General features: G+C 61.1%; 56 protein-coding genes (2 of these 56 only partly in view). 23 read left to right on the top strand and 33 right to left on the bottom strand.

Features of this window, described 5'->3' with window-relative positions; all coding sequences use genetic code 11:
• The 7 genes from ELH03_RS31485 to ELH03_RS31455 all read left to right on the top strand — a co-directional run.
• On the top strand, positions 1-200 hold the end of the coding sequence (locus ELH03_RS31485) for a sugar ABC transporter ATP-binding protein (protein WP_130767329.1). The gene continues 1,315 nt to the left of window position 1, outside the view; only the last 200 of its 1,515 coding nucleotides appear in the window; its start codon lies beyond the left edge, outside the window; its stop codon occupies positions 198-200.
• Positions 197-1,159: an ABC transporter permease gene (locus ELH03_RS31480; protein ID WP_128402947.1), complete on the top strand. Its 963-nt coding sequence runs from the start codon at positions 197-199 to the stop codon at positions 1,157-1,159. The genes ELH03_RS31485 and ELH03_RS31480 overlap by 4 nt, the downstream gene beginning before the upstream one ends.
• Positions 1,156-2,097, top strand: a complete 942-nt coding sequence (locus tag ELH03_RS31475; protein ID WP_130767328.1) for an ABC transporter permease — start codon at positions 1,156-1,158, stop codon at positions 2,095-2,097. The genes ELH03_RS31480 and ELH03_RS31475 overlap by 4 nt, the downstream gene beginning before the upstream one ends.
• Positions 2,094-3,050 carry an amidohydrolase family protein gene (locus tag ELH03_RS31470; RefSeq protein WP_128402945.1) on the top strand — a complete coding sequence of 319 codons (957 nt, stop codon included), beginning with the start codon at positions 2,094-2,096 and terminating at the stop codon, positions 3,048-3,050. Before ELH03_RS31475 ends, ELH03_RS31470 begins: the two co-directional genes overlap by 4 nt.
• Complete coding sequence (locus ELH03_RS31465) at positions 3,043-4,353, top strand: alanine racemase (protein ID WP_130767327.1); 1,311 nt, start codon at positions 3,043-3,045, stop codon at positions 4,351-4,353. The genes ELH03_RS31470 and ELH03_RS31465 overlap by 8 nt, the downstream gene beginning before the upstream one ends.
• 37 nt (positions 4,354-4,390) lie before the next feature.
• Positions 4,391-4,735 carry a RidA family protein gene (locus ELH03_RS31460; RefSeq protein WP_018246876.1) on the top strand — a complete coding sequence of 115 codons (345 nt, stop codon included), beginning with the start codon at positions 4,391-4,393 and terminating at the stop codon, positions 4,733-4,735.
• Positions 4,736-4,870: 135 nt separating this feature from the next.
• The gene (locus tag ELH03_RS31455; protein ID WP_130767326.1) at positions 4,871-5,884 is read left to right on the top strand and encodes a succinylglutamate desuccinylase/aspartoacylase family protein; all 1,014 of its coding nucleotides are present in this window, start codon (positions 4,871-4,873) and stop codon (positions 5,882-5,884) included.
• A 15-nt stretch (positions 5,885-5,899) separates the two neighbouring features.
• Here the strand turns inward: ELH03_RS31455 and ELH03_RS31450 are convergent, their stop codons facing one another.
• The 9 genes from ELH03_RS31450 to ELH03_RS31410 all read right to left on the bottom strand — a co-directional run bounded on the left by ELH03_RS31450 (position 5,900) and on the right by ELH03_RS31410 (position 17,292).
• Entirely contained in the window at positions 5,900-7,084 is a 1,185-nt protein-coding gene (locus tag ELH03_RS31450) for a hypothetical protein (protein WP_130806861.1), read from the bottom strand.
• Positions 7,085-7,202: 118 nt separating this feature from the next.
• The gene (gene iolD / locus ELH03_RS31445; RefSeq protein WP_130767324.1) at positions 7,203-9,038 is read right to left on the bottom strand and encodes a 3D-(3,5/4)-trihydroxycyclohexane-1,2-dione acylhydrolase (decyclizing); all 1,836 of its coding nucleotides are present in this window, start codon (positions 9,036-9,038) and stop codon (positions 7,203-7,205) included.
• On the bottom strand, positions 9,035-10,948 hold the full coding sequence (locus ELH03_RS31440) for a bifunctional 5-dehydro-2-deoxygluconokinase/5-dehydro-2-deoxyphosphogluconate aldolase (protein WP_130767323.1): 1,914 nt from the start codon (positions 10,946-10,948) through the stop codon (positions 9,035-9,037). Before ELH03_RS31440 ends, iolD begins: the two co-directional genes overlap by 4 nt.
• 121 nt (positions 10,949-11,069) lie before the next feature.
• A complete protein-coding gene (locus ELH03_RS31435; protein ID WP_128409609.1) occupies positions 11,070-12,011 on the bottom strand; it encodes a sugar phosphate isomerase/epimerase family protein in 942 nt (313 codons plus the stop codon).
• A gap of 80 nt (positions 12,012-12,091) precedes the next feature.
• Entirely contained in the window at positions 12,092-13,264 is a 1,173-nt protein-coding gene (locus ELH03_RS31430; RefSeq protein WP_128409608.1) for a Gfo/Idh/MocA family protein, read from the bottom strand.
• A gap of 118 nt (positions 13,265-13,382) precedes the next feature.
• The gene (locus ELH03_RS31425; RefSeq protein WP_128402937.1) at positions 13,383-14,288 is read right to left on the bottom strand and encodes a sugar phosphate isomerase/epimerase family protein; all 906 of its coding nucleotides are present in this window, start codon (positions 14,286-14,288) and stop codon (positions 13,383-13,385) included.
• 92 nt (positions 14,289-14,380) lie between these two features.
• Positions 14,381-15,193, bottom strand: a complete 813-nt coding sequence (locus ELH03_RS31420) for an ATP-binding cassette domain-containing protein (RefSeq protein WP_128409607.1) — start codon at positions 15,191-15,193, stop codon at positions 14,381-14,383.
• Positions 15,194-15,204: 11 nt separating this feature from the next.
• Positions 15,205-16,206: an ABC transporter permease gene (locus ELH03_RS31415; protein ID WP_128402935.1), complete on the bottom strand. Its 1,002-nt coding sequence runs from the start codon at positions 16,204-16,206 to the stop codon at positions 15,205-15,207.
• A gap of 111 nt (positions 16,207-16,317) precedes the next feature.
• Positions 16,318-17,292 (bottom strand): substrate-binding domain-containing protein, encoded by a 975-nt coding sequence (locus tag ELH03_RS31410; RefSeq protein WP_128409606.1) that lies wholly within the window; start codon positions 17,290-17,292, stop codon positions 16,318-16,320.
• A gap of 163 nt (positions 17,293-17,455) precedes the next feature.
• On the opposite strand from ELH03_RS31410, the gene ELH03_RS31405 reads away from it, so the two are divergent.
• On the top strand, positions 17,456-18,493 hold the full coding sequence (locus ELH03_RS31405) for a LacI family DNA-binding transcriptional regulator (protein ID WP_128402954.1): 1,038 nt from the start codon (positions 17,456-17,458) through the stop codon (positions 18,491-18,493).
• An 84-nt stretch (positions 18,494-18,577) separates the two neighbouring features.
• On the opposite strand, the gene ELH03_RS31400 is transcribed toward ELH03_RS31405, so the two are convergent.
• The 6 genes from ELH03_RS31400 to ELH03_RS31375 all read right to left on the bottom strand — a co-directional run bounded on the left by ELH03_RS31400 (position 18,578) and on the right by ELH03_RS31375 (position 23,204).
• Positions 18,578-19,252, bottom strand: a complete 675-nt coding sequence (locus ELH03_RS31400; RefSeq protein ID WP_128402933.1) for a 4-carboxy-4-hydroxy-2-oxoadipate aldolase/oxaloacetate decarboxylase — start codon at positions 19,250-19,252, stop codon at positions 18,578-18,580.
• Between the two features lie 84 nt (positions 19,253-19,336).
• Positions 19,337-20,173: an ABC transporter substrate-binding protein gene (locus ELH03_RS31395; protein ID WP_128402932.1), complete on the bottom strand. Its 837-nt coding sequence runs from the start codon at positions 20,171-20,173 to the stop codon at positions 19,337-19,339.
• 31 nt (positions 20,174-20,204) lie between these two features.
• Entirely contained in the window at positions 20,205-20,969 is a 765-nt protein-coding gene (locus ELH03_RS31390; RefSeq protein ID WP_128402931.1) for an amino acid ABC transporter ATP-binding protein, read from the bottom strand.
• A complete protein-coding gene (locus tag ELH03_RS31385; RefSeq protein WP_077980868.1) occupies positions 20,966-21,724 on the bottom strand; it encodes an amino acid ABC transporter permease in 759 nt (252 codons plus the stop codon). Before ELH03_RS31385 ends, ELH03_RS31390 begins: the two co-directional genes overlap by 4 nt.
• Positions 21,721-22,428, bottom strand: a complete 708-nt coding sequence (locus tag ELH03_RS31380; RefSeq protein WP_128402930.1) for an amino acid ABC transporter permease — start codon at positions 22,426-22,428, stop codon at positions 21,721-21,723. Before ELH03_RS31380 ends, ELH03_RS31385 begins: the two co-directional genes overlap by 4 nt.
• The gene (locus ELH03_RS31375) at positions 22,425-23,204 is read right to left on the bottom strand and encodes an SDR family oxidoreductase (RefSeq protein ID WP_130767322.1); all 780 of its coding nucleotides are present in this window, start codon (positions 23,202-23,204) and stop codon (positions 22,425-22,427) included. The genes ELH03_RS31380 and ELH03_RS31375 overlap by 4 nt, the downstream gene beginning before the upstream one ends.
• Positions 23,205-23,451: 247 nt before the next feature.
• On the opposite strand from ELH03_RS31375, the gene nac reads away from it, so the two are divergent.
• Complete coding sequence (nac, locus tag ELH03_RS31370) at positions 23,452-24,357, top strand: nitrogen assimilation transcriptional regulator NAC (protein ID WP_130767321.1); 906 nt, start codon at positions 23,452-23,454, stop codon at positions 24,355-24,357.
• A gap of 94 nt (positions 24,358-24,451) precedes the next feature.
• Here the strand turns inward: nac and ELH03_RS31365 are convergent, their stop codons facing one another.
• The 11 genes from ELH03_RS31365 to ELH03_RS31310 form a co-directional block, all read right to left on the bottom strand.
• A complete protein-coding gene (locus ELH03_RS31365) occupies positions 24,452-25,654 on the bottom strand; it encodes a pyridoxal phosphate-dependent aminotransferase (RefSeq protein ID WP_130767320.1) in 1,203 nt (400 codons plus the stop codon).
• A 61-nt stretch (positions 25,655-25,715) separates the two neighbouring features.
• Positions 25,716-26,483 (bottom strand): 5-oxoprolinase subunit PxpA, encoded by a 768-nt coding sequence (locus ELH03_RS31360; protein ID WP_130767319.1) that lies wholly within the window; start codon positions 26,481-26,483, stop codon positions 25,716-25,718.
• Between the two features lie 37 nt (positions 26,484-26,520).
• Positions 26,521-27,516, bottom strand: a complete 996-nt coding sequence (locus ELH03_RS31355; protein WP_130767318.1) for a 5-oxoprolinase subunit C family protein — start codon at positions 27,514-27,516, stop codon at positions 26,521-26,523.
• A complete protein-coding gene (pxpB, locus tag ELH03_RS31350; protein ID WP_130767317.1) occupies positions 27,513-28,220 on the bottom strand; it encodes a 5-oxoprolinase subunit PxpB in 708 nt (235 codons plus the stop codon). The genes ELH03_RS31355 and pxpB overlap by 4 nt, the downstream gene beginning before the upstream one ends.
• On the bottom strand, positions 28,217-28,642 hold the full coding sequence (locus ELH03_RS31345; protein WP_128402923.1) for an acetyl-CoA carboxylase biotin carboxyl carrier protein: 426 nt from the start codon (positions 28,640-28,642) through the stop codon (positions 28,217-28,219). Before ELH03_RS31345 ends, pxpB begins: the two co-directional genes overlap by 4 nt.
• Positions 28,639-30,024, bottom strand: a complete 1,386-nt coding sequence (locus tag ELH03_RS31340) for an acetyl-CoA carboxylase biotin carboxylase subunit (protein WP_130767316.1) — start codon at positions 30,022-30,024, stop codon at positions 28,639-28,641. The genes ELH03_RS31345 and ELH03_RS31340 overlap by 4 nt, the downstream gene beginning before the upstream one ends.
• Positions 30,024-30,464, bottom strand: a complete 441-nt coding sequence (locus ELH03_RS31335; RefSeq protein WP_128402921.1) for an acetyl-CoA carboxylase biotin carboxyl carrier protein — start codon at positions 30,462-30,464, stop codon at positions 30,024-30,026. The genes ELH03_RS31340 and ELH03_RS31335 overlap by 1 nt, the downstream gene beginning before the upstream one ends.
• 710 nt (positions 30,465-31,174) lie before the next feature.
• Positions 31,175-31,777: a hypothetical protein gene (locus tag ELH03_RS31325; RefSeq protein WP_113542810.1), complete on the bottom strand. Its 603-nt coding sequence runs from the start codon at positions 31,775-31,777 to the stop codon at positions 31,175-31,177.
• A 16-nt stretch (positions 31,778-31,793) separates the two neighbouring features.
• Positions 31,794-33,116 (bottom strand): gluzincin family metallopeptidase, encoded by a 1,323-nt coding sequence (locus tag ELH03_RS31320; protein ID WP_128402919.1) that lies wholly within the window; start codon positions 33,114-33,116, stop codon positions 31,794-31,796.
• 116 nt (positions 33,117-33,232) lie between these two features.
• Complete coding sequence (locus ELH03_RS31315; protein WP_130659992.1) at positions 33,233-35,107, bottom strand: adenylate/guanylate cyclase domain-containing protein; 1,875 nt, start codon at positions 35,105-35,107, stop codon at positions 33,233-33,235.
• Between the two features lie 236 nt (positions 35,108-35,343).
• Positions 35,344-36,414: a LacI family DNA-binding transcriptional regulator gene (locus ELH03_RS31310; RefSeq protein ID WP_128402917.1), complete on the bottom strand. Its 1,071-nt coding sequence runs from the start codon at positions 36,412-36,414 to the stop codon at positions 35,344-35,346.
• A 221-nt stretch (positions 36,415-36,635) separates the two neighbouring features.
• Here ELH03_RS31310 and ELH03_RS31305 point away from each other — a divergent pair, with 221 nt between their 5' ends.
• The 9 genes from ELH03_RS31305 (at position 36,636) to ppk2 (ending at position 46,177) form a co-directional block, all read left to right on the top strand.
• Positions 36,636-37,589: a sugar phosphate isomerase/epimerase family protein gene (locus tag ELH03_RS31305; RefSeq protein ID WP_128409618.1), complete on the top strand. Its 954-nt coding sequence runs from the start codon at positions 36,636-36,638 to the stop codon at positions 37,587-37,589.
• Between the two features lie 58 nt (positions 37,590-37,647).
• The gene (locus ELH03_RS31300; protein WP_130767315.1) at positions 37,648-38,880 is read left to right on the top strand and encodes an ABC transporter substrate-binding protein; all 1,233 of its coding nucleotides are present in this window, start codon (positions 37,648-37,650) and stop codon (positions 38,878-38,880) included.
• 102 nt (positions 38,881-38,982) lie between these two features.
• Complete coding sequence (locus ELH03_RS31295) at positions 38,983-39,870, top strand: carbohydrate ABC transporter permease (protein WP_130767314.1); 888 nt, start codon at positions 38,983-38,985, stop codon at positions 39,868-39,870.
• Complete coding sequence (locus tag ELH03_RS31290; RefSeq protein WP_130659995.1) at positions 39,870-40,754, top strand: carbohydrate ABC transporter permease; 885 nt, start codon at positions 39,870-39,872, stop codon at positions 40,752-40,754. Before ELH03_RS31295 ends, ELH03_RS31290 begins: the two co-directional genes overlap by 1 nt.
• 7 nt (positions 40,755-40,761) lie before the next feature.
• On the top strand, positions 40,762-41,847 hold the full coding sequence (locus ELH03_RS31285) for an ABC transporter ATP-binding protein (protein WP_128409593.1): 1,086 nt from the start codon (positions 40,762-40,764) through the stop codon (positions 41,845-41,847).
• An 83-nt stretch (positions 41,848-41,930) separates the two neighbouring features.
• Positions 41,931-43,583: a GMC oxidoreductase gene (locus tag ELH03_RS31280; RefSeq protein WP_128409592.1), complete on the top strand. Its 1,653-nt coding sequence runs from the start codon at positions 41,931-41,933 to the stop codon at positions 43,581-43,583.
• A gap of 281 nt (positions 43,584-43,864) precedes the next feature.
• Positions 43,865-44,254 carry a nuclear transport factor 2 family protein gene (locus tag ELH03_RS31275; RefSeq protein WP_128402911.1) on the top strand — a complete coding sequence of 130 codons (390 nt, stop codon included), beginning with the start codon at positions 43,865-43,867 and terminating at the stop codon, positions 44,252-44,254.
• Positions 44,255-44,326: 72 nt separating this feature from the next.
• Complete coding sequence (locus ELH03_RS31270) at positions 44,327-45,160, top strand: helix-turn-helix domain-containing protein (RefSeq protein WP_130767313.1); 834 nt, start codon at positions 44,327-44,329, stop codon at positions 45,158-45,160.
• A gap of 102 nt (positions 45,161-45,262) precedes the next feature.
• On the top strand, positions 45,263-46,177 hold the full coding sequence (gene ppk2 / locus ELH03_RS31265) for a polyphosphate kinase 2 (RefSeq protein WP_018070638.1): 915 nt from the start codon (positions 45,263-45,265) through the stop codon (positions 46,175-46,177).
• Positions 46,178-46,256: 79 nt separating this feature from the next.
• Here the strand turns inward: ppk2 and ELH03_RS31260 are convergent, their stop codons facing one another.
• Positions 46,257-47,132: an aldo/keto reductase family oxidoreductase gene (locus ELH03_RS31260; protein WP_128402909.1), complete on the bottom strand. Its 876-nt coding sequence runs from the start codon at positions 47,130-47,132 to the stop codon at positions 46,257-46,259.
• Positions 47,133-47,228: 96 nt separating this feature from the next.
• Between ELH03_RS31260 and ELH03_RS31255 the strand changes: the two genes are divergently transcribed.
• Positions 47,229-48,140 (top strand): LysR family transcriptional regulator, encoded by a 912-nt coding sequence (locus ELH03_RS31255; RefSeq protein ID WP_128409591.1) that lies wholly within the window; start codon positions 47,229-47,231, stop codon positions 48,138-48,140.
• Positions 48,141-48,189: 49 nt separating this feature from the next.
• On the opposite strand, the gene ELH03_RS31250 is transcribed toward ELH03_RS31255, so the two are convergent.
• The 5 genes from ELH03_RS31250 to ELH03_RS37615 form a co-directional block, all read right to left on the bottom strand.
• On the bottom strand, positions 48,190-48,669 hold the full coding sequence (locus tag ELH03_RS31250; protein ID WP_130767312.1) for a pyridoxamine 5'-phosphate oxidase family protein: 480 nt from the start codon (positions 48,667-48,669) through the stop codon (positions 48,190-48,192).
• Positions 48,670-48,735: 66 nt separating this feature from the next.
• Positions 48,736-49,314 (bottom strand): alpha-ketoglutarate-dependent dioxygenase AlkB, encoded by a 579-nt coding sequence (locus ELH03_RS31245; RefSeq protein ID WP_128409589.1) that lies wholly within the window; start codon positions 49,312-49,314, stop codon positions 48,736-48,738.
• A 12-nt stretch (positions 49,315-49,326) separates the two neighbouring features.
• Positions 49,327-49,521 (bottom strand): hypothetical protein, encoded by a 195-nt coding sequence (locus tag ELH03_RS31240; RefSeq protein ID WP_003538349.1) that lies wholly within the window; start codon positions 49,519-49,521, stop codon positions 49,327-49,329.
• A gap of 57 nt (positions 49,522-49,578) precedes the next feature.
• On the bottom strand, positions 49,579-49,815 hold the full coding sequence (gene rpsU / locus ELH03_RS31235) for a 30S ribosomal protein S21 (protein ID WP_128402906.1): 237 nt from the start codon (positions 49,813-49,815) through the stop codon (positions 49,579-49,581).
• 39 nt (positions 49,816-49,854) lie between these two features.
• Positions 49,855-50,007: a hypothetical protein gene (locus ELH03_RS37615; RefSeq protein ID WP_164902537.1), complete on the bottom strand. Its 153-nt coding sequence runs from the start codon at positions 50,005-50,007 to the stop codon at positions 49,855-49,857.
• A gap of 451 nt (positions 50,008-50,458) precedes the next feature.
• Between ELH03_RS37615 and rapA2 the strand changes: the two genes are divergently transcribed.
• Both rapA2 and ELH03_RS31225 read left to right on the top strand, forming a co-directional pair.
• Positions 50,459-51,172: a calcium-binding lectin RapA2 gene (rapA2, locus tag ELH03_RS31230; RefSeq protein ID WP_128402905.1), complete on the top strand. Its 714-nt coding sequence runs from the start codon at positions 50,459-50,461 to the stop codon at positions 51,170-51,172.
• 165 nt (positions 51,173-51,337) lie between these two features.
• Positions 51,338-51,526, top strand: coding sequence for a hypothetical protein (locus ELH03_RS31225; protein ID WP_105010491.1), 189 nt, complete (start codon positions 51,338-51,340; stop codon positions 51,524-51,526).
• Positions 51,527-51,560: 34 nt separating this feature from the next.
• Here the strand turns inward: ELH03_RS31225 and tkt are convergent, their stop codons facing one another.
• Positions 51,561-53,621, bottom strand: a complete 2,061-nt coding sequence (tkt, locus tag ELH03_RS31220) for a transketolase (protein WP_130767311.1) — start codon at positions 53,619-53,621, stop codon at positions 51,561-51,563.
• A 280-nt stretch (positions 53,622-53,901) separates the two neighbouring features.
• Between tkt and ELH03_RS31215 the strand changes: the two genes are divergently transcribed.
• Both ELH03_RS31215 and ELH03_RS31205 read left to right on the top strand, forming a co-directional pair.
• Positions 53,902-55,194, top strand: a complete 1,293-nt coding sequence (locus ELH03_RS31215; protein ID WP_130767310.1) for a helix-turn-helix transcriptional regulator — start codon at positions 53,902-53,904, stop codon at positions 55,192-55,194.
• A 301-nt stretch (positions 55,195-55,495) separates the two neighbouring features.
• On the top strand, positions 55,496-56,405 hold the 5' portion of the coding sequence (locus ELH03_RS31205; RefSeq protein ID WP_130767309.1) for a DUF4153 domain-containing protein. It continues 581 nt past the right edge of the window; only the first 910 of its 1,491 coding nucleotides appear in the window; the start codon lies at positions 55,496-55,498; its stop codon lies off the right edge, out of view.

The following is a 56,405-nucleotide window of genomic DNA, read 5'->3' as shown; positions in this document are numbered from 1 at the left end:
TCCGTGCCTTCGCCGCCGAGGGGCGGCTCGTCATTCTGGCCAGTTCCGATACCCCAGAGCTCGTGCATCTCTGCGATCGTGTCGTGGTTCTGCGCGAGGGGCGTGTCGCGGCGGTGTTGTCGCAAGATGAAATCAGCGAAGGAGCGATCGTTGGCGCAGCCATGGGCATCACGGCCACGACGCAGGGAGAGGCGGCATGAGCACAAGTTCGTCATCCCGGCTCTACGGATCGATCCAGCTCCGCCGCAACCGCGGCCTTGCCGGCCTCTATCTGGTTGTCGCCGCCTTTCTCGTCCTCTATGCGCTGCTCTTTCCCGGCATCCTTTCGATCGGCGGCTTCTCCAAGTTCACGCAGAACTGGTTCCCGCTCGCGCTCGTCACCATGGCGCAGGCGCTGCTCATGCTGAACGGCGGCATCACGCTGGCGATCGGCCCGCTCGTCAGCCTTGGAGCGGTGATCGCCGCGACGACGATGGAAGGGGCGCTCGGCGTGCCGGGCGGCATTCTTGCGGTCGCACTCGCCGGCCTTTCGATCGGCGCCGCCATCGGCGCCATCGTCACCTATCTGAGGCTGCCTGCAATCATCGTCACGCTTGCCGGCTCCTTCATCATCGGCGGGGTCGCGCTCATCCTGCTGCCGCGGCCGGGCGGGTTCATTCCCGATTGGCTGTCGACGACGCTTGCCGGCCACACGCCCGTCGCCTTCCTGCTGCTCGTCGTGATCCTCGTACTCTGGAAGGCCTTTCTGGCAACGCCGCTCGGCCTCGGCATCTATGCGGCTGGCGACAATCCGGTCGGTGCGTTCCGCTCCGGTGTCCCGGTCGAACGGGTGAAGGTCGCAGCCTTTGCGCTGTCCGGCCTTCTCGCAGCCCTGACCGGTCTCTTCGTCGCTGCGCAGACCGGCTCGGGTGATCCTATCATCGGCACGCCCTTCACGCTGAACTCGATCGCCGCCGCCGTTCTCGGCGGCGTGGGTTTCCTCGGCGGCAAGGGCACGATGCGCGGCGCGATCTGCGGCAGCCTGCTGCTCTCAGTGATGATCAACGTCATGTTCTTCCTGGGCTTCCCGCCGGTCGCCCAATATGTCGCTCAAGGCCTGATCATCGTCGGCGCGGTCGCCGTGCCGGAACTTCTCGGGCAATGGAGGGCAAGGCGATGAACATCATCAGGTCCGCGTTCCGCAATCCGCCGCTCCTGACCTTCCTTCTGGTCGCGCTCGTCTGGATCGTCGCAAGCGTCTCGCTGCGCGGTTTCGGCGCCTATGGCCACCTGCGCTACCTGCTCGAACTCGCCGCGGTGATCGGCATTGCCGCCGCCGGCCAGACGCTCGTTATCCTGATGGGCGGCATCGATCTCTCCGTCGGCGCGGTCATAACAGTCACGGCGATCCTGCTACCGCTGATCTCGCCCGCCTGGGACCCGACCGGCCTCGCCGGCATCGCGGCGGCCCTTGCCATCGCCACCGGCATCGGCCTCGTGAACGGCGCCGGGGCCGCCTATCTTCGCGTGCCGCCGATCATCATGACGCTGGCCATGGCGACCTTCCTGCAGGGGCTGCTCGTCATCGTCGCCGGCGGCAGCGCGGTCACCGTCAGCAATCCGGCGGTCATTCTGCTCGGGCAGGCGCGGCCGCTCGGCATTCCCTCGGGCATCATTCTGTGGCTCGTCGTTTCGATCGTCGTCCTGCTGCTCGTCCACCGCATGCCGATCGGCGCACGGTTCCTGGCGCTTGGGGCGAACCCGCTGGCGGCCCGGCTTTCCGGCGTCAGCGTGACGCGCAACACGCTGATCGTCCACACTCTGTCGGGCTTTTTCGCGGGGCTTGCGGGCATTCTCGTGCTCGGCATGAACCGGCAAGGTTATGTCGGCATCGGCGACCCCTACCTGCTGACCTCGATCGCCGCTGTCGTGCTCGGCGGCACCTCCATCCTCGGCGGCCGCGGCACCTATGCCGGGACCATTCCCGGGGCAATCCTGCTCGTCACGACGACGGCGCTGATCACTGTGGTCAATGCCTCGCCCGGCTGGCGGTCGATCATGTTCGGGACGCTGATCCTTGCCCTTCTGCTCGTTTCCGGCCGCGAGGCGCGCCGATGACGGAGCTCTACGACGGACCGGTGATCGACCCGCACCATCACCTCTGGGACCTTAAGCTGGAACGTCATCCCTGGCTGCAGAAGGCTCGAGCTTCCGGCGAAGAGATGGTTTTCGGAAGCCTCGCACCGATCCTACGCGACTACGGCATCGACGATTATCGCGCCGATGCTGCCCGCCAGAACGTGATTGCGACCGTGCATGTGGAGGCCGGCTGGTCCGTTGCCTGCCCGCTGGAAGAGAGCCGCTGGCTGGATGGCCTCGACCGCAGCTCCGGCGTCGCGCGCCGTTATATCGCGCGCGTGCCCCTCGATGGGCCGGATGCCATGCATTTGCTCGAGGCGGAAGCGGCAAATCCGAACGTCGTCGGCATCCGCGATATTCTGAGCTGGCATCCGGACGCGGCGAAGAGTTTTGCGCCCCGTCCAGATCGCATGGGCGATCCCGCCTGGCGGGCGGGGCTGGCTCACGCCACCCGGCTCGGGCTGATCTTCGACCTGATGCTCTATCCCTGGCAGATGAGCGAGGCACTCGATCTGGTGCGCGCCTTTCCGCAAACGCTTTTCGTGCTCAACCACGGCGGCAGCCCGGCCGACCGGACGGAGGACGGCATGGCGCTCTGGCGCCGTGGTCTGCGGGCGCTCGGCAGTGAGCCGAATCTGCGCCTGAAGATTTCCGACCTCGTCGCCTATGACAATAAGTGGACGCTCGAAAGCCTGCGGCCGGTGATCGACCATTGCCTCGATTGTTTCGGTCCGGCGCACGCCATGTTCGCGAGCGACTTTCCGGTCGCGGGCCTGCACGCCTCTTTCGACGAGGTCTATCGGGTTTTCCGCATGGTCGGCTCGCAGCTCTCTTACGACGAGCAGCGCGCCCTGTTCTTTGCCACCGCCAATGACACCTATCGGCTCGGCATCGCCGATCCTGCCGAGATCAGGAGGGGCTGCCATGTCTGACCTTCATATAACAACGGAAAATGTGCTGATCGACGAGCGGGTGCGCGGTTTTCCGCCGGGCAATCCGCCGCTCCCGCTTGCTGCAATCGGCAAGCAGGGATGGAAACCCTATGACGGCGGGATGGCCCTGCCGCTGATCTCGCTCGACCGACAGGCCTTCTCCCATAATGTCCAACTGATGATGGCCTATGTGAAGAGCCATGGCGCCGAAATCGCCCCGCACGCCAAGACACCGATGTCGACGGCATTGTCGGAGGCACTTCTGGCGGCGGGCGCCTGGGGCACGACCGTCGCCGACATCCGTCAGGCCGCCGTCTTGCTCAAGGCGGGGCAGCGCCGCTTGATCCTTGCCAACGAGATCGGTGGAGCTGCCGCCGCCCGCCGGCTTGCGGCCCTGCTTGGCCGCTATCCCGATGCGGAACTGCATGTCTTCGCGGATTCCGCAGCGCTAGTCGAGGCTCTTCGCTCAGCCTGGCAGGAGCGTGCCGATTTGCCGCCGCTCGGCCTGCTGGTGGAGTTCGGCGCGGGCCGCGCCGGTGCCCGCAACGTCGACGCCGCCGAGGCAATTCTCCAGGCGATCCTTGCCGTGGAGACGCCGACCTTCCGGCTGACCGGCATCGCCGCCTATGAGGGCGCGGCCGCGACCGCCGATGCGGAAGAGACGATGCGTCGCATCGAAGCGCTGATGGCAGTGACATCAGATTTCCTGCCGAAGCTGCGCGCCCGCATAGGCAAGGAGCGGCCGCTCCTCGTCACGGCCGGCGGCTCGGTGTTTTTCGACCTTGTGATTGCCAGGCTTTCAGCCGCCGTTGCGGCCGATCCCGCCTGCCGGCTGGTGCTGCGCAGCGGCGCGATCTTCTTCCACGATCACGGCATCTACGAGCGCGGCCTTGCCGGCCTCGATGCACGCGGCGGTTTCCGCATCGGCGGCGAGACGATTTCGGCGGCCGCAGGTTTCCGTCCGGCGTTGCGAGTCTGGGCCGAGGTCCTCTCCCGGCCGGAACCGCGGCTGGCGATCTGCGGCATGGGCATGCGCGACGTGGCGATGGATCAGGGTCTGCCTCGGCCGCTGGCGCTCTATCGCAATGGGGCATATCTCGCCGATCTCGGGGGCGCCGACGTGTTTCGCCTCAACGATCAACACGCCTTCGTGGCCCTTGCCGACGGCAGCGACGTCACGGTCGGCGACGTCATCGAGTGCGGCATCTCGCATCCCTGCACCTGCCTTGACCGGCATGCCATCCTCTACGGCCTCGACCCGGACCATTCGGTGACGACAGCCTATTTGACCAGCTTCGGCTGACCTCTCCCTCCAAAAGCAAGAAAAGGAAAACCCGCTTATGATCCAGCGTTATCAGAAAGGTTCGCGTATGAGCCAAGCCGTCAGCTACGGCGGCCTCGTCTATATTGCCGGCCAGGTCGCGGAAAATCGCAAGGCTGATATCAAGGACCAGACCCGCGACGTGCTCGGCAAGATCGACGCCCTCTTGAAGGAGGCCGGCATCGACCGCTCACGCCTCATCGCCGTCAACGTCTTCCTGCCGGCGATCGTCGATTTCGAGGCGATGAACAGCGTCTATGATGACTGGATCGACATCGAAAACCCGCCGGCCCGTGCCTGCACCGAAGCTCGTCTCGCCGATCCCGATCTACGCGTCGAAATGACCGCGATCGCCGCGCTCTAGCGCATCGGCCCGAAAATCGGAATCGATTTTCGGAAAGCACGATGCGTAAGTTGAAAGTGTTACAGCGTCCTTTGCGCGTCCCAAAAAGACGCGCGGCGCTGTAACGGCATCGCAACCGCCCGCACTGGAGACATCATGCATAGCGGTCTCGTCAATCCGATCGACTTTTTGCGCGAGGGCCGGCAGGCCGGCCACCTCGCCATTCCCTATTCGATCGATCGGTCGCCCTATTATCAGATCCGCATTCCGATTCTTCGCCTGAAAAATGGCGAGGGGCCGTCTTTGCTGCTGATGGCTGGCAATCATGGCGACGAGTATGAGGGCGAAGTCCAGCTCGGCCGGCTGATGCGGCTGCTTGATGTCGCGGAAATTCGCGGCGCCGTCACCATCCTGCCGATGGCGAACCTGCCGGCGGTGATGGCGGCCAAGCGCTGCTCACCCTTCGACGGCGGCAACCTCAATCGGGCGTTTCCCGGCGATCCCAACGGCTCGCCGACGGCGCGCCTCGCGCACTTCCTCGAACACGAACTTTTTCCGCGCCATGACGTCATGCTCGACCTGCATTCGGGCGGCACCTCCATGGCGCACCTGCCCTGCACGTTGATCGAGCGCCAGGCCGATGCCACCCGCTTCGAACGGTCCGTTTCACTGATGCGCGCCATGGGTGCGGCGCATGCCTTCATCGCCGATAACGGGCCGACGGCGCCGACATCGATGGGGGCTGCTGGGCGGGCGGGGACCGTAGGGCTTTCCGGCGAGTTCGGCGGTGGCGGCACCGTAACGCCTGCGACAATGGCCTTCACGGCGTCGGCAATCGACCGGCTGCTCGTCACACTCGGCATCGTTGAGCGTGCGGTCCTGTCGCGTGTGCCGCTCACCGAGCCAGGACCGTTGCAGCTGCTGTCGCTATCCCGCCACAGCCAGGGCATCTATGCGAACAATAGAGGCTGGTTCGAGCCGGCCGTTGCCCTCGGCGCCACCGTTTCCGTCGGTGAGCTTGCCGGATGGTATCATGATCTCGAACGCCTGGAGCAGCCGGAGGAAGAGCTGCGCTTTGCCGAGAGCGGTATTGTCATTTCCCACAGGCTGCACTGCGACAGCCAGGCCGGCGACTGCCTGATCCAGGTCGCCGAACCCATCGCATCCTGAGGGACGCTGATCTGTTCAAGTGATTGCGTCGACCGCTGCCTTGACCCAGTCGAGGCGCTTTGCCGGTATCAGGCCGTAATTGTAGAAGTTCACGCCGTCAGCGCCGGCATCGACGGCGGCCTTGGCGCGTGCAGCCAGCACCGCCGGCCCGCTGACCTCGGGATAGAAGACGCGCAGGCCCACTCCGAGGAATTTGCCCGGTCCGATTGCCGCCCGGCCGGTCCGGATGACATCGGCGACGGCATCCGGTTCCATGTCGTAGCAGCAGAGGATCGCCCCGTCGCAGAGCTTGCTGGCGGCGGCGAGATCGACGCCGCCGAGCCAGCCGTCCTTCAGATCGATGAGCACGATACGGGTTGCCGGATCGGCTGCCGCCTTGATCTCGCCGATCAGGCTGGTCACCGGTTCGCTGCGCCAGGTGAGATAGGCTTGCAGATCAGGATGGTCGCGAAAGGCATCGATACCGGCTGCCGGGAAATCCGGGAATTGTCGTTCCGGGATAGCTCGTTCGCAGAGTTCGGCGATGAAGCGCGCGACCGACCGGCGCGCGCCTTCGACCGGCACGCCGGCCTTTTCGGCGCGCGCCGTGCAATGGTTGCAGAAGCAGAGCGACAGCAGGAAATCATCTTCGGCGTTCAGCCCAACGCCGTCTTTCTCGTGATGGTATTCATGCGCGAATCCCATGAAGTTCGGGCTCTCGAGTTCCATCATATCGGGCCGGTAGTTGGTCGTGATGTCGCGAACAAGGGTAACTGCATAGTCCCGCGCCGCTGGGCTGGAGGGGCAAAGATTGTAATAGTTTAGATTGCCGAAGGCGTTCCGCGTCACGTGATCGGGATGCAGCATGCCGAGGCGGGTATTGTGAAGGCAGACCGTCCAGCAGGAGACCTTGAGGCCCGTCGCCTCGCGTCCCTTGACGAGCGCTTCCAGCATGTCGCCGCGCTCGGTGACATTCCTGGCCATCAGAGGCCGGATCAGCTTGTCCTGCCACAGGCTTTCATCCGGCCGGAAATAGACCGTCCCGTCCTCGGGGAAGTAGGCCTTCTGCTGCGGACTCCGCGGCTGCAGGAACCGACCGGCATGATAGGAAGTCGCCAGGCTGACCGTCGTCAGGCCAGCACGGTCGCGAAGGTCGGCGGCGAGTGCTGCGAACCCCTGGTCCTGGATATCCCAAGGGTAAGTCCACATGGAAAGATGCATGGCGTGCTCCCGTCGATTCTGTCCATTTTATAGAACACGTGTCCATAATAGTGTCTAGATCGATTTCTGAGCGCGGGCGTCCGCGGACGCCCGCCGTGTAGCGGGAGCACGCTGTCGTTCAATCAAACGCACGTTGATTGGCGGCACTCTCGTTGTAACGCGCGCGCGCCTGCTCGAGCCGCTCCGGTCCGCCGACCTGCGGGACGGCAACGTCCCACCAATGGCCGCCTGCGTCGGTTCCGGGAACCGCATCGGTGTCGATCACCAGAACGCTCGGAATGTTCCGTTCCCGCGCGGCGACAATGCGTGCCTCAAGCTCGGCGATGGACCCTACCTTTTCGGCATGGGCGCCCATCGAGGCGGCATGCGCGACAAAGTCGATCTCGGGCTGCACATCGACATTGCAGTCCTTGTACATGTTGTTGAACTCAGCGCCGCCGCATTCGATCTGGAGACGGTTGATGCAGCCGTAACCGCGGTTGTCGGTCAACACCACGGTGAACGGCACCCGCCGCATGACGGCGGTTGCGAGTTCCGAATTGGCCATCATGTAGGAGCCGTCGCCGACGAAGCAGATGACGTCCTTGTCGGGGCGCGCGAGCTTGATGCCCATGGCGCCCGCCACTTCGTAACCCATGCAGGAGAAACCATATTCCATGTGGTATCCGCCCTTGGCAGATTGCCACAGCACCTGCAATGCGCCCGGCATGGTGCCGGCCGCGCACATGACCACGGACTTTTCCGTCGCCACCCGCTGCACGGCCCCGATGACTTGCGCATCGGTGGGCAGGTTTCCAGGCCCGTCCGTTTCCGGCGCCGCCGTCACACGCTCGACCGTTTTGTGCCAATCGGTCCTGCTCCCGGCATCGACGCCGGCCCCGCGATACGCCTCGAGCGCCGCGGACAGGCGCGCCAGCGTGACCCTGGCATCGCCGACACAGGGCAATGCCGAATGCTTGGTCGCGTCGTATCCGGCAAGGTTGATCGAAGCGAGCCGGCGCGAGGGATTACGGAAAAGCGCCCAACTGCCTGTCGTGAAATCCTGGAAGCGCGTGCCGATGCCGATCACGAGGTCCGCCTCGGCGCAAAGCGCATTGGCCGACGCCGAGCCGGTCACACCAGGCGATCCGAAATTCAGCGGGTGCTCCCAGCTGTTGGCGCCCTTCCCGGCTTGTGTTTCGACAAATGGGATATGATGCTTCTCCGCGAATGCGGCGAGCTCGGCCTCGGCCTCACAGTAGATGATGCCGCCGCCGGAAATGATCACTGGCCTGCGCGCAGCCCGGATGGCATCGGCGAGATCTGCGACCTCCCGCGGATCCGGTTCGGGACGACGGATGCGCCACACCTTCGGTTCGAAAAAGGCTTCCGGGTAGTCATAGAATTCTGCTTGCACATCCTGGCAGAATGCCAGCGTGACAGGGCCGCAATGACCGGGATCGGTCATGACGGACAGGGCGCGCGGCAAGCAAGTCAGGAGATGCTCGGGACGGGCGATCCGATCGAAATAGGCGGAGACCGGCCGGAAGCAGTCATTGGCGCTGACGGTTCCGTCGTTCATATCCTCGATCTGCTGCAACACCGGCTCGGGGCGGCGATTGGCGAACACGTCGCCGGGTATGAAAAGCACGGGCAATCTGTTGACATGGGCAAGCGCGCAAGCCGTGACCATATTGGTGGCACCCGGGCCTATCGAGGATGTCACGGCCTGGGCGCGCCGGCGCTTCAGCGTCTTCGCATAGGCGATCGCCGCATGCGCCATGGTCTGTTCGTTCTGGCCGCGCCATGTGGGAAGGGCGTCGCCAATCCCATGCAGCGCCTCTCCGATGCCGGCGACGTTGCCGTGACCGAAGATCGCCCAGACGCCTTCGATGAAGCGTTCTCCATCCTCGGTCATCTGGACCGAGAGCCATTTCATCATGGCCTGCGCGGCTGTCAGTCGTATCGTGCTCATTCTGCTGCCTCCTGCACGCGCGCCCGCGCGCCGTCCCAGACCGTGCAAAGCCGGGAATATCGTTTCGCCATCTCGTCGACGGCCTCTTCGTCACTGATCGAGCCCTCGAACCAGCCGCGGGCGACGGAGCCGAAGATTGTCCGGCCGACGGCAAATCCCTTGACGAGCGGGAAGCTCGCGGCAACTTCGAAGCTCGCCTTCAACACGTCCTCCGGCGCATCCAGGCCGAGAACCACGATCCCTCTTGTATGACGATCGTTTTCCTCGATGGCGGCACAGACCTGCGCCCAAGCTTCGGGCTCGTCCATCGGTTCCAGCTTCCACCAGTCGGGATAAATGCCTTCGGCATAGAAGCGGCGGATCAGTGTCGCGGTTGTGTCCGTGGAGATGCTTGCGACCTTTGAGGGGATGACCTCGAGCAGGAATTCCAGCCTGTTGCGCCGCGAGGCCACGTAAAGTCGCCGCACTTCCGCCAGCTGCCGGGCCCAGGTCGCGTCGTCGTCATCGGGGTGGCAGAAGCAGAGCACCTTGACGACGTTCTCGCGCGCCCATTCTGAAAGCCCCCCGCAATCGAGACCAAGCGACGGCTCTAGGGTCAAAGGCCGAGACCCCGGCCATTCGCAGGGTCTGCCGATCCAAAGGCCGGTCCCGGACGCGGCGTGGAGTGCGCGTCGGCCGATCCGATCGTCGCAGAGGATTCCGTAGCCGGAACGCCCGTTCTGCACCTTGAGTGCCGCTTCAAGGCAAAGCTCCTTGAAGGCGCTGCCCTTCGACGGCGTGTAGCCCGCCATGCTTTCGAGCTGCATCCGGTGATCGAAGGCGAAGACTCGCATCTCAGACCAGTCGCCATGCCGGTTGGTCGACCAATGCATCTGCTCCAGCTCGGGATCATTGCGCAGATCCGGGCGCGCCATGCCGCGCTCGAGGAAGAAATTCAGCTCCTGAAGTGACGGATAGGCCGGCGTGCAGCCGTGACGAGAGACGGCAAAAGCGCCGCAGGCATTGGCGTATCTGAGCGCGGTCGGCCAATCTTCGCCGTCAAGCCAGCCTTTCAGCAGCCCGGCGAAAAAGCCGTCTCCGGCACCGAGAACGTTAAAGACTTCGACTGGGAAACCCTGGCCCGAAATGCCCTCGTCCAGATTGTCCGGTATCGCATCTTCGAATGCGACCGCTCCCTTGGCGCCGCGTTTGCAGACGAGCGTCGCCGCAGTCACGGCGCGCACGGCCCGCAGTGCCTCCACGGTATCGGTCGTCCCGCCGGCGATGTGGAATTCTTCCTCTGTCCCGACAATCAAATCGAACAGATGAAGCGTCGTCTGGAGCTTTTCGGTTACCTGCCCGCTTGCCACATAGCGGCTTTCCCCTTCGCCATGGCCGGCCACTCCCCAAAGGTTTGGACGATAGTCGATGTCGAGAGCCGTCTTGGCCCCATGCTTGCGGGCAAAGCCGAGCGCCTTGAGCACGGCCGCTTCCGTGCGCGGATGGGAGAGGTGCGTTCCCGTCACCAGCACCGAACGGGCGCTGGAAACGAAAGCTTCGTCGATATCTTTCTCGCAAAGCGCCATGTCGGCACAGTTTTCCCGGTAGAATATCAGCGGGAAACGTTCCTCGTCCCGGATTCCGAGAATGACGAGTGCCGTCAGCCGCTCGGGATCCGTCACGACGCCCCTGCCATCGACGCCATGCCGGGCAAGCTCCTCGCGAATGAACCGGCCCATATGCTCATTGCCCACCCGGGAAATCAGTGCCGACTTGAGACCCAGTCGCGCCGTGCCGCAAGCAATGTTGGTCGGACTGCCGCCGATATATTTTTCGAAGGATCCCATATCCTCCAGCCGTCCTCCGACCTGTGCCCCATAGAGGTCGACGCCGGCTCGCCCGATCGTGATCACGTCCAATGTCTTGGTCATGTCGGTTTCCTCGCAATAGTATTGAATTCGGTCACGGTGATCGGGTTGGGCATCGTCGGCCTCTTCAGAAGAAACTGCGAATGCAAGGGAGCGCGGGCGAACGATCGCCCGCGCCTGTCCATCAGCGGCTGATTGTTGCCTGCAGCGCATCGATGGAGGACTGGATGCCCGCCTCGGTCGACATGGTGAAGTCTTCCATCTCGAGGCTGACCCAATCGTTGTAGCCGACCATGCGCACCACGGAGAAGAACTCCTTCCACCATTGCAGGTCATGGCCGGCGCCGACGGCGACATAGTTCCAGGTGCGGTTGGCGACGTCGGTTACGTCCTTGAGCTCCAGCAAGCCGTTGATGTCGGCGAGGCCCCGTTCGATGCGGGTATCCTTGCCATGGCAATGATGGATAGCATTGCCCAGAGCACGGGCGGAGGCGATCGGGTCGGCGCCCATCCACATCAGATGCGACGGGTCAAGGTTCATGCCGACTTTCGGACCGACTTCGTTGCGTAGGCGGAAGAGGGTCTCGGGGTTCCATACGAGCATGGCCGAGAAGTTTTCCAGCGCATATTTTTCGACGCCGACTTCATCGGCAAGCTTGACCAGGCCGTGCCAGAGCGGGAAGGCCCGGTCTTCCCACTGATATCGGTCGCGCTCAGGCATCTCATTCGGCCAGCTCTTGGTGTAGACGAGCCAGTTCGGCACCGTGTCGCCGGGGGCGGCTTCTGGCAGGCCGGACATGGTGACGATCTTCTTCACGCCGATTTCGCCGGCGAGCCGGATGGTGTCTTCCATTTCCTTGCGGTGGCGCTTGCCCATGTCACCCGGATCAAGCGGGTTTGCCGAGCAATTCAGCGCGGCGATTTCCAGGCCGCGAGCTTCGATTTCCTTCAGCTTGGTCTTGAGCAGGCCCCTGTCGGCCAGCAGCTCGTCCGCACGGAAGTGCGGCCCGCGCGACCAGCCGCCGCCAGTCATCTCGATACCCTCGACACCAAGTTTGACGCATTTGTCGAGCATATCAGTGAAGGAAAGGTCGCCCATCACGTCGGTGCAGATCGAAAGTTTCATGTCATTGTCTTTCTAAAAGAGAGTGTCGGGGACGCGCCTGGGAGGGAGGATGGAGGAGATCCGACGCGCCCCCTGATCGATCACTTGAACTCGACCCAGGCCGAACCTGCGTCTGCCGAGCGGACGCAGTTTTCCAGCCAGCGCACACCTTCGGTGCCGGCTTCGATGCCGGGATAATGATGGCCCTTGAGGAAGGCATCGTCGCCGCGGCGTTTTGCGTCGATCGCCTGGGCGATCCAGAGGTAGATGTTCGCCCAGCTGTCGCCCAGGCCTTCGGTGTGCAGCGCGCCCATGCGATCGTAGGCGAGGCTTTCTTCTTCGAGGTAGGGCATGCCGTGATGCAAAGTGCGGTGCGGTTCACCCTGCACTTCGTAAATCAACTGGTCGGGGTGGGAATCGGACCATTCGACTGAGGCCTTGGAGCCGACGAAACGGTAGCGCTGCGAACCCATATTCCCGGCATCCACCGAGGACACCCAAAGACGGCCGCGGGCGCCGTTGTCGTAATGCATGAGAACGGTCGCGTGGTCTTCGAGCGGTGCACGGGTCGGAATGAAGGCCTTGCGGTCGCAGAGCAGCTTTTCGATCTTCATATGCGGCAATACCACTTCCGAGAGATAGTAGAGGTGCGTGCCGATATCGCCCAGAACGAAGGTCGGGCCAGCCGTCTTGGGATTGGTGCGCCATTTCACGGCTTCGCCGGCGCCCACATCGTCGCCCGCGTTGAAGCCGTGGGAATATTGCATGTCGACGATGCGGATATCGCCGAGCATGCCCTTCTTGACCATCGCCGCCATCTGATGAACCAGCGGATGGCCGGTGAAACCGTAGGTGACGCCGACGATCAGGCCCTTCTCTTTCGCCAGCTTGGCGACCTCGTCACATTCGGCGACGGTGAAGAACAGCGGCTTTTCGCAGATCACGTGAAGACCGGCTTCCAGGCACGCCTTGGTGATCTCGTAATGGGTGAAGTTCGGCGTGGCGATCGAGACGACCTCGACACCGTCCTCACGCCCGGCCTCCTTGGCGATCAGCTCCTTATAGTCGCCATAGCATCTGTCCGCAGCGACGCCGATCTTCGTGCCGAAGTCGCGTCCACGCTCGGCGTCGAGATCGAAGGCTCCGCAGATGAGCCGGTAGGTGCCGTCCCGCTGGGCGCCGGTCCGATGCTTATAGCCCACCTGCCCGGTGCGGCCGCCGCCGACCATACCCCAGCGCAGGGGGCGCTCGATGGATCTTTCTCCGTTGATCATCTTCTGTCCTTCCAGGAATGATGTCTGTGATGTTTAAACGTTCTGGGCAGAACCCTAGTCGCGGTCGCTCGCGCCAATCGCCTGGCTGCATCACGAACCGCTAGAGGGGCATCGCGCGTTATTTCGCGGTCCAGTATTTGTCGACGAAGCGCTGCATTTCGGCGCGCATGAACTTGCCAGAGTGGTCGGCCTTGTCCTCCCAGGCGAAGACGCATGCGGTCATGATGCCGTCGAACCCGATCTCAGCCAGCGTGCTGAAGAAATCTTCCCAGGGAACCTCGCCCTGGCCGATGTTCAGGTGCTGATGCACCCTGGCCTGCGTGCCCGGAGGGTTGAGGATGTAGCGGAGCCCCGAGGAGGCCTTGTGGTTGAAGGTGTCGCCGACATGCACATGGGCGAGCACGTCCTTTGCTTCCCGGAGCATCGCCTTGGTGTCATCGCCAAAATAGAAGGTATGCGGCGCGCAATAGAGGAACTTGACGTTCTTCGAGTTGACCGTCCTTATGATATCGAGCGCCGGCTGCAGGGTTTCGCACCAATCCTCGGGATGCGGTTCGACGTGAAGATTGATGCCTTCCTTTTCAAAGATCGGCACCAATTCTTCCATCGAACGCCACCAGGCGTCTTCGCAGGCCTCGATCATGGAACCGGTATGGCAGCAGTAGCACGAACCCTTGTCCGGGTGGGGGCCGCGACCGAATTCCGAGTTCATCGTGTCGACGCCGAGTTCGACACTGATCTCGATGGCACGCTTCCAGTGCTTGACGGCAGCTTGCCGCTCATTTTCATCGTTCGAGGCCCACCGGTACATCGGCAGGATCGAGGCAATGCCGACATTGGCATCGGAGAGCGCTTTCTTGAATGCCTTGGCGCGGGCCGGAAACACGCGCGGCGCCTTGAACCATTCAAGAAAATCGGCCCTCGGGCTGAGCTCCATCCACTCGTATCCGAGTTCAGCCACTTTCGAGGGCAATTCTTCGAGTGAGAGGTGGCGATGCATAAAGGGGTCGATTGCAATCTTCATGGCTGTTACCCGTTCGATGATTGTGCTTGGCCATCCCGCCGGGGTAGGCGAGCTCTTTAGAGTTTCTGGAGTTCATCCGTTTCGACGGTCGGTCAGACCGGTGGGGGATGTCCGCTATGCGCCGTCGAGTACGCTTCGATTTCGGCTTCGAGTTCGGCCATGGCCTCGCCTCCTGCCATCAGGTCGGTAATCTCTTCGCGCGTCTTTTCGCCCTTGCGGAAATCGGCCGCCTTCGCACCCTTGATGAGCACCGCGAAGTGGTCTCCCACCGTCATGGCGTGAATGACGTTGTGAGTGATGAAAATGACGGCGAGGCCGCGACGGCGCGCTTCCAGGACGATACGCAGCACATGCGCCGCCTCCTTGACGCCGAGAGCGGCGGTCGGCTCGTCGAGGATCAGCACCCGGGCGCCGAAGTGGACGGCTCGGGCGATTGCCAGGGATTGCCGCTCCCCGCCCGACAGACCGCCGATCAGGCGATCGCCATCGTCGATGCGGGTGATGCCGAACTCGCGCACGGCCTTGACCGCGATTTCATTGGCGGCTTTGCGGTCGTAGATTTTAAACGGGCCGAAGCCCCTGGTCAGTTCCCGCCCGACGAAGAACGAACGGCCGATGCTCATCAGCGGAAAGGTGCCGCCGAATTGATGAACCGTTGCGATGCCGAGGTCTGCGGCTTCGCGCGGATTCTGGAAGACGATCGGCCGACCTTCGAACTTCACCGCGCCGCTCGTCGGCTTGTAGACACCGGCAAAGGTCTTGATCAGGGTGGACTTTCCCGCACCGTTGTCACCCAGCAGGCAAAGTACTTCACCGGGATGAACGCTCAATGTGATGTCGTAGAGCACATCGATCGGGCCGAAGGACTTGTTGACGTTTTCAAGTTCAAGAATTGGGCCAGCCATGTCTCAGCTCCTCACTTCTTCTTCTTCTTGGGTGAATAGGTCAGTGCCATCTGGCGGAACGTATTGTTCATGAGGACGGCCACGAGCAGCATCACGCCGATGATCAGGCTCGACCAATTGCGGTCGAAGGTCGTGAAATAGATGCCTTGGTTGACGACGGCGAAGGTGATCGTGCCGAAGAAGATCCCGATCACCGACCCGAACCCTCCGGTCAGCAGCACACCTCCAACGACGACCGAGATGATCGAGTTGAAGATGAATGTCATTCCGCCCGAAACCTGCGCGGAATTGAACAGGATGGCCTGACACATGCCGACGAAGGACGCGCTCATCGCCGAGAGGACGAAGAGGACCATCGTCAGACGGGTCGTCGGAATGCCGGCGTTGCGGGCACTGACCTTGTCTCCACCCATCGCGAAAATCCAGTTCCCGTAAGGCGAGAAGTGAATGAAGAAGATGAAGATCGCAGTGATCGCTACCCACCACAGAATGATCACCTGAAACGATCCGGCCAGGAATTGCCCGAAAAGGAACTTTGCCCAGGGGTCGGCCGTCAGCGCCACGCTCGTGGTGCCGGTTACGAGAACCGAGGTGCCAAGCATCAGGCCCTGTACAGCAAAGAGGGTACCGAGCGTTACGATCAGCGAAGGCACGGCCGTGTGCACGACGAGGTAGCCGTTGACCAGCCCGACGATGAGGCCGAAGGCAAGCGCACCGAGCATTCCGACCCATATGGGAAGATCGTAGTAGCCCGAGAGGACCGCAACCGTCATGGAGCCGGCGGGGATCATCGCGCCAATCGAAATGTCGAGATCGCCTGCGATCATCAAAAGACCGATGGGAAGAGCGATAATGCCGAGATTGGCGGCGACGTTGAGCCAGCTTGCGGCGCCGGCGGGCTCCAGGAACTTGGTGCTGCCGAACACGACGAAGAACAGGAGGACGCCGACAAGTCCGAGGAACGCACCCGCCTCGGGACGGCGCAACAGGTTGCCGAATGAAAGATTGTTCATATGCCTACCCCAGTTTGGGCGTGAATCTCCAGGCGCGCGGACGCGGTGGTCCGTACGCTCGATAAACTTCGACCCGCGGATATCCCGCGGGCCGGAGCCCGTTTCGAACGATCAGCGAGCGCCTTCCTTGACGCCGGCCAGGGTGGCGTCGATGTTCGACTCATCGACGATGCCCGGGCCGGTCAGCACCGGTGCGGTCGGCAGGTTGGTGCCGTAGTCGATATGCGCGGCGAGAAGCGAAACCCCCAGCAGCGACTGCAGGTAAGGCTGCTGGTCGATCGCAAAGGTCTGCGAACCGTCCTTGATGCGGGCAAGTCCCGAGGCATTTAGGTCGAAGGTGCCATGCGCGACCTTGCCGACTTTGTTCGCCTGAGCGATCCCGCTTGCAGCCGCATCAGCGTCGGAAGCCCCAACATTGAGGACGCCGTCGATGGTGTCGTCCTGGAGCAGTGTCGCCTTGACGGCCTCGGCGATTGCCGTCTGATCGCCGAAGCTGGTCGCCGGCAACGGCAACTGCTTGCCAGTGCCGCCCTTTCCGGTGATGCCGTCGATGACACCCTTGCAACGGGCCTCCTGGTTTGCCGCACCCGGGAGCGTATTGACGCAAATGACATTTTTCGCACCCTTGGACGCGAAATATTCGCCGCCTGCCTTGCCGGCCGTGTATTCATCCGAGCCGACATAGTTGATCGCGCCAAGCTCGCGCGCTTTGTCGATGTTGCCGGCATTCATGAGGATGACTTTGATGCCCGCAGCGACGGCAGCCTTGATGGCCTCGTCTTCCGCCTCGGGCACCCAGTCGGGCACCACGATACCGGTCACGCCCTGGCTGATGGCCGTGCGGACGAGCTGGGCGGCGTCAGGCCCGAGATTGTCGTAGGTCTGCAGCTGCAGATAGCTGACGGAGCCGCCATTCTTCTCGACGACGAGCCGGGCGTCATCGACGCCCTTCTTGATACGGCTCCAGAATTCGTCGTCGGTCTTGCCGCCGACGACAGCAATATTCGCGGCCATGACAGAAGAAGCGCTAAGAACGAAAACAGCGCCAGCCAGCAGCCCGCGTACGGCGCGCATTGAAAAACTCATGTGATTTCCTCCCAAAAAGGCGGTCGAGAGTAACAATTCCTCAAAGCAAGGCTCCCAACTCGCTGGAATATTTGTATCAACTGATCGCCGAAAATGGAATGTCTATTGCGTTTTGATGAAATTAATGTATCATTTCATTTCATCCAAAAATGGAATGAAATATATCATGAAGAGACCGACCATTGCCGATCTTGCCCAGGCTTCCGGCGTCAGCATCGCCACGGTCAACCGCATCCTCGGAGGTACCGGCGCAGTGCGTGCGGAAACGATCGAGAGAGTGCAAAATGCCGCGGAAGAGATTGGATTTTATGGCCGCGGCGTGATCGAGGACCGCAGGCAGCGGCTCCTGCCGAATTATCGTTTCGGCTTTCTTCTCCAGCAGTCGAGCCGTGAGCTCTACCGGCTGTTCGGCTCCAAGATCACGGAGGCGGCCGCGAGACGCCAGCACGAGAAAGTCGTGGCTGTGGTCGATTTCGTCGATGTCCTCGAGCCACAAAATATTGCAGATCGTCTCGAAGCGCTTGGCAAACGTTGTGATGCAGTTGCTGTCATTGCTGGCGACCACCCGTTAATCGGGCAGACCATCCAATCCCTCAAGGAGAGGGGAAAGCCGGTTGTCGCCTATATAACCGATCAGTCCGCCCGGGATCGCGCCGGCTTCGTCGGCACCGACAATTGGAAACTCGGGCGAACCGCCGCATGGTTTCTGGCTCAGACCACGCCGATGCCCGGCCGGATCGCCGTGTTCATCGGCAATCATCGTTATCAATGCCAGGATGTCTCCGATGCGAGCTTTCGATCCTATATGCGCGAGCACGCGCCTCATCTTCAGGTGGATGACAGCAGACCGACACATGAAGAGCCACAGGAAGCCTACCGGATCGTCAGCCAGCTGCTTTCCGAACTCGATGACCTCAGAGGTATCTTCATCGTTGGAGGGGGAATTTCCGGTGTGCTGCGCGCTCTTCGTGAAGCCCCTGTGGAAAAGCGGGCTAAGGTCAGGGTCGTCTGCCGCGACATCGGCCCGGAAACGCGCAAGGGCCTGACGGAGGGCCTGATCATGGCGGCATTGTGCCATCCGCTGGATCAGATATCGGACGAATTGATCGCCACGATGATCGCCGCGCTGGAACACCGCGACAGCACAACCATCCTTCAGCGCGTGGTTCCCTTCGAAACGATTACGCCCGAAAGCGTTTGAACCGCCCGGTTTGCATAAGGCGGCTGGCCGAAAAGGCCAGCCGCCTTATAAAGTGGCAGGGCTGATAGCTATTGCGGTGTCGCGTCAGATGTCGACGACGAGGCCCTTGGCTTTCAACACCGGTTCGAGATTGCTGACCTCGATGACCGATTTGCCCTGCTTATATGCCGCGATATAGCCGGCCTCGGCATCTTCGCGGGCCTGTGACAGCCTGGCGACTTCCTGCGCTTCCTGGCGGCGCACGATCACCAGGCCGTCGGCATCGCCGGCGATGATGTCGCCGGGATGAATGATTTCGCCGCCGACGATGATCGTGTCGTTCACCGCCGCGATGGTTTCCTTCACCGTTCCCTTGATGCAGACGCTGAGCGAGAAGACCGGAAAGCCAAGCTCCCTCAGCTGAAGCGTGTCGCGCACGCCGGTGTCGGTCACGAGACCGCCGATGCCCTTTGCCAGGCACGCATTGGCAAGCACATCGCCGAAGGATCCGGCCTCTTCGTACTCTCCTGCCGATACGACGATGATATCGCCCGGCTTTGCGTAGTTGATGGCAAGCTGCAGCATGATGTTGTCACGCGGCGCGCATTTCACCGTAAAGGCCGGACCGCAGAGTTTCATGCGGTAGTCGACGGGCTTGAGACGGGAGGAAAGAGCTCCGCGGCGCCCTTGGGCCTCGTGGATCGTCGCGGGCGAAAATTTGGAAACGGCGTCAATATCGGCTTTGCTTGGCCGATCGGCGATGTCTTTAATATGGATCATGGATGCCTCCCACTTTTAGCCGACGGCGGGCATGTCCCGCCGTCTGATTTCGTTTGGATATCGTCATTGGAAGACGCTGAGGTCTTAAGGGATCGGGTCGAACTTCAGCTCCGAGAGCGATACGACCTTGTCGGTGCGCGTCATTTTATACTCGGTATCCGGACCGAGCCACTTGTCCCAGATCTTGTTGATCTCGCCCGATGTGTCGAGCTTGCGAAGAATCTCGTTGATCTTGGCGGTCAGCGCCGGCTGATCCTTGGCCATGCCGATGCCGATCGGCTGATACAGCATCGGCTCCTCGATCATCCGCATTTCCTTGCCCTTGCTCTTCGATTCATTGACGAACTTGGTCGTCGTCATGGTGTTGGCCACCATGCCGCGCGCCTTGCCCTGCTGGACGGCGAGATAGGCCGAGGCAGTATCCTGGAAGGTCAGCGGGTCGGATTTGTTGAGCTTGATCGACATCTCGGAGGTCGACCCCTTGGTCGAAGCGATGCGCTGGCCCGCATAATCGGCCTTCTTCTTGCCGGCATCGTCCGCCGGCACGATCAGCATTTCCTTGGCGAGGTAATAGGGGTCGCTGAACTGGATCTGCTCAGCACGGCTCAGAGTATAGGCAAGGTTGGCAACGGTGATATCGACGCGGCCGAGCTTGACCTCGGGCACGCGCGCCTCGACCGAAACCGGCTTGATTTCAGCCTTGACGCCCAATTCCTTGGCGATGGCGCCGCAAAGATCGACGTCGAAACCGGCCATTTCGCGGGTCTTCGGATCGGGTGAGGCGAAGGGAGGAACGTCGGCGAACGTCGCGCAGCGCAGGGTTTTCGCTGAGATGATGTTGTCGAGCTGATCGGCTTTTGCGGGCACGGCGGCCGCCACGCCGGCAAATGCGACGGTGAGGGTTAGGCATTTCCAGTTCATTGCTGTTCTCCTTTGTTTTTGGTGGTTGGTATCAATGCCTGAGATCAGCGAGGAAACGCTGAGCCCGGGGATGGCGTGGATTGCTGAAGAATTCCTTGGGGGTCGCCATTTCGAGGATCTGGCCCGCATCGATGAACCAGACCCGATCCGCGACGTCGCGCGCGAAACCCATTTCGTGGGTGACGCAGAGCATCGTCATGCCTTCCGACGCCAGGCTCTTCATGACGGCCAGCACTTCGCCGACCATTTCAGGATCGAGCGCGCTGGTCGGCTCGTCGAACAGCATCACCGGCGGTTCCATGGCAAGGGCGCGGGCGATTGCCACCCGCTGCTGCTGGCCGCCTGAGAGTTGACCGGGATAGGCCCGGGCCTTGTCGGCAAGGCCGACCCGATCGAGAAGCTTGAGGGCCTTGTCCTCAGCAACATCCGGCGCCACGCCTTTCACCCGGATCGGCGACATGGACACGTTTTCGACCACCGAAAGGTGCGGAAACAGGTTGAAGTTCTGAAATACGAAGCCGATCCGGCTGCGCAGCGCATTGAGTTCCTTTGCCCGCATGGCGGCGTGAATGTTTTGCCCGTCGAGGGTAATCGATCCGCTGTTGATCTCCTCGAGGCGATTGATCGTGCGGATCAGCGTCGATTTTCCCGAACCGGACGGCCCGCAGATGACCACGACTTCGCCGCGTGTCACCTGTGCATCGATGTCCTTCAGGACCGGGTAGTCGCCGTAGCTCTTGCAGACCTGCGAAAGCCGGATCGTCTGCAATTCCTGTGCTGAAACTGACATGGTCATAGCTGCTCCGATATGATTTTCGATGGCGCGACCAAGGCGGCAGAGGGAAGGTTGGAAAGTCCCGCACGCCGCCGCGTGATGCTCCGCTCGAGGCGATTTGCGAAGTAGGTGAGCGTCCAGCAGATGGCGAAGTAGACGATCGCCAGAATGAGGAAGACCTGGAAGGGCTGCGTCAGGAGCTGGTTGTTGACCTGGCTTGCGGCAAAGGTCAGGTCCGGCACGTTGATCACGTAGCCGAGCGTCGTGTCCTTGATCGTCGAGACGAAGGTGGAGATGATGCTCGGGATCATGTTGTAGAGCGCCTGCGGCAGGATGATGAAGCGCATCGCACCGAGATAGCCGTGGCCAAGCGCACGCCCCGCGTCCATCTGGCCCGGTCCGAGCGCGACGATGCCGGCACGGACGACTTCGCTCAGGAACGCGCTCTGATAGACCACCAGTGTGGTCAGCATCGTGACGAAGCTCGGCACATCAGCGCCGGTCAGCAGCGGAACGAGGAAATAGCTCCACAGGATGAGCATCAAGAGCGGCACGCCCCTGGTGAAATAGACGAGCGCGGTGACCGGCCAGCGCAGCAGCGGCGATTTGGAGAGCCTCGCCAGCGCGAAGAGGATACTGACCGGAAAGGCGAGAGCGATGCTGAGCGCCGAAAGGATCAGCGTGTTGGCGAGCCCGCCAAGCGGCCCGTTCGGATATTGGCCGATCAGCAGCAGCAGCCAGTAGTCTTGGACGATGGCGATCATGTCGTGGATCATGCGCGTGCGCTCCTGGCAGGATCGGTGCGCATCGACAGATAGGCGCCGATGCTCATGATCACGAGCGAGAAGAAAAGGTAGAGAACCGTGCCGACCAGGTAGATCTCGAAGGTCCGGAAGCTGAGGTTCTCGATTTCCTTGACGGCATGCGTCAGCTCCGAGGCTCCGATGACGACGGCGAGACTGCTGTTCTTGAACAGGGAAACGCTGTGATTGATGAGCGGCGGCAGCGCGTTGCGCACGCCCTGCGGCATGATGACGAAACGCATCGCCGAGACATAGCCGTGGCCAAGCGCGCGGGCTGCCTGCATTTGGCCGGGGCTGACCGAGCGTACGCCGGAACGAAGATCTTCGCTGAAATAGGCCGCCTGGCAAAGCCCGAGCCCGATCACCGCGAAGATGGCTTCCGCATTATGGACTGCCAGCCATGTCGCTACCCCGCTCGGCATCAGCGTGAAAATCCCGAAGTACCACAGCATCAGCTGAACCAGGGTGGGGACGTTCCGGTGGTAGGAGACGTAAGCGGCAACTAACGGATCGCCGAAACGAAAGGGCGACAAGCGCAAAGCCAGCAGCAGAAGCGCCAGCGCCATCGCCATCGACCAGGAGCCGGCATAGATGATGAAGGTCATCTCGATGCCATGCAGCAGCATGGCGGTATATTCCGGATTTCCCAGGATTGCCGAAAGGTCGAAACCGCTCACGGGCTTGGCTCCTCGGATCGATCCGGCTTCGCCGCAGGCTGGGGCTTTGCCGTTTGCAGACCGCCCATGACCTGCAGCGTCGGCGTGATCTCCATGTGTCCGATGTTGACGGCGACGGGGGCTGCTATGGCGAAGGCAATCGCGTCGGCAATATCGGCTGCCTGCGGCAATTCGAAGCCGTCGATGAACCGTTCGCGGATGCTCGGGTCATCGCCATGGACGTGATTGAAAATGTCAGTGGCGACCCGGCCGGGGCAGATTTCCGTGACCCGTACCCGCTTGCCGAAAGCGTCGATGCGCAGCTGGTTGGACAGCATGCTCACCCCTGCCTTGGTGGCGTGATAGGACGAGTTTCCGCCGAAATTGTAGGCGCCGGCGATCGACGAGATGTTGATGACGTGCCCGCGGTCGCGCGCCACCATGCCGGGCACGACCAGCCGGCAGATGTGCAAGACCGCCCGGAGATTGACGTCGACGATGAGATCGATATCGCCCTCGTCGGCTTCCAGGAATTTCTTCGGCCGGTCGACACCAGCGTTGTTGACGAGAATATCGAACTCCACCCGACGCGTGAGCTCGGCCATTGCCTGGCGGTCGGTCACGTCGATGACGTGGGCGACGCAGCCCGTCCGTGCGGCCAGCTGCTGCAGCGCTTCGGCACTGCGGGCAACGGCATGGACCTCGATGTTCTCCCGGCGGAGCCGCTCAACCACGGCTGCGCCGATACCGGAGGATGCGCCGGTCACCAGTGCGGTCTTGTAGTCGGAGAATGGCATTGTCGTTCCCTTGTTGTTGATTGAGACAGTAGCGAAGCTTTAACCCCTTGCCTAAGACCGATTATCTCTGGAGCAATAAGCAACGGTTATGGAGCCGGGAGGGCTGCTGGAAGAAGAGAAAGAGGTGGTGTCAGCATCACCTCGCAGTATCCCCGACTCCGGTTGTCAGCGACCGCGTCGCGTTGCAAAAGCAATGCGTGTCTGCAAACATGTAAGCCGCGCAGATTAGAACGGTACCCCGATCCTCATGGACATCAGACGCCTCAAATCTTTCATCGTGATCGTTGACAGCGGCAGCATCACGCGAGCGGCGGACCTTCTGCATATCGCCCAGCCGGCTCTCAGCCAGCAGCTAGCGGCGCTAGAGGAGCATTTCGGGCACAAGCTGCTGATCCGCAGCCAGCAGGGCGTCAGCATGACCGATGCGGGGCACGCGGTGTATCGCCATGCGCAGATTATCCTTCGGCAGATGGAGCAGGCGCAAGCGGATGCATCGGCAGCCGGCAATTCGCTTGCCGGCCGTGTGTCCGTCGGTCTGGTGCCGTTCAGCAGTGCGGCCACGCTGTCAGTCGACCTCCTGGCGGAGACCCGCAAACGACATCCCGGCATTCTGCTGCACCTGACCGAAAGTGTCGGCCAGACCTATAGCCAGATGATCATGAATGGCCGGTTGGAGATGGCGCTTCTCCATGGAACCGGGCCGATCAAGGGTGTCCGGTTCGAGCCGATCCTCAGCGAAGAGTTTTTCCTTGTCGCGCATCGGGACTTTGCGATCGAAGCGGATGCGAAACCGGTTTCGGTCAATGCTCTCGACGGAATACCGCTGCTGTTGCCGCCGGCCTATAATTTCGTCCGCCGCGCGGTCGATACCGCCTTCACCCGCACGCGCACCAATTTGAAAGTCGTGGCGGAAGTCGAGATCGTCCGTACCCTCGCCCGTGCGGTGGGCAGCGGTCTCGGCGCGACGATCATGCCGAAAGCCATCGCCGACCGCATCGTATCGGAATCGAGCGAGCCGCTGATCTGCCGGCTCGTCTCGCCACGGATCGAAGAAACCCTGTCGCTTTGCGTTTCCGATCAGAATCCCTTGTCGGAACCGGCCCTCGCCGTCAGAGACATCCTTCTCGAGCTGACGGCGCGGCTGAAAAGCTAGAGCATGATGCCGAAAAGTGTGAGCGGTTTTCGGACGACATCATGCTCCCTTTCTTTGCTCTAGATCTGAATTCAGATCTAAAGTGCGTTGGCGATCAGCGCATATCCTTGCAGAATTGAGCTATGCGCGCGCATCCTTCGCCGAGTTTTTCCATGCTCGTCGCGTAGGAAATACGGAAGAATGGGCTCATTCCGTAAGCCGCCCCTTGCACGGTCGCGACATGATGCTCGTCGACGAGCGCCATGACGAAATCGACGTCGGTTTCGATCTTTCGCCCGCCCTTGCTGGTCTTGCCGATCAGCCATGAGATATTGGGGTAGATGTAGAAGGCGCCTTCGGGCCGATGGCAGCGCAGCCCTTCCACCTCAGACAATCTGTCGAGAACGAAGTCGCGTCTTTCCTTGTAGATCGCGGCCCGCTCCTTCAAGAGATCCTGAGGCCCATCCAGGGCAGCGGTCGCCGCAGCCTGCGTCAGCGTCGCGATGCCGCCGCCATTCTGGCCGTTGACGTTGCTGACGGCGGAGATCAGGTCTTTCGGACCCGCACAAAAGCCGAGGCGCCAGCCTGTCATTGCATAGGCCTTGGAAACGCCGTTCATCGTCAGGACGCGATCATAGAGCCTGGGCTCGACTTCGGCGATCGTGCAGAACTGGAAGTCGTCATAGACCAGGTGTTCATAGATATCGTCGGTCATGATCCAGACATTGGGATGACGCAGCATGACCTCGGCGATGGCAGCCATCTCCGCCCGGGAGCAGGCGGCTCCGGTCGGATTGTTCGGGAAATTCAGGAAGAGCCATTTGGTGCGCGGCGTGATCGCTGCCTCCAGATCCTCAGGACGCAGCTTGAAGCCGGCCTGCTCGTGGCAGGGGACAGCGACCGGGACGCCGCCGGCGAATTTGACGATGTCGGCATAGCTGACCCAGGAGGGTGTTGGAATGACGACCTCGTCGCCCGGATTGCAGGTTGCCAGCATGGCATTGAAGATCACCTGCTTGCCGCCGCCCGAGACGACGATCTGGCTGGCATCATAGTCGAGATTGTTGTCCCGTTTGAACTTCCTGATGATGGCGGACTTCAGCGCCGGTGTGCCGTCCATCGGAGGATATTTCGTATCGCCCGCAAGAGCGGCCGCATGGGCCGCCTCGATCGCGTGCGCCGGAGTGGGGAAATCCGGCTCGCCGGACGAGAGGCTGACAACTTTGATGTCTTTGGCGGCCAGTTCCCTGGCGCGTTGGGTCATGGCGGCGGATGCGGATATGGAGACGTTTTTCAGGCGGTCAGCGATGACGGACATCGACATGGTCCTTCGATGAGAGATGGGAACGGGAAACCGCCCGCGGGCGATCGGGATTGCGTCAGTCGGCGAGTTCGGCGGCAGGCGCGAGCGCAGCACCCGTGGCTTCGATCTCGCCGCGTACGATGCCGGCAAGCTCGAGGGCGCCGGGTGTGTCGCTGTGGACGAGAATGGAGCGGGCCGGCATCGCGATCACGGCTCCGTCGATTGTCTCGACGGTTCCTTCGAGCAGGAATTGTCGCACACGCGCACGCACCGCGGCTTCGTCCTTGATGACGGCGCCAGCGAGCCCGCGCGCGACGAGTTTTCCGCCGGCGTCATAGGCCCGGTCCGCAAGGAAAAGCGCCAGCGTCTTCAAACGCGCGCGTCTGGCCGCCTGCTGAATCTCACTGCCATGGGTCACGAAGACGACGAGACCAGCATCGACCGTGGCGATCGCATCCATCATCAGATCGGCCAGCACAGGATCGCGGTTGACCATATTGCCCATGGCCGCGTGGAAGCTGATATGGGAGACAGTGACACCCTCGGCTTTGGCGATCGCCATCAGTGCGCCGAGCTGATAGAGCATCTGCTGGCGAAGCTCATCTGCCGGAAACGGTATTTCGCGCCGGCCGAAACCCGGCCGATCAGGCAAACCGGGATGCGCGCCGATGCCGACGTCGTTCAGCTTCGCAAGCCGGACCATGCGTCCCATCGTATCCGGGTCGCCGCCATGGAAACCGCAGGCGATGTTGGCCGACGAGACGAGTTTCATCATCGCTTCGTCGTCGCACAGCCGGTAGGGACCGAATCCTTCGCCCATGTCGGAATTCAGATCGATCTTCATCAGTTCCTCCTTTTGACGGCCTTTTGGACGACATGCATTAGGCCATCGCCTTCAAGGCGCGCTTGACCATTCGGGATGTCTGCCTGACGTCCTCGACATAGCCGGCGACAGCCTGTTCCACCCTGCGCGCCTCCGCATGCGTCGAGCGAACGAACTTCAGGCGGGCGCCGATCCGGGCTTGGCCGAGCCGCCAGAGATCGCATTCGATCACGCCGGCGATCTTCGGATATCCGCCGGCGGTGTTGGCATCGCTCATCTGCACGATCGGTTCGCCACCGGGCGGAACCTGGATCACGCCGGGCACGACACCGTGGGAGCGCATCTCGATGGACGCCGTCGGCGTGATGGGCTCGCCGGACAGGCGGTAGCCCGTCCGGTCGCTTCGGGAGGAAATCCTCCAGGTCTGGCTCCAGAAGGCTTCGCCATCGCCGGCGAAAAGATCATGCTCGCCGGCCGGCAGGGCGCGGATCGATAATGCGCCGTCGATCTGTGCCGGGAAGACATCGCGTAGCGCCACGGCCGGTTCGACGACGGCGAGCCCAGAGGCCGGCAGCATGGCGATCTCTGCGTCCTCGCCGACCGCGATCCGATCGCTCTTCGCCAAAGGCCGGCCGGCATTGCCGCCGAAACCGCCGCGTAGCGACGTGCTTCGCGAACCCATGACAACGGGAATATCCAGCCCGCCTCCGAGCGCAATATAGGAGCGCGCGAGCCGCGGGGGCTGTTTCAGTTCGAGAACCTGTCCGGGCTCCGCGAGATAGGCGCACCAGGGAAGCAGTTCCGATCCGTTGAGATGAGGATTGCCGTCAGCGCCGGTAACGGCAAAGACCACGCGCTGCTCGAAACGCAGGCTGAACGGGAAGGTCTGCACCTCGATCACAGCCGCATTGTCGTCATTGCCAACGAGAATGTTGCCGATCCGGACCGCAAGCGGATCCATGGCGCCACTGGCCGATACGCCGATGTCGCGATAGCCGGGGCGGCCAAGATCCTGCACTGTGTTGAACGGGCCGCTTTCCAAGATCTCGATCATAGCTCAATCCCTGCCGGCAGGAACCGCACCGTATCTCCCGGCGCCATCATGGCGGGGGTCGGCGACGCGGGGTCGAACATCTCGAGTGTCGCATAGCCGATGGAATTCCAGCCATTCGGACCTGTAAGCATGGCGACGCCGGTCTGCATGCCGCCGATGGTCACGCAGCCCTTCGGCATTTTCAGCGAGGGCACGGTCTTTCGCGGCATGTAGATGCGCGGATCGAGACCATGCAGATAACCGAAACCGGGAGCGCTGCCCAAGGCGAAGACACGGTAGGTCGCTTCATGATGGATGCGGACGACCTCGCGGTCGCTCAAGCCAGAGAGATCACAAAGGGCCGGAAGATCCGTCGCATATTCGCCGCCATAATGGACGGGGATCTCGATGGTCTTGCCCTTGAGATCGATGCTGCGGGCATTCTCCCATGCCTCCAGCAGCCGGGAGACTACCGCATCAGGATCCTCGGGCGTCTCCTTGAAGATCACCAGCAGATTGGTCATGCCCGGAATGTTTTCCGCAAGGTCCGTCCAGCCTTTCACAGTCTGGGACAGAGCCCAGATCCGCCGCTGCGCGATGAGATCGAAATCGCCTGGCGCCTCGAGCAAGAAGGATCTGGCGCCGATCGAGGAAACCCGCGCCAGGCTTTTGGTGGCCGGAACGATCTCGCGTTGCGATGCATGTCTGTTCGTCGTGACGATCATGACTGGAGCTCGATTTCGAACAGAGGATCACCGAAGCCGACCAGCGCACCAGGCTCCGCGAGCAGCCTGGTCAGAACACCGGAACGGCCGGCGCGAAGGGGGAGCAGGATATGCCCTACCTCGACAAAGCCGACGATATCCACATCGGATACCGAGCGTGGCAGATTTTGCGGCGCGGCGGAGGTGGCCGGGTGCTCGACACAGAAGCGGCCGGCCATCGGCGCCTTCACGACGGCCGACGCGGAGCCAGGAGTGCGCGGCATCGCTCCGGTCGAGCTGATCCGAGCGCCGTCTTTTCCGGCGACGACGATGCGAAGCTGTCCGCCCGGCCGGGAGATTTCAAGACCGTCCACACCGGCGGCCGTCAACGCCTCGGTGAGCAATGCGATGGTCGCCGGATCGCTGAAATCGATCGCGCTCATGCCGCCCTCCGCAGCTTCAGCCATTGTTCGAGATAGTGAATGTCCGTCTCGCCGCGCGCGAATGCGTCGTCCTCGAACAGGGCGCGCAGGAAGGGGATGTTGGTGGAAATCCCCTCGATCTCAGTGCCGGCAAGCGCTTCGCGCATTCTTGCCATCGCTTCCGCCCGCGTCGGTGCATGGACGATCAGCTTGGCGATCAGCGAATCGTAATAGGGCGAGACCTTGTAGCCGGCATGAATATGCGTATCGACGCGGATGCCTGGTTCCGCAGGCAAAGCCAGATGGGTGACGACACCCGCCGACGGCAGGAAGGTTTCCGGATCCTCGGCGTTGATGCGGCATTCGAAGGAATGGCCTTCGCATGTCACATCACCTTGGGTGAGATCCAAAACGTGACCCTGAGCCGCCCTTATCTGCGCCTGGACGATATCGACACCGCTCGTCATCTCGGTGACGGGATGTTCGACCTGAAGTCGCGTGTTCATCTCGATAAAATAGAAAGCGCCATCCTCATAGAGGAACTCGAAGGTTCCGACGCCCCGGTAGCCGATCTGAAGGCAGGCCTCTACGCAAGCCAGGCCGACCGGCTGGATGATATCGGGCGCGATCCCAGGCGCCGGCGCTTCCTCCACCACTTTCTGATGGCGGCGCTGCATCGAGCAATCCCGGTGTCCGAGCCACACAGCATTGCCGTGATCGTCGCAAATAACCTGTATCTCGATGTGACGCGGATGCTCTAAGAATTTCTCCATGTAGAGCGAGGGTGAGCCGAAGGCTTTGCGGGCCTCTTCTCGCGTCAGAGCGATTGCTTCATGCAGCACGTCGGCCTTTGGCACGACGCGCATGCCACGTCCGCCGCCACCGCCGGCTGCCTTGATGATGACAGGATATCCGATTTCCAGCGCTATGCGCCCGATCGTGGCGGGATCATCGGGCAGCGCGGTGTCGGGACCGGGAACGCAGGGCACGCTGGCCGTCATCATCGCGCGCTTTGCCGAGATCTTGTCGCCCATGGTCGCAATCGATGACGCGGTCGGACCAATGAAGATCAGCCCGGCCTTTTCGACGGCGTCGGCGAAGGCGGCGTTTTCAGACAGAAAACCGTAACCTGGATGGATGGCGCCTGCACCGGCAAGACGAGCAGCCAGAAGGATGGCATCCTGATTGAGATAGCTCTTGGCAGCACTCGACGGGCCGATGCAGATAAAGCTGTCTGCAGTGCTGCCGTAAGGCGCTTCCCTGTCCGCCTCGGAGCAGATGGCGACCGCCTTCAGGCCGAGCTCGCGGCAGGCGTGCTGAATCCGGGCTGCGATCTCGCCGCGGTTGGCGATCAGAACGGTATCGAAGCGGCCGGCCGCAGATTGTTCAGGCGTTTCCGGCATCAGGCAATCTCCGCCAGCAGATCGCCGGTCTCGACCTCGCCGTCGTCGATTTCGGTGAGGTGCTTAATGCGCCCTGACCGCGGCGCGGCGATCGTGTTGAAGACTTTCATTGCCTCGATGATGAAAAGGGTCTGCCCCTCCTCCACCTCGTCACCGATTGCGACGAATGGCGGCTCCCCGGGCGCCGGCGTCCGGTGCAGAACGCCGAAGACCGGCGCCTTCACCGCGTAGGTTTTCTCAGGCATCGAAGGCAAATCGGAGCCAGCATCCTGGGCAAGGCTTGTCGTCGATCCTGCCTCTTGCTGGGGCTCGGCAGCAGCCTCCTGACCCGGCGACGTGCGGAAGATCCGAACCGTCACGTCCTTCTCCGTCACGGTCAGCTCGGTAATGTTAGATCGTCCGACAAAGTCGATCAGCGTCTTGATCTTCGAGAGGTCCATGTGCGTGCTCGGAATTTCAGAATTCCACCGCGCGGACCCGAAGTTTCACGTCGCCCGGTGTTGTGATTTTTCGTAGCACGACGCGTCGACTGATGGGGTCAGACGAAGTTTTGATGGAGCGCAATCGGCGCCCCATGAGCCATGTCGTTGGACGCCCTGAATGGCAGCCTGCGCCGGCGAGACGAAATAGAATCACACTTCATCGCACCCGCTTCTCTCGCAGGTCTGTCTGTCGGTCGCACCCATTGGACGGCGCGACCGATGGGCGGACTGAGTATGAGGACAGTGGTTGGCCAAGCCGCAGAGCGTCGGCTCGAATTGCCGTGATCTCTCAACAATCAGACGATCAAAAATCCTTGTATGGCGCTCTTCTGGCCATTCAGTTTTATTACAATCCACAAGGGTGAGTCGGGCGGCTTTTTGGTGGTATCGGTAGGCTTAGCGCCGAGCGCCGGCTTAGCGACGACTGGCCATACCTTGTCGGTGCTCGTAGCAGAATCATCTGGAAGTACTTCGACGTCAACTCTATCGCTGCCGTCCTCCTTCGTAGATACATATACCTCCATCCCCTCACCAAAGCCGTGGCCTATGAGTGTAAACGGCGTTCGTGTGCGTAACGGAGCTTGCACAGGCTTGGGGTCCAAACGCACAATTTCGAGTGTAGTTTTCGCGGGCATATTAGCCTCCCTGGTCCATCCTTATCCGTAAAATTAATCACCATCGCCCGATCTGCGAGGAATGAATCCGCCTGATCTCGACATCACGCCGCCGGAGCGGGACAAGGCACCGCCCGATCTGGACAATCCGCCGCTCGCCATTCCTCGAGGATCAGCCGAGGCCTCGGCCGAGAGCAGGATTTGCTCAAGGGTTCCCGTTTGGGCATCAAGCCTCATCGAGAGATCGCCCTTGTCATAGATCCAGACCTTCATATCCTTGGCGAGAGCTCCGATTTGGGAGCCGAGGCCTGTTCGTGCACTCGAACCTGGGGACCGAGACAATCTGTCGTATTCAATATCGCCATCGACGTTCCTCGGAGGTGGATCGTCGGGATTCGCGCCGCTGCCGTGGACAACGAAGATAGCCGGCCGGCTTAATTCAACGAAAGTTCCCTCGAAGGAGAAAGCGTAGATTCGCGCAAGAGTCGCGTCGTCCGCGCTGAGCTGACCCCTCAGAAAACTATTCGCTCCCGAAGGATTTCCGATCAGAGGCTGATAAACGTCGCCTCTCAGAAGAAGATCACTAAGTTCACGCCCGAACAAATATACCGCTGATACGCCGAGTAAGGTTTCATTGTCTGCCACGTCTGCCTCCATCTACCTGGTTATTGACCTATGCCAATTTCGACAGCAGAACTTTCTCGCGATAGCTCATCTTCGGAAGCTCCAGATGGTCTATCGGCAGCAAGATCCGCGCAGAGTGGACATGGCTGCGATGCTCGCCGCCTTTGAGGTGTGCGCCAGCATGCAATTCGCCGATCGCCCGTTGCCTGAAGTTCCTGCTGATGATCCTCGCAAATTGGCCGCCACTTTCGTCCTGATCAATCGCAAGCATCGTTCTCGCCACGTCGCCGTAGTCCAGGAAGTCGGGAGCAAGAGCCCACAAGGTTTCCGCCAGATACGTCCCGACGACGTCTCGTGCGTCGAGCAATGCTTCGACAAAACCATCCGAGTTGCGCGCGAAAGCGCGGTCGAAAGCATGCTGCACGGTTGCCTCAGCAGAAGGATCGAACTCGGCAATATCTGCGAGATTTTCAACGGCAGGCGAGATCAAGCCGCGGACCACCAGGCTCTCATGAAAGATGTCGACGAGGATGTCGAATATTGCACCGGTGAGCGGTTGCGAGAGCTCGTGTTCGTCCTTCCACCCACGAGCGAAGTCGGCCATCGTCCTTTTGTTGTTTGCCGAACGAATCTGGCGATGCGGCGAAAATTCCGAAAAGCGCGCCAGGCGATTTGCCCGGTAGAGGTTGCCGCGCGTCTCCTCGAGAACATTGTCGATCACGGACGGAAAATGCATGGCCGCGATCAGCGAGACGCAATCTGAGAAGGCCTCCTGGAAACCGAGATATTCCGGATACTCGGTTCCCGGGCGCGGCACGCCCAGTACGCTGAAGATGATCGCGTGCCCCACCTCATGAGCGATGACGTCGAAATCGAGGCTGAAGGGAAGGACGCGCCCGTCGTTTTCGAACTGGCTCCCAACTTCGAGGAAACCATAGCCGTATTGAGCGTTGTCCCATCGCGGCAGGATCGAGATTTCCAGACGGTCATAATGATCGCGAAAATGCCAGGTGAGCGGCTGGCCGAGATAGCGCTCCCACACATCCAGTGTGAATCGCACGCAACCAAAAACATGCGCGGCTTCGAAGCCAGCCATCGAAGATCGGAGATAGTCGAAATTGCCGCAGTCGTCGGGGGTGGCCGGCTCGAGGATTTTGCCGGTCCAGGGCGGCAGATACATGTACGGCGTTCCGAGCGGTCCGCGGTTGACACCGTAAGGACCGGTCTTGCCAACCGGCTCCACAACGAACATGCGATCGTCGGCCGGACCAGCTGTCAGGCTACCCAGCGGAGACGACACTTCGACAATCTCGGGACTGGACCGAGCATCTTCAAATGGAGGCTGTACAAAAAGTCTGAACCGGGTGCCCATCCGCTCCCCCTCAAAAGACTTTTATGATTGCCAGTTTAAGTTGACCTTCGGCGCTCGCGAGAATTTTAGCAAGTAATGAAATAGTATTAGGGCCGGCTTACCGAATGTACCGGGCGTTATTCAGACGGCTCAACCAACCTCGAATAGCGCGGGTGACTGCGAATGGAATCGAGGTCGGAATCGTTCTTGAACCACAGCCGCATCTCGATGCCAACCTGAGGTAGCCAGACCTCAAGCAAATCTATCGCTCTGTCGATTTCGCCAAGCAGTGCATAGGTGCAGGCGGCATTGTACTGGATGTTTATGTCGTTGGGATCCGTCGCCAGCGCGCGCGCCAACCATTCCAGTGCCATGTCGCGGACACCGAGAAAGGCCAGTGCCGTCGCTCCCAGGCAGGCAACATTGGCATTCTCCGGGTGAAGCCGCAGTTCCTCCTCGGCCTTTTTCAACGCGATCCGCGCATAGCTACTGGCCTTGTCTATTTGCCCGAGCGAACGAAAGACGTTCACGAGCATGATCGGCGCACCATAATCGGCAGGCTTGATTTCCATTGCGCGCTGAAAGTGCGTGGCCGCTAGTTCGAACTGACCGTCGGTGACGCAAAATTCGGCATAGTACCGGTTCGCCTCGTGGCAATTGGCGTCGAGCGACAAAGCCTGTTCGAATGCTGAAACCGCCTCAGCGCGATTGCCGGCCACCGCCAACGCAAACCCCTTGGCCGCATGTGCCTCCGCTAGATTGGGATCGATAACGAGCGCCGTCGCCGTGTTCGCGAGAATGGCCTCCACGGGAATTTCCGCACCGAACTGAGACCGCAGACGCGCATCGCAAACCGCGATTCCGGCATAAGCGCGGGCATAGCCCGGATCCAATTCGATGGCTCTGGCGAAACTCTGCCTGGCCATCAGGTGGTTCGAGCGCGAGGCAATATGGTAGTATTCTCGCCCCCTGAGGAAATGCGTATAGGCTTCAACGCTTCCTGTCGGCGCCTGCTCGATAGCCTTCTTCTCCTCTGGAAGCAGCTTGACCTTAAGCTGCTCGACGATCGCCTTCACGATCTCGTCCTGCACTTCGAAGATGTCGGTGAGGTCGCGGTCGTAACGCGCGGCCCATACATGGCCGTCGCTGGCTGCTTCGATCAATTCCGCATTGATTCGTACGTGGTTGCCTGCCTTGCGGACGCTGCCCTCCACGATATAGGCAACGCCGAGTTCTCCGGCGATGCGCTGCAGGTTTTCGCTCCGGCCTTTCCACGTGAAGACGGTGTTGCGGCTCAGTACGAATAGGCCTGAAACATTCGATAGGTCCGTGATGAGATCTTCAGTGATGCCGTCGCTGAAAAAATCCTGCTCGGAATCGTTGCTGATGTTAGCGAATGGCAGGATTGCAACGGATGGCTTGTTGACGGGTGCCCGTGTGTGGGTACCTGCGGCAAGCGGAACCTCCTCGCTGGAGGCGACATTGCCCCAATCGGCAAAATAGACATGGACCGGACGGGAAATGTTCTTGACGTTCATGGCGCCCTGATCTGCGAAATCGAGACCGAGCTTGTTTGCGACTTCGTGGCGCACTGCCGCCGAACAGGCAATGCCGCCCGGAGCTGCAAGGGCTTGCAGCCGGACCGCCACATTAATGCCGTCCCCATGAAAGTCATCCGCATCGAAGACGATATCGCCCAGATTCAAGCCTATCCGGAACGCGAAGTGCCTGTCCGCTGGAATCCCCATGTTGCGCTCCAGCATGCCGCGCTGGATTTCGACTGCGCATCGTGCAGCACTGAGCACGCTCCCGAACTCGACCAGGAAACCGTCGCCCATCAACTTGATTATATGCCCGCCATGGTTCGCGACAGCTGGATCGAAGAGCTCGCGGCGATGCTGACGAAGGGCGTTAAGCGTCTCCTCTTCGTTTGCCTCCAGGAGACGGCTGTAGCCCACCACATCGGCGGCCAGGATAGCCGCCAATCGGCGCTCGACAAGCTCTGCACACATGCCCGTCTCCCCAACGTGCTGGTGGCAATATTACTCAATTCTAGAAGTTAGCCGATCATGTTGCCGGATGATTGTATTACTGACAACTAAAATATCCCTCTGTCGCCAAACCAACAGTTTACGCTGAACACTGTGGGGCTGTAATGGCGTCGACCGACAAGAGATCGAAGTACCAAGGATCAAGCGGCGGGTTTTGAATGATGTCGAGGGTAATCCCCTCGCCGCGGCCGGCTCCGTCAGTTCTTCGGAGCAGCGATGCTCTCCCGCAAGATCAGGCTGCTGCGGATGACGGTGCGCACCGCCGCCGTATTCTGCCTCTGGCCAATGGCGTCGAGCAGGAGATCCACCGCGGCGCGCCCCATCTCTTCCACCGGCTGCTTGATCGTCGAGAGTGGCGGAGAGCAAAATTCGCAGACGGGGGAGCCGTCGAAGGAGACGACGGACAGATCACCGGGAATGCGCAAGCCCGCGCCCTGGATACGGCTGACAAAAGAAATGGCCATGTCATCGCTGGTCGCGATGACGGCTGTCGGTTTCTCGGTCAACTCGGCGAAATCATCCGCCGCCTGGACACCAATGTCGAAGCCATGTTGATAATCGAGATGACCACCCGAGCGATGCACCGAGTCCTCGGACAATCCTGCCGCCTCGAGCGCCTCGAGCACGCCGCCGTAGCGCTCGACATCGTGATAATTGCCTTCGGGCCCTGCAAGATAGAAGAACCGTCGATGGCCCAATCGGATCAGTTCGGCCGTGACGTCGCGCACGGCTTCGCGGTCGTTCGTAACGACGCTCTGCAGGCCGGCATCGCTCATATCGAGCAGCATCGACACGATCGGCAGGCCGGAATTGGCCAGCGAGCGTCCGTCAACCTCCGGAAGCTTCGACGACAGGATGATGACTCCGCGCACGCTGCCGCCGAAAGCGAGGTCGAGAATGTGTCGTTCGGAAATCTCGTCGCGATCGAGGTTGGCGATCATCAGGTTGTAGCCGCCCTGGATCAGCGATTTATTGATACTCTGCAGCACCTGCGGAATGACCTGGGAGGCGCCGTAGTAGAGCGATCCCGGCAGAATGATCATGATGATGTTGGATTTTCCGACCCTGAGGCCACGCGCCATCGCGTTCGGGGTGTAGCCCAGTTGCCTGGCCGCGGCATTGATCTTGGCGCGCGTCTTCTCGTTGACCCGCCCGGGATTGGCGAGCGCCCTGCTGACTGTTGATATCGCAACGCCGGCGAGCCGCGCGACATCGGCCATCAACGCGCCTGATTGCTCCTCTCCAGTCACATCCTTGTTTTTGTTCATATTTATTTCATTCTCCCGGATGCTTCGAATTGCAACTTTAAGGCAGGGAGCGATTTATAGCAAACGTTTGCCAAAAATCGCTTGCTTAAAAAACCGGCCTGGCTATTATCTAGTCATGGCAAACGATTGCCATTTCTTAATGCGTTGAAAATCCATGACTTATTGGATGCGGAATTACCTTCTGCACGCGGGTAGGTCATGCCTCGAGAAATGGATTGGCTATGGCTACTGGCGACAGGCTGCGCTTCGGCGTCGATCTTGTGACATTCTTCCATCCCGGCTTCTGGGGCGTCGACAGCCACGATGCGATCGTCGACCATGCACGCGCCGAGCCGCGCGCCTTCTGGGACAAGATCCTCGATAGCGTCCAGGCCTCGGGCGTTACCGGTGTCGAGCTGACCTTCTCTCCCTTCAACTGGCAGGACGCCATCAAGACCTATGGCTCCGTCGACGCCTTCGCAGCCGAACTGGCAAGACGCGGTCTGACGCTGTGCAGCGGCTTCTTCGCGGAACTGGAGGCAGCGGGCGATTTCGCTGAGCCCGAGGCCCAGCGCGCGCTGATCGACAAGGCGGAACGATATGCCGACTTCCTGAAAGCCTGCGGCAGCGACATCATGGTGATCGGCGCGCCCTTACGCCAGACGCTCGGCGCCCAGCCGGTGCGGTTCCATGATTTCGACCGCGCCAAGGTGATCGCCGATTTTCTGAACCGGCTCGGCGCGACCCTCTATGCCAGGGGCGTGCGGCTTGCGCTCCACACCGAGGCGCACTCGATCTTTGCTGCCGCGCGCGATGTCGATCTGATGATGCTTTTGACCGATCCGGCCTATGTGCACATGTGCCCCGACACGGCCCATATCATCGTTGCCGGCTCCGATCCCGTCCAGCTCGTCGATCGCCATCACGAGCGCATGATCATCGCCCACTGGAAGGATGCAATCGGCCCGATGCCCGCCGACACGCCGATCGACAAGCACATCCATGAACGCCACCAGCCCTATTTCTGCAGCTTCGGCCTCGGACGGGTCGACTGGCCGGCCTGGATCCGGCTGCTGCGCGACCGGGCCTATGAAGGCTGGGCGATCCTCGAACTCGATGCCGCGCCGGATCCCGTCCGCGACATCGCCAACGGGCTCACGCTCGTCCGGCAGGCGCTCCTGCCGATCTATCGCTGACAGTCATCCCTAAGACAACGAACGCCCCGCAAAGAGGGCATTTTCAAGAGGTGGAACAATGAAGAACATGATGAAGCTTTTTCTTGCCGGCGCAGCAATCGCCGGCCTCTTCGCCTCGGCGCATGCAGAGGACAAGCCGACGATCGAGATCATGTCGTCCTGGACGTCGGGCGGCGAAGCGGCAGCCCTCAACGTCATCAAGACCGAGTTCGAAAAGCGCGGCGGCGTCTGGAAGGATTCCTCGATCGCCGGCTTTGGTGCGGCCGATGCCGCCTTCCAGAACCGTATCGTCGCCGGTGACGCGCCCGGCGCCAAGCAGGGCGTCATCGGTCTCGCTGCCGCCGATTTCATCAACCAGGGCCTGTTCAATCCGATCGACGACGTGGCCTCCTCCGGCAAATGGGCCGACGCCCTGCCGAAATCGATCCACGATCTCATCTCCTATGATGGCAAGGTCTACCTTGCGCCGACCGGCGCCCATGGTGAAAGCTGGCTCTTCTATTCCAAGGAAGCCTTCGAGAAGGCCGGCATCGCGCAAGAGCCCAAGACCTGGGACGAGCTCTTTGCCGATCTCGACAAGCTGAAGGCTGCCGGCATGGTTCCGGTCGCCTGGGGTGGCCAGCCCTGGCAGCAGACCAAGGTCTTCAACATGATCCTGCTCTCGCAGGTCGGGATCGACGGCTTCCTGAAGATCTATGTCGACAAGGACAAGAGCCCGGCATCCGTCGAAGGCGTGAAGAAGACCCTTGAAATCCTCGGCAAGCTGCGTGGTTATGTCGATGCGGGTGCAGCCGGCCGCAACTGGAACGACGCAACCGCCATGCTGATCACCGCCAAGGCCGGCGTGCAGTTCATGGGCGACTGGGCCAAGGGGGAGTTCACCGTCGCTGGCAAGGAAGCGGGCAAGGATTATGGCTGCATGATCGTTCCGGAGTCGAAGGGCATGGTCTACATCGCCGACGCCCTCTGGTTCCCCAAGACCGGCAAGGCCGAAACCGACAAGGCCCAGAAACTCCTCGCCGAAGTCGTCATGGACCCGGCCATCCAGGTCGAATTCGCTCTCAAGAAGGGCTCGGTTCCGATGCGCGCCGATGTCGACAAGTCGAAGCTGGACGCCTGCGCGCAGAAGGGTGTCGAGCTGATGAGCGCCGGTGCGATCGTACCGGACCAGGCGATCGTGCTGACGCCCCAGCAGGTCGGCGCACTCGACGACTTCGTCGACGAATACTGGAGCGGCGGCTCGAACGATGCAGGTGCTGCGGCCGAAAACTTCTTCGCCATCTTCGAGTAGGATAGTGCTCGTGGCGTCGGCCTGATCCGACGCCACGGCTGCCGGCTGCCGCCTCAAGCGGCGGCCCGAGCCCTGCTTTCCACTCCGTCAACGAGCTGGCCGATGTCCGTCAAACGCAAGCCCAATCTTTCCGCCACCATCGCCCTGCTGCCGACATGGTTCGTCGCGGTCGTGGTCTTCATCGGCACCATGGCCTGGTCGATCCTCCTGTCCTTTACCAATTCGACGCTTTTTCCGTCCTCGACCTATGTCGGCTTGGCGCAGTATTCGAAGCTCTTCTCTTCCGCAAAGTGGCTGGCCTCGCTGCAAAACGTGTTGATCTTCGGCGTCCTATACGTCGCAGGCTGTCTGCTGCTGGGCTTCCTGCTGGCGGCGGCGCTGGATCGTAAGATCCGCTTCGAAAGCGCCTTCAGGACCATATTCCTCTATCCCTACGCCATGTCCTTCGTGGTGACCGGGCTGATCTGGCAATGGATGCTCAATCCGACGCTCGGCATCCAGGCAAGCGTGCGTTCGCTCGGCTGGGAAGGCTTCGTCCTCGACTGGGTGGTCAATCGCGACATGGCGATCTATGCGCTGGTGCTTGCCGGCGTCTGGCAGGGCGCGGGCCTCGTCATGGTCATTGCGCTCGCCGGCATGCGTGGCATCGAGGCAGAGCAATGGAAGGCGGCGCGGATCGATGGCATTCCCGTCTGGCGCATCTATGTCTCGATCATCCTGCCGCAGCTTGGGCCGGCGCTGGCCGCGGCCGGCATGCTGCTCGCGATGGGCGTGATCAAGACCTATGACATCGTCGTCGCCATGACCAATGGCGGCCCCGGCAATGCGACCGAGGTTCCCGCGAAATTCATCATGGACAATCTGTTCGGGCGCCAGAACCTCGGCCTCGCCACAGCCGGCGCGACGGTGCTTGTCCTCGGCGTGATCATCGCAGTCGCCCCGTTCCGCTACATCATGCACATGCGTGACAAAGCAAAGGGGGCTGCGTGATGGCCCGTCTTCATCCGAACGGCCCGAAGCCGGCACAGATCACTGCTGGGCGCGTCGGCCTCTATGCTTTCCTTTTCATCGCCGCGCTTTTCTTCCTTTTGCCGCTCTACACCATGGTCGTCACCTCCCTGAAGTCCATGGACGAAATCCGGCTCGGGCAGATTTTTGCCCTGCCGGCCACGCTCGATTTCTCTGCCTGGGCCACCGCCTGGTCGGGCGCCTGCATGGGAACTGTCTGCGTCGGCATTCGCAGCGGCTTCTGGAATTCGGTGGCGATCACCCTTCCCTCGGTCGCGCTGTCGGTCTTCATCGGCGCCGTCAATGGCTATGCGCTGTCGCTCTGGCGGCCGCGCGGGGCAAACCTGCTTTTCGGCCTGCTGATGGCCGGTGGCCTGATCCCCTACCAGATCTTCCTCTATCCGATGGTCCGGGCGATGGCGAATATCGATCTCTACAATTCGCTGGCCGGCATCATTCTCGTGCATGTCATCTTCGGCCTGCCGCTGGTGACGCTGCTCTTCCGCAACTATTTCGTCAGCGTGCCGGAGGAGCTCTGCAAGGCGGCGCGCGTCGACGGCGCGGGTTTCTGGCGCATCTTTTTCGAGATCATGCTGCCGATTGCCGTGCCGATGGTCGTCGTGGTCTCCATGCTGCAATTCACCGGCATCTGGAACGACTTCCTGCTCGGTCTCGTCTTTGCCGGGCGCGACAACCTGCCGATGACCGTGCAGCTCAACAATATCGTCAACACCACGATGGGCGAGCGAACTTACAACGTGAACATGGCGGCGACGATCCTGACTGCCATCGTTCCGCTTGCCATCTATTTCCTGTCCGGCCGCTGGTTCGTGCGCGGCATCGCGGCCGGCGCAGTCAAGGGGTAACGCTTCCATGCAATCTGCCGTCTCCGTCAAGGACCTGAAGATCGCCTATGGTGACCATACGGTGATCGAGAAGATGTCGATCGACATCGCGCCGCGAGAGTTCCTGGTGCTGCTCGGCCCTTCCGGCTGCGGCAAGTCCACGCTTCTGAACGCCATTGCCGGCCTCCAGGATATCACCGCAGGCGAAGTCTGGATCTCGGGCAAGAACGTCAGCTGGGAGGAGCCGAAGGACCGCGGCATCGGCATGGTCTTCCAGTCCTACGCGCTCTATCCGCGTATGTCGGTCCGCAAGAACCTCTCCTTCGGACTTCGCGTCGCCGGCCTGCCGAAGGCCGAGATCGAGGCCCGTGTCGCCCGCACCGCCGCCCTTCTCCAACTCGACAAGCTGCTCGACCGGCGTCCTGCCGAACTGTCGGGCGGCCAGCGCCAGCGCGTCGCCATCGGCCGGGCGCTGGTGCGCGAAGTGGATGTTTTCCTCTTCGACGAGCCGCTGTCGAACCTCGATGCCAAACTGCGCAACGAATTGCGCGTCGAGATCAAGAAGCTGCACCAGCGTCTCGGTAATACGATGATCTACGTCACCCACGACCAGGTCGAGGCCCTGACCCTTGCCGACCGCATCGCCATCATGCGCGACGGTGTGATCCAGCAGCTCGCCTCGCCGGCCGAGATCTACCGCCGCCCGGCCAATCTCTTCGTTGCCGGTTTCATTGGCGCTCCGGCCATGAATTTCATCGAGGGCCGGATCGAGCGCGGCGATGGGGCGGCGCCCGTCTTCCTGGGCAACGGGCTGAGCATCGATCTCTCCAGTTATTCCTTCCGTGCAGTCGCGGCGGAAGGGCCTGCTACACTCGGCTTTCGCCCGGAACACCTTGTGCTCGATGGGGCCACGAGCGGCCTGCCCACCATTCCGGGCCGCGTTTCCGTCGTCGAGCCGATGGGTTCGGACGCTGTTGTCTGGTTCGACTGGGCAGACCAAAGCCTGTCGCTCCGGCTGATGGGCGATGTCACCCTTGAGCCCGGTGATGCCCTGGCGCCCGGGCTCAATATCGCCAAGGCGTCTCTCTTCGGCGCTGACGGATCGCGGCTGTGACGTGCGATCCCTTTGTTTTCCCGCAATTCCGGGTGCGTTTCGCGCCGTTTTGAGGATTGCTCCAGGACAGGATTTGAAAAGACATGTCTGAGATCGTCTATGATGCGCTGGTGATAGGCTCCGGCGCGGCGGGTTCCTTCGCGGTAAAAGAACTGACGGCACAGGGGCTGTCGGTGCTGCTGCTTGAGGCCGGCCCCGCCGTCGGGCCGAAGGATTTCGATCCCGCGCGCAAGAAGGCGCCGGCAAGCAGCATTAATATCTGGGAGCGTGCGCGGGCCACCCTAAAGGGCCAGCCGATCCAGGCGCGCGCGGCGTTTTTCACCGAGCGCTTCAGCCACTTCTTCGTCAACGACCGCAAGAACCCCTATACGACGCCGAAGGGCGAGCCCTTCCTCTGGATCCGCGGCCGCCAGGGCGGCGGGCGCCTCCACAGTTTCGGCCGGGTGCTGCTGCGCTGGACCGACGACGATTTCAAGATCCGCTCACGCGCCGGAAAGGGCGTGGACTGGCCGGTCTCCTATGAAGAACTGGTGCCTTTCTACGACGAGGTCGAGGCCTATCTCGGGCTCTACGGCAACAAGGACAACGCGCCGACCCTGCCGGACGGCGTCTATGCGAAGCCGGCAAACCTGACGCCCGCCGAACAGATCTTCAAGCAGGCGGTCGAAAGCCGCTGGCCGGAAAGGCACGTCGTCTCCTGGCGCTACATTGCGCCCGACGCCGACCGCATGCCGCGACCGCTGCGAGAAGCAAAGGCGACCGGCCAACTGACCGTCCGTTACGACGCCGTCGTTCGCCGCATCACCACGGACGAGAAGACCGGCCGCGCCACTGGCGCAGAGTTCATCGATCGTAATACGGGCGAGGTATCGACCGCGCGCGCCGCGACGGTGGTGCTTTCGGCCTCGCCGATAGAGAGTGTGCGACTGCTGTTGAATTCGGCGTCGGCGAAACATCCTGATGGCCTCGGCAACAGCTCGGGCGCTCTCGGCCGCTATTTCATGGATCAGCTTCCGTGCCTCGCCTTCGGCTCCTTTTCGGAGGCGAAGGGTTGGGCGGTCGACGAGTCCGCGCCGACCGACCCGTTCTACAATCCATCGGGTGGGATCTTCATTCCCCGCTTCGGCGAGGGCGACGCCGCCCGCGGCGATTTCGACTACCAGGGAAGCGTCGGGCGCGCGCCGGTCTCTGGTGACTCAGATGCACGTCTGGCCTTCTTCGGTTTCGGCCGCATGCTGCCCTATGCAGATAATCGCATCACGCTCGACGTCAGGCGTAGGGATGCCTGGAACATTCCTGTGCCGCATATCCGCTGCGTCATGCAAGAGGAGGAGCAGGCGCTGCTCAGAAGGCAGGAGGAAACGCTGATCGCGATGATCAATGAGGTCGGCGGCGACCTCGAATTCATCGGCTCGCCCACCGGTCTCAAGGAGATGGGCAAGGGCGCCTTTCCCGAAGCCGATGCCTTCAGCCGCTTCATGTTCCGCAAATGGTTCCGCAAGACCATGTGCATGGGCGCTGCAATCCATGAGACGGGCGGCGCGCGCATGGGCGAAAACCGGCAAGCTTCTGTGCTCAATCCCTACAACCAGGTCTGGGATGCCCCGAACCTCATCGTCACCGACGCCAGCGCCTTCCCCGGCAGCGGCATCGCCGGCACCACGCTCACCGTCATGGCCCTGACGATCCGCGCCTGCCGGAACCTTGTCGACCAGTACCGGACGGGACGGCTGTAGCCGCCAAGTCGAAGTGTCCTGTTTCTGCAAAGTTGGAATGTCACTCTCTCCGCGTTTGATTGGCTGGGAGACGAGCGGATGCGCCTTCTTTGCCGAAGATTTAAAGGACCGTTCTCACCCCGCTCATTACACCGGATGTAATTGAGGGCATTCCCTGTCCCGCGATATTAGTGAACGGCCTTCCTGCAGGAGGAACATTCCCTTCAACAGAAGCGGCCGACCAACGCGATGTCGACGGCTAAGCTGCCGTCGACAATACCAGGCGGCCGAGGAGAACGACGATGAAGACCATGAATTTTACCAAACGAGAACCCCCTGAATGGCTGTTGGCATTCTGGAAGGAGATCGATGACAAGACCTTCGGCGAAGGCTTCGACTGCTTGGCGCAGGATGCTACCTGCAATCTGGGCGTCGCCGACTGGAAGGGGCGAGAGACCATTCGCACGAATCTGCGCGCCTTCATCGACACGGGTTTCTCAGCGCTTCACGACGTAACGGAATATTGGGACGGTGGCTCGCTCAAGATCTTCCGCGGGACTGTCACCATGACGCCCGACGACGAGGCTCAACCGGTTGTCAGACCGGTGATGACCCACTTCTTCTATATGGATGAACGAGAGCCGGCCAAGGTTGGCCGCTGGTACGGATCAGTCGGCCCGATTGCCTTCTGACCGACATCGTCGCTGGCGGGAGCGTTATCGCCCCCGCCGGCCATCAGCCGCACACATGGAGATCGCTAAAAGATGAGCTCGACGCACAACCATTCAAGCGCAATACCGAACGAGCTTGGCATCCAGTTGCGCGCCTGGCGCGACACGCGGGGCAAGAGCCAGCTGGATCTCTCACTCGACACCGGCATATCGCAGCGTCAGATCAGCTTCATCGAGAGTGGCCGAAGCACGCCCGGCCGCCACAATCTGCTGCATCTGGCCGATGTCCTTGATGTGCCGTTCCGGGAGCGCAATACGCTGCTGCTTGCCGCCGGCTATGCTCCGATTTACGCCGAAGGCGGCATCGACGACCTTGAAATGAAAAGTGTCAGGGATGCGCTGAAGCGTATGCTTGCTCAGCATGAACCGTTTCCGGCAGTGGTGATGGATCGCTATTGGAACGTCGTGATGACGAACGACGCGACGCAGCGCTTCTTCAACAGTTTCATCGACATGGCGGCACGGGAAAAACCGCGCAATCTGCTGCACCTGATATTCGATCCGGCCGGTTTGCGGCCCTTCATTCCGAATTGGGAGGAAACGGCAAAAAGTCTGATGGCGCGGGTGTTCAGGGAGTCCGTGGGCCGCGTCATCGATAAGCGCACCAAGGCGCTGATCGACGCGCTCCTCGCCTATCCGGATGTGGACAGTGCCTGGAAGGTCTCGACGACAGCCGACAGCACACCGGTCATTCCATTGTCGTTCATCAAGGACGGGCAGGTTCTGAGTTTCTTCTCACTGGTGACCACGGTTGGCACCGCACAGACGATAACGACCCAGGAACTGAGGATCGAGTGCATGTTCCCGTTGGATGATGCCACCGAGGTGGTATACGCCAAGCTGATGAAGCAGGCCGGCATGCGTTAATCCCGGATCGGAACGTGGCTGTTCCGGCTTTGGATTAGCCGAACCGTCACACAAACTTCGCAGTGACATGCTCCTGTCGAAATAAGCAGGAAGGAAAAGGCCATGACTCAAACACCTCAGGACCAGCTCAGCCGTATTAAGGCCGAAATCGCCGACAGCTTCGATGAAGAGCTGGAAATGCAGATGGAGGAAGACCGGCTGGACGATCTGGTCGCCGAAGGAATGTCAGAACCGGCGGAGCAGACGATCGAACGAAAGATCTACTTCCGGGAGCTTTTCCGGCTGCAGCATGAACTGGTGCGGTTGCAAGATTGGGTTCAGCATAAGAAGCTGAAGGTGGTGGTGCTGTTCGAAGGCCGGGATTCGGCCGGCAAGGGTGGCGCGATCAAGCGCGTCACCCAGCGGCTCAATCCTCGCGTTTGCCGGACGGTCGCGCTGCCCGCGCCCACCGAGCGGGAACGTCATCAATGGTATTTCCAGCGTTATGTCCCGCACCTTCCGACCGCCGGTGAAATGGTGCTCTTTGACCGAAGCTGGTACAATCGCGCCGGTGTCGAGCGCGTCATGGGATTCTGCACCGAGGAAGAACTCGAGGAGTTCTTCCGCTCGGTGCCTGAATTCGAACGGATGCTCGTCCGCTCCGGAATCGTGCTGATCAAGTACTGGTTTTCGATCACCGACGAGGAGCAGGAATTCCGCTTCAAGATGCGCATCCACGATCCGCTGAAGCAATGGAAGCTCTCACCGATGGATATGGAAAGCCGTGTCCATTGGGAGGAGTACACCAAAGCCAAGGAAGAAATGCTGGCGCGGACGCACACGGAGGATGCACCCTGGTGGGTGGTACAGGCTGTGGACAAGAAACGGGCGCGTTTGAACTGCATTGCCCATCTTCTAGATCAGATCCCTTACGAGGATGTTCCGAAACCTGAGATCCAGTTGCCGGACCGCATCCGTCACGCCGATTACAACAGGGCGCCGGTTCCGCCTGAAATGCTCGTGCCGGAGCGCTACTGACGGCGTAGCCGCAGAGGCCGCCTAAATCGGAATCGATCTAGGGGTTGTTTGTGGCGTAGCGTTGGATCGCCGGCGACCTTCAGGCGGCGACGTCAGCCATGCGGTTCAATTCCGAGACGGCGTCATCCGGCAGCACGAGCCCGGCGGCGGCGAGGTTCTCCCTGAGATGGCCGACGGACGAGGTGCCGGGGATCAGCAGGATGTTTGCCGCACGACGCAGCAGCCAGGCGAGCGCTACCTGCATGGGCGTGGCACCAAGGCGTGCGGCGACATCGGACAGAGTGGACGACTGCAGCGGGGTGAACCCGCCGAGCGGAAAGAACGGCACATAGGCGGTGCCTTCGTGCGCGAGGTCGTCGATCAGCCTGTCGTCGGCCCGATGCGCCAGATTGTACTGGTTCTGCACGCAGACGATCTCGGTGATCCCACGCCCCTCAGTGATCTGTTTGGACGTGACGTTGCTCAGCCCGATGTGACGGACCAGGCCTTGCCGCTGGAGATCGGCAAGGACCGTCAGCGGCGCTTCAATCGACCCTTCGGCCGGGCCGTGCACGTCGAACATGATCCTGAGATTGACGACATCAAGCACATTGAGGCCGAGATTGCGGAGATTGTCGTGCACTGCCGCGGTCAGCTCTTCGCGCGAGAAGGCCGGCATCCATGATCCATCCGTGCCGCGCCTGGCGCCAATCTTGGTGACGATAACGAGATCGTCGCGATACGGATGCAGCGCTTCGCGGATGATCTGGTTGGTGACGTGCGGGCCATAGAAGTCGCTAGTGTCAATGTGGTTTACGCCGCTCGCGACCGCCTCGCGCAGGACTGCCAGGGCCGCGGCATGATCTTTAGGCGGGCCAAACACGCCGGGCCCGGCGAGCTGCATGGCGCCATAGCCAAGCCGCTTCACGCTGCGGCCGCCGAGGTTGAACGTGCCGGACTGATCGATAGTGGACATGGTCTAACTCCTTTCAAGAGATGACGCCAAGATAAGCATTGTCGGCGCGTGTGAAAATTGGCTATAATCCGCACGGGCTGTGCGGAGTGGCGAACAGTGAAAGCGGATCTGGGTGATCTCAATGCCTTCGTTGCCGTGGCGCGCGCCGGGGGGTTTCGTGAAGGGGCGCGCGTTAGCGGCAGCAGCGCCTCTTTCCTCAGCGAAGCGGTGCGTCGCCTGGAGGCCCAACTCGGCGTCAGGCTGCTCAACCGGACGACACGCAGTGTCGTGCCGACCGAAGCGGGCAAGGGCTTGCTGGAGCGGCTCGGCCCTGCTTTGAGCGAGGTGGAGTCTGCCCTCGACGTCGTCAACGGTTTTCGCGACAGGCCGGCAGGTGCGTTGCGCCTTAATGTGCCGGTCAGCGCGGCGCGGCTGGTGCTGCCCGCCATCGTTCCACCGTTTCTCGCCGTCTATCCCGATATTCGGCTGGAGGTCGTAACCGATGAGAATTTTGTCGACGTGATCGCGGCCGGCTGCGACGCCGGCATCCGCTATGACGAGCGGTTGGAGCAGGATATGATCGCAATACCGATCGGCCCACGCGTCCAGCGCTTTGCCATCGCCGCCTCCCCCGACTACCTGGATCGCCGTGGCCGGCCGCAACACCCGAGCGAGCTGCTCGGCCATGCCTGCATATTGGGCCGTTTCGACAGCGGCGCGATGACGGCGCCGTGGGAATTCGAGCGGGATGGCGAGATAGTGCGGGTCGATCCAACGGGGCCGTTGATCGTGCGGGTCGGCGGAGCGACCGACCTGGCCGTCGATGCAGCGATATCAGGAACAGGGATCGTCTGCCTCTTCGAGGACTGGCTGCGCCCGCATTTCGACAGCGGTGCGCTCGAGCCCATCCTCGAACCGTGGTGGCAGCGCTTCTCCGGGCCGTTCCTCTATTATCCCGGACGGCGTCTGGTGCCGGCGCCGCTGAGGGCTTTCATCGACTTCGTCAAGGCATCAGCCAGTCAGGCTTGATGTTTGTCGGCCAGAGACGCGCCCTCGATCTTCACTGAGCTTCTAGGCGTTAGAGCTTGACGTCGGCATTGTCGCCCATATCAGGTTTGCTGTTCGAGACCGCGGCGGCCGCCATTTTGATATAGCTGATGATCGTGCCCGGGCTGTCCCAATATTCGGCCGACGACGGGATAATCTTGAGGATGCGGATGGAAGGATCGTCAGGATTGTCCCACCACGCCTTTGCCGGCGTGGCCCATAATTCCCTGATCTTCTCGCGATCGTTTTGCACCTCGGCCGCCCCTGACACGGAAACATATTTCTGTCCCTTGGTGTCGGCAAAGGCCAGGCACACGTTTGGCCAACGGGCGATCTCATCGTCCTTGTGACTGCTGACATCCGTCAGAAAATAGATCGCATTCTCGAGCTGCGCGGTATAGGCGGACATCGGGCGAGCTCTAAGATCGCCGCCGCTACGGGTCGTCAGCATGCAGAACCCGATCTTGTCGACCAACTCCCATACCCGTGTCGCATCGTCATGCTCTGCCATCGTCATCTCCATCTGTGCAAGAGACGAAGTAACCATCTGCCGAGGCCGATGTTCCCAATGGGCGGTCTATTCAGCCAATTCCCTGAAGGTGATGGAATAACGCAGGCGGTCGACGGGCGGGATGGAATGTTGCCAGTGCGTTCTTGAGGCGCCAGCCATGAGATAGGCCGAGCCGGGTTCAAGGACGAGCGACCGCCGCTGCCATTTTGCACCGTCACGCCGCCTGAGCCTGAAGGTGCAAGACGAGAGCAAGGAGACACCGACGACCCGGCCGAAGACGAATTTGTCCTTGTGCCAGCCGATCGGAGCACCCGGGCCATACTCAGTGACCAGCGCCTGCGCGAGCGCATCGGGCTCGATGCCGGCGAAGCGCGCCACCACTTCGCGAATGGGAAGCAGCACCGACGGCATCGCATCGGCTCTTCTGACACGCTGGCTGTCGAAGTCATATTTCCAGCCGAAGGAAACCGTTCTGCGCTTGCCCTCAAACCCATGAAAGTCGAAGGCTTTGAAGGCAAGCGTCGGCATTGCCTCAAGAACCGTGCGCTGAAGATCCGGACGAACGATCTCAGCAGAATATCGGAACCCCTCAGGGAGCGTCCCGTCCGCCGCACGAAAGAGATCCTCCTGCACGATGATGCTCACTGCGCTCGTGCCTCAATGGACGCTTGGGGTTTTCATGACCATTGCGAAGTCTTCGGCGACCAGTTCACTGACGGCGATGAGAACTTCCTCCCGGGAAAAACCCGATGTCAGAGCGCGTTGGATCAGATCCTGCAGATCCGGCTCCACGACATCGCGGCAATCCTCGAGGCGTTCTTCGGAAACGGTGAGGCTATTGAGTTCGTCCATTATCTGTCCTTTCACGGAATGTAGCAGCCGAAGCTCGGGGCTAGTTGGGAATGACTGCTAGCGGGTGGTCGCCACCCGCTTCGATCCGGCGATCAGGCCTTCACGCTGCATCTTCTTGCGTGCGGCCTTGCGGTGACGGCTGATCGCCTGCGCCTTTTCCCTGACGCGCCGTTCGGACGGCTTTTCATAGGCGCGCCGTTCCTTCATTTCACGGAACAGTCCTTCGCGCTGCATTTTCTTTTTCAAGACCCTGAGCGCTTGATCGACATTATTGTCTCTGACGAGTACTTGCATTTCAAGTTCTCCTTGTGTGGGTGGGGCGACGATTGCCGCTCAGCCGAGCTGCTCGTCGATCACAGCCCGCAATTCGCGGCGGGTGAGGAGGCAGGGAAACGGCTTCCAGCTCTGAGCGACGCGGCCGACAGCCTCGTCATTCTCGCGCGATTTCGCCGCCGCAACCGCGGTGGCTGTATTTATGTGGTTCAAAAAAATCCTTTGCCGATCTCGGCCGGCGTCATCGATTGTTTGTGGGATTGCCCGTCACACAGCCATAACGGCGCGTACGCACACACAAGCGTTTCAATCATGAGCCAGCAACGGCTTAGATTTCCGCTTGATCGGGTATTTCCGCAACATAGGTATCGGCGGGTAAAATTGCAACGGATGGGCCGGATGGCATGGCGCGCGCATCGCTAATCGCGCTCAGATATACTCCGCGCCATTTTATTCAAGTTAACCGGGTATAGTTTTCGCCAAATTTTCTTCAATTTGGCCTGAAAGTGACATTATTCCGCCGAACTGGAAGCAACGGGGAGATTGGCTCCGAAATTAACCTTCTGTTAAATAGACCATTGACTTGTAGTATTAATAGGTTGTTAAAGGACCCGCTCGCTGAGGTCGAAATTGACCCGCCAATAAACAATTTGAGGAGAGTGCAATGGCTTCGCCAATTCATGCAACTGATGATAGTGCAACATTTAAAGAAACTGACGTTATTTCCGGAAATCTGCTTTCCAACGATTCATCCGACAACGGTCACCTGTTCCTGCGCGCCTTTGATGGCGCAAGCGTTGGCGCCAAGGCCGGCAACAGCCAGGTCACCGAGATCCAGGGCGACTACGGCACCTTCTTCGTCAAGCCTGATGGCAGCTACACCTATGTCCTGAGCGATGCGGCCAAGATCGGCTTCGCCAACGGCGAATCCTACCAGGAGAAGGTTTCCTACAAGATCTCCGACGGCAGCGGTCATACCGATGTCGGCCTGTTCACCCTCAACATCCAGGGCGTAACCCAGGTAAAGCCGATCGCTGTCGACGACCACTACAGCTTCAACGAAGGTAGCGCCATCGGCGGCAACGTTCTGGACAACGACATTGCCGGCGACAACGGCAAGCTCTTCCTCCGTCAGTTCGACGGCACGAACGTCAGCGCCAAGGGCGGCCTCGACGCTGTTACCGACATCGTCGGCGACCATGGCGTCTTCCACGTCAAGCCGAATGGTGAATTCACCTACACGCTGACGGAAGACCTGACTGCCGGCCAGAACGTCACGGAAACCGTCCAGTACTACAAGATCTCCGATGGCGAAGGCCACACGGATGTCGGCGTTCTGACGCTCAACATCACAGGCACCGACGCTCATCTCGCTTGATCACTTGCGAGAAATCAGTGAGAGACACCGCCCGCCGCGCAATCGGCGGGCGTTTTCATATATCCACTTGTCATATTCAGCCAGTCTGCAAAGCGGCATAATACTTTTTAGCTAGTTCTTATAAATGCCGGGGCGGCGTAGTCTCGTTGTTCGGAGGACACGCCGTTGACCGAACACATCGAACCCAGGCAGATGGAAACAGACGATCTGACGAAAGTCTGGTCCGTGACCGAGTTTTGCGCGCGTCACCGCATAGATACCGAGGAACAAGCGCTGCTGCTCAAACTTTTCGGGCCGTTCGCGACTGCCTCCGAGCTGATCCACAATGCCAAGCGTGCCCCAAGATTTAGATAAGGGGCGCTCGACCCGGTCGCCTGCTTGGGACCGCCTATGGGCTCCGACTCGCGACGCTAGGCTTGCTTTCTCCGGCCACCTCACGTCCGGCACGTATCACTGCGTCTGTAGTGATATCGAACTTCTTGTAAACGTCATCGATTTTGCCGGATGCTCCGAATTCATGCATGCCGACGAATACGCCGTCCAAGCCGAGATAGCGGTCCCAGGAATCCTGCACGGCTGCTTCGACGGCGACCCTGGCTCGGCTGGCGCCCAGCACCGATTTCTTGTAGGCGGCATCCTGCTTCTCGAACAGCAGCCTGCACGGCATCGAAACCACGGCCGTGCGAATACCCTCGTCCTGCAGCACCGAGCGGGCTTCGACCGCCAGATGCAGTTCCGAGCCGGAGGCAAGGATCGTCAGTTGCCGCGCGCCGCCTTCAGCTTCCTGGAGAACGTAGGCTCCCCTTGCCGAGCGGTTCTCGTCGGACGGGTCGCCGCGTAAAAGCGGCATTGGCTGGCGGGACAGAGCAATCAGTGCTGCCTGCCGCGGCGCATCCATGATCGCCTCCCAGCACTCGGCCGTTTCGATCGGATCGCCCGGGCGATAGACAGCGAGCTGGGGAATGGCGCGCAATGCGCTCAGATGTTCGATCGGCTGATGTGTCGGCCCGTCCTCGCCCAATCCGATCGAGTCATGTGTCATCACGAAGATCGAACGCACCTCCATTATCGCCGCGAGCCGGATCGCCGGGCGGCAATAGTCGGAAAATGTCAGGAACGTGCCGCCATAGGGAATAAGCCCTCCATGCAGCGCCAAACCGTTCATCGTGGCCGCCATGCCGTGCTCGCGGACACCATAGTGGAGATAGGATCCGCCATATTCCCCGGGCTTGATCTCGACCTGGTTCTTTGCCTTGGTGTTGTTTGAAGGCGTCAGATCCGCCGAGCCGCCAAGAAGCTCGGGGATCGCATCGAAGAGATGGTTGAGCACGATGCCGCTCGCCTGACGGGTGGCGAGATCCTTTTCGGAACCTGAAAGTTCCTGCTTTGCCGCAGCAATGGCAGCGCGCCAACCGGACGGCAGTTCTCCGTTCATGCGCCGCTCAAAATCGTCTCGCTTGTCCGGCGAAGCGGTCTGGACACGGACCGCCCAGGCCATCCGCGCCGGCCCGCCTTTCGCACCGATCTTTCGCCAGTCATTGAGAAGCGCTTCCGGTATTTCGAAGGGAGGCGATGTCCAACCGAGGATCTTGCGGGCGCCGGCGATCTCGTCTTCACCAGGGGCGTCGCTATGGGCCTTCTGCGTTCCCGCCCTGGTCGGGAAACCGAAGCCGATGATGGTTTTGCAGGCAATCATCGACGGCCGATCCGTCACCTTCTGCGCTTCGATGATTGCGGCGCGGATCGCATCGGTATCGTGACCGTCGATTTGCTGGACGTGCCAGTTCGCCGCGCGGAAACGCGCCGGATGGTCATCGGATTCAGCAAGGCTGGTCGCACCGTCGATCGAGATCGAGTTGTCGTCCCAGAAGGCGATGAGCTTGCCGAGCTTCAGATGTCCGGCAAGCGATATCGCCTCGTGGCTAATACCTTCCATCAGGCAGCCGTCACCCAGGAAGACATAGGTGTGGTGATTGACCAGATTGTCGCCAAACGAGGCATTCATGATCCGCTCGCCGAGTGCGAGACCGACAGAATTTGCAATCCCCTGCCCCAGCGGACCGGTGGTCGTTTCGATGCCGGTGGCGTGGCGATATTCGGGGTGACCCGCCGTGCGGCTGTCGATCTGGCGGAAGCGTTTGATCTGGTCGATGGTCATGTCCTTGTAGCCCGTCAGATAGAGCAGGCTGTAGAGCAGCATTGAGCCGTGACCGTTGGAAATGACGAAGCGGTCGCGATCGAACCAATAGGGATCGGCGGCATCGAATTTCAGAAACTCGGAAAAAAGCACCGCGGCGATGTCGGCCATGCCCATCGGCATGCCGGGATGACCGCTCTTTGCCTGTTGAACCGCATCCATGGAGAGGAAACGGATGCAGTCGGCGAGATCCCGGAGGCTCTGATCCTTGGGAGCTGGGAATGTCTTCGGAGCTTGTGAGATGTCCGGCATTGGGAGAAACTCCTTGGAGTACCTGGATTATGAAGGCAGAGACTGTCTGCCTCGCTATCTCGTTCACCGTGATCGTGAGAGCTCGCCACGGCGAATTTGACGGGTCCAGTTAACCTAGTGCGGAGTTTTCAGTTGTGGATAGCATCCGCGCCAGGAAGGACCGCTTTCCGGGACCTGGTCACGCGGCGCTGCCATCATCCTGTTTTGCCAAGGTGGTGCGTCCGGTTGAAAAAACCCTTACAGTGCAGGGCGGAGCGCGCACACGACGTCACCTGATCGGGTGACGCTCGCTGCCTCGCCTCCCCTTAGACAATTATGCAGTGATCGAAATAAAGCATTCGCCGCAATTGGCGAAACCATCATCGTGAAAACGAGAGGCGCTGATATGGATCATGTCGACATTATTGATGCTGTCTATCAGGCCGCAGTCCATTCCGAGCAATGGCCGGACACCCTGTGCTCGATCGTCGATTATGTCGGCGCTGTCGCCGGAAATATTGTCTATCAGGCGCCGGGTGGCCGCGGCAGCTTTCTGATCCCCGGTCGCATGCGTGAAGACTTGAACACGCTCTATCTTCAGAATTACACGGGCAACCCCTATGCCCGCGCATTCGAGAAGGTAAGACCGGGCGAGATTGCGATCGGCAACAGCCTGATCGATGCGGAGGCCGTGCGGCATTCCGCATTTTATGCCGATATCTGCGAGCCGCAGAACATCTTCAATCAACTCTTCCTGCCGCATGCCAGCCTGCACGAGCGCGGAGGCATTGGCGGAGTGGCGCTGTTTCTGTCTCGTCAACAGGACGAGCACGCCGCCGAGGCGGCGGCACGCCTGAAGCTGCTGAGCCCGCATATGGCACGCGCCATCGACCTTTCCTTTCAGATTAACAAGATCAATCGTGCGCCCGAACTGCCGCAACGATTGATCGATGCGATACCCGACGCGGCCGTGCTGATCGACGGGCGAGGCGCAGTCCTCCTACTGAATGCGGCAGCCGAGACGCTGCTCAGGCAGGCCGACGGCATTTTCCTCAGCCGGTCGGAGAGACCGGCGCTCGCCGCCCATATTTCCGAAACGGCTACGCGCCTGGCAAATGCCATCCGCCAGGCTTTGCTGATAGCCAATGGCGAAGACACGCCTTTCGAAGGCGCATTGGCGATCTCCCGGCCATCGGGCTTGCCGCCCTATCTGATGATGATCACGCCGCTTGCGCCCACGGCGATTTCCACGTGGGATGCGACCGACAGCGGAGCACGCGTCCTCATTCATGTCGTCGATCCGGAAGCAAAGACGCTGCGGCAAGCGCAACAACTGCAACACATCTTCGGCCTGACCGACGCTGAAACCCGGGTCGCCGCACTGATCGGCACCGGAATGAACCTGCCTGAGATTGCCCTCGCTCTCGGGATTTCCTCCAACACGGTGAAGACACATGCCGGCCGATGCTTCGGCAAGGCCGGCGTGCGATCTCAGGCAGCGCTCGCCAGGCTGATTGCCTCGATCCCGATTGCCGAAAAAAGAGCGCCGACGCCGACAGGCTCGCACGGGAGAAGCTCGCCGCGAGCCCCGTAAACTACAGGCTATCTTCGCACTCGATATGATCTGTCGAATTTCTCGATGATCCCGCAGCCGGGCAATTTTCCTGAATTGCTCCTCACTCCCTGCGCAAAATCTGCAATCCGGTCAGGCATCCCTATGCCATGAGCAAGAACGACATCCCGCCCCGCATCACACCGTCCGCTGTGCCGGACCGCCTCCGCGATGACGGGTGGTGGCTGACAGAGACGTACCGGCCTCAGAGGGCTCCTTTCGAGGAGGTCTCCATAAGCATGCTCATCGTGATCGAGGGGCGGCATTTACGAGAGGACCAGCAATGGACACTACCGACAGCCTGACCGCACCGATGCCCATCAGGCGCTATCCCGGCCGAATAGCCGTGCTGCTCGGCCTCGTGGCGCTGGCAGATTTTCTGATCTTTGGCCAAGAACCCGGGATAAACCTTTTCCTTTTTGCCCTTGCCGTCTGCGCCGGCATTTTGCTGCCGGCCACGAAGGAGTTGTCGCCTTCCAAGGCGGCTCTCCTCCTGGGCTTGTCGCTCCTGGCTTCGGCGCCTCTGCTCGAAACACCGTCAGCAATGGGCTTTGCCCTTTGCCTCAGCGCGCTGATGTCGGTGGCTCTCGTCAGCGGCAAGCTCATGCCTCGCAGCCTCACCGGCCTGCCTTTGGTGTTTTCCCGTTTCGCGCTCGTCATTCCCTTGCGGCTTGCCGAGGATGTCGGGAAATATCTTGCGACACCGGCGAAACGTTCCTCCCTCACCGAAGTCCGGCGGAGCGCCGGCCTCTGGGTCATGCCGCTCATTCTCGCATCAGTATTCTTGCTCCTCTTTGCAGCGGCAAATCCCGTTATCGAGGTCACGCTGCGCAGCATCCGTTTTGACGTTCTGCTGAAGTTCCTCGATCCCTGGCGGATCGGCTTCTGGATAATGATTGCCGCTGTGGTCTGGGCTTTGCTGCGGCCACGCCTGAAGCGTCGATTTGCAAGGTGGCAAGCCGGCAGGGCGTTCATGATCGTGCCGACCAAAAATTCACCGCTCGGCCATGCCTCGCTGTTGCGCTCGCTGCTTCTCTTCAATGCGCTCTTTGCCGTGCAGACGCTTCTCGATCTCGTCTATCTCTGGGGCGGCGCGGATTTGCCCGATCACATGAGCCATGCCGAATATGCTCATCGCGGCGCCTATCCGCTGATTGCGACAGCGCTTCTTGCCGCCGGTTTTGTCCTGCTTG

Origin of the sequence: Rhizobium beringeri (assembly GCF_004306515.1) — a bacterium.
GTDB classification, from domain to species: Bacteria; Pseudomonadota; Alphaproteobacteria; order Rhizobiales; family Rhizobiaceae; genus Rhizobium; species Rhizobium beringeri.
The sequence above is the reverse complement of the archived record's forward strand: the minus strand, read 5'-3'. Positions and strand labels throughout refer to the sequence as shown.

Bases quoted from the DNA above. Each gene is read 5' to 3' on its own strand.
- ELH03_RS31480 (WP_128402947.1), top strand. From the start codon at position 197: ATGAGCACAAGTTCGTCATCCCGGCTCTACGGATCGATCCAGCTCCGC.
- ELH03_RS31475 (WP_130767328.1), top strand. From the start codon at position 1,156: ATGAACATCATCAGGTCCGCGTTCCGCAATCCGCCGCTCCTGACCTTC.
- ELH03_RS31470 (WP_128402945.1), top strand. From the start codon at position 2,094: ATGACGGAGCTCTACGACGGACCGGTGATCGACCCGCACCATCACCTC.
- ELH03_RS31465 (WP_130767327.1), top strand. From the start codon at position 3,043: ATGTCTGACCTTCATATAACAACGGAAAATGTGCTGATCGACGAGCGG.
- ELH03_RS31460 (WP_018246876.1), top strand. From the start codon at position 4,391: ATGATCCAGCGTTATCAGAAAGGTTCGCGTATGAGCCAAGCCGTCAGC.
- ELH03_RS31455 (WP_130767326.1), top strand. From the start codon at position 4,871: ATGCATAGCGGTCTCGTCAATCCGATCGACTTTTTGCGCGAGGGCCGG.
- ELH03_RS31450 (WP_130806861.1), bottom strand. From the start codon at position 7,084: ATGCATCTTTCCATGTGGACTTACCCTTGGGATATCCAGGACCAGGGG.
- iolD (WP_130767324.1), bottom strand. From the start codon at position 9,038: ATGAGCACGATACGACTGACAGCCGCGCAGGCCATGATGAAATGGCTC.
- ELH03_RS31440 (WP_130767323.1), bottom strand. From the start codon at position 10,948: ATGACCAAGACATTGGACGTGATCACGATCGGGCGAGCCGGCGTCGAC.
- ELH03_RS31435 (WP_128409609.1), bottom strand. From the start codon at position 12,011: ATGAAACTTTCGATCTGCACCGACGTGATGGGCGACCTTTCCTTCACT.
- ELH03_RS31430 (WP_128409608.1), bottom strand. From the start codon at position 13,264: ATGATCAACGGAGAAAGATCCATCGAGCGCCCCCTGCGCTGGGGTATG.
- ELH03_RS31425 (WP_128402937.1), bottom strand. From the start codon at position 14,288: ATGAAGATTGCAATCGACCCCTTTATGCATCGCCACCTCTCACTCGAA.
- ELH03_RS31420 (WP_128409607.1), bottom strand. From the start codon at position 15,193: ATGGCTGGCCCAATTCTTGAACTTGAAAACGTCAACAAGTCCTTCGGC.
- ELH03_RS31415 (WP_128402935.1), bottom strand. From the start codon at position 16,206: ATGAACAATCTTTCATTCGGCAACCTGTTGCGCCGTCCCGAGGCGGGT.
- ELH03_RS31410 (WP_128409606.1), bottom strand. From the start codon at position 17,292: ATGAGTTTTTCAATGCGCGCCGTACGCGGGCTGCTGGCTGGCGCTGTT.
- ELH03_RS31400 (WP_128402933.1), bottom strand. From the start codon at position 19,252: ATGATCCATATTAAAGACATCGCCGATCGGCCAAGCAAAGCCGATATT.
- ELH03_RS31395 (WP_128402932.1), bottom strand. From the start codon at position 20,173: ATGAACTGGAAATGCCTAACCCTCACCGTCGCATTTGCCGGCGTGGCG.
- ELH03_RS31390 (WP_128402931.1), bottom strand. From the start codon at position 20,969: ATGACCATGTCAGTTTCAGCACAGGAATTGCAGACGATCCGGCTTTCG.
- ELH03_RS31385 (WP_077980868.1), bottom strand. From the start codon at position 21,724: ATGATCCACGACATGATCGCCATCGTCCAAGACTACTGGCTGCTGCTG.
- ELH03_RS31375 (WP_130767322.1), bottom strand. From the start codon at position 23,204: ATGCCATTCTCCGACTACAAGACCGCACTGGTGACCGGCGCATCCTCC.
- nac (WP_130767321.1), top strand. From the start codon at position 23,452: ATGGACATCAGACGCCTCAAATCTTTCATCGTGATCGTTGACAGCGGC.
- ELH03_RS31365 (WP_130767320.1), bottom strand. From the start codon at position 25,654: ATGTCCGTCATCGCTGACCGCCTGAAAAACGTCTCCATATCCGCATCC.
- ELH03_RS31360 (WP_130767319.1), bottom strand. From the start codon at position 26,483: ATGAAGATCGATCTGAATTCCGACATGGGCGAAGGATTCGGTCCCTAC.
- ELH03_RS31355 (WP_130767318.1), bottom strand. From the start codon at position 27,516: ATGATCGAGATCTTGGAAAGCGGCCCGTTCAACACAGTGCAGGATCTT.
- pxpB (WP_130767317.1), bottom strand. From the start codon at position 28,220: ATGATCGTCACGACGAACAGACATGCATCGCAACGCGAGATCGTTCCG.
- ELH03_RS31345 (WP_128402923.1), bottom strand. From the start codon at position 28,642: ATGAGCGCGATCGATTTCAGCGATCCGGCGACCATCGCATTGCTCACC.
- ELH03_RS31340 (WP_130767316.1), bottom strand. From the start codon at position 30,024: ATGCCGGAAACGCCTGAACAATCTGCGGCCGGCCGCTTCGATACCGTT.
- ELH03_RS31335 (WP_128402921.1), bottom strand. From the start codon at position 30,464: ATGGACCTCTCGAAGATCAAGACGCTGATCGACTTTGTCGGACGATCT.
- ELH03_RS31325 (WP_113542810.1), bottom strand. From the start codon at position 31,777: ATGGAGGCAGACGTGGCAGACAATGAAACCTTACTCGGCGTATCAGCG.
- ELH03_RS31320 (WP_128402919.1), bottom strand. From the start codon at position 33,116: ATGGGCACCCGGTTCAGACTTTTTGTACAGCCTCCATTTGAAGATGCT.
- ELH03_RS31315 (WP_130659992.1), bottom strand. From the start codon at position 35,107: ATGTGTGCAGAGCTTGTCGAGCGCCGATTGGCGGCTATCCTGGCCGCC.
- ELH03_RS31310 (WP_128402917.1), bottom strand. From the start codon at position 36,414: ATGAACAAAAACAAGGATGTGACTGGAGAGGAGCAATCAGGCGCGTTG.
- ELH03_RS31305 (WP_128409618.1), top strand. From the start codon at position 36,636: ATGGCTACTGGCGACAGGCTGCGCTTCGGCGTCGATCTTGTGACATTC.
- ELH03_RS31300 (WP_130767315.1), top strand. From the start codon at position 37,648: ATGAAGAACATGATGAAGCTTTTTCTTGCCGGCGCAGCAATCGCCGGC.
- ELH03_RS31295 (WP_130767314.1), top strand. From the start codon at position 38,983: ATGTCCGTCAAACGCAAGCCCAATCTTTCCGCCACCATCGCCCTGCTG.
- ELH03_RS31290 (WP_130659995.1), top strand. From the start codon at position 39,870: ATGGCCCGTCTTCATCCGAACGGCCCGAAGCCGGCACAGATCACTGCT.
- ELH03_RS31285 (WP_128409593.1), top strand. From the start codon at position 40,762: ATGCAATCTGCCGTCTCCGTCAAGGACCTGAAGATCGCCTATGGTGAC.
- ELH03_RS31280 (WP_128409592.1), top strand. From the start codon at position 41,931: ATGTCTGAGATCGTCTATGATGCGCTGGTGATAGGCTCCGGCGCGGCG.
- ELH03_RS31275 (WP_128402911.1), top strand. From the start codon at position 43,865: ATGAAGACCATGAATTTTACCAAACGAGAACCCCCTGAATGGCTGTTG.
- ELH03_RS31270 (WP_130767313.1), top strand. From the start codon at position 44,327: ATGAGCTCGACGCACAACCATTCAAGCGCAATACCGAACGAGCTTGGC.
- ppk2 (WP_018070638.1), top strand. From the start codon at position 45,263: ATGACTCAAACACCTCAGGACCAGCTCAGCCGTATTAAGGCCGAAATC.
- ELH03_RS31260 (WP_128402909.1), bottom strand. From the start codon at position 47,132: ATGTCCACTATCGATCAGTCCGGCACGTTCAACCTCGGCGGCCGCAGC.
- ELH03_RS31250 (WP_130767312.1), bottom strand. From the start codon at position 48,669: ATGGCAGAGCATGACGATGCGACACGGGTATGGGAGTTGGTCGACAAG.
- ELH03_RS31240 (WP_003538349.1), bottom strand. From the start codon at position 49,521: ATGGACGAACTCAATAGCCTCACCGTTTCCGAAGAACGCCTCGAGGAT.
- rpsU (WP_128402906.1), bottom strand. From the start codon at position 49,815: ATGCAAGTACTCGTCAGAGACAATAATGTCGATCAAGCGCTCAGGGTC.
- rapA2 (WP_128402905.1), top strand. From the start codon at position 50,459: ATGGCTTCGCCAATTCATGCAACTGATGATAGTGCAACATTTAAAGAA.
- tkt (WP_130767311.1), bottom strand. From the start codon at position 53,621: ATGCCGGACATCTCACAAGCTCCGAAGACATTCCCAGCTCCCAAGGAT.